This is a genomic window from Solwaraspora sp. WMMB335, assembly GCF_049179075.1.
In the GTDB taxonomy this organism is placed as follows: Bacteria; Actinomycetota; Actinomycetes; order Mycobacteriales; family Micromonosporaceae; genus Micromonospora_E.
Map to the genome: position 1 here is coordinate 4,654,830 of NZ_JBMHMF010000001.1, position 57,671 is coordinate 4,712,500.

The following is a 57,671-nucleotide window of genomic DNA, read 5'->3' on the forward strand; positions in this document are numbered from 1 at the left end:
CCGGCCTCGATCAGCTCGTCGAGGATCTGCTCGGCGGGCAAGCCGCTGATCTTTTCGAACCACTGCACCTCGGTGGCGGTGAACGCCTTGAGCTTGATGTTCGGTAGCGCCGCCTTGAGCTCGCGCAGCACCTTCGGGTAGTAGCGCCAGGGCAGCGTGGGGTGCAGCCCGTTCACGATGTGCAGCTCGGTGAGCTGTTCGTCCTCCATCTCCTTGGCCTTGCGGACGGCCTCCTCGATCCGCATCGTGTACGCATCCTTCTCGCCCGGCTTGCGCTGGAACGAGCAGTACGCGCAGGAGGCGCTGCACACATTGGTCAGATTGAGGTGCCGGTTGACGTTGAACATCACCCGGTCGCCGTTGAGCTCGGTCCGCCGGTGGTGCGCCAGCCGGCCCAGCCAGGCCAGATCGTCACTGCCGTAGAGGTCCACGCCGTCGGCGTAGGTCAGCCGTTGCCCGGCGTACACCTTGTCCTCGAGCTCGCGCTTGCGACCAGCGTCCACGTCCCGCCACGCCCCTTCCCGTTGCGAGGTCCGGGCTCGGTGCCCGAATCCCGGTGCGAGGTCCGGTCTCCGAGCCTACGTCCCGGGACACCGCAGCGGGGTGTCGGCCGAGTTGCGAGCGACGCAGGTCATCCGGGCGCCGACGAGCTCTCAGCGTCTCGTAACCTTCTGGAACATCGACATCACGGGCCCCGTGCGGTAAGACCAATGAGGGACATGAAACACCAGTCGACGCGACCCTGTTCCGGGGCACAGGATCAGGACAAAGCGCGCCGTACGGGGAGCGAGCGGGCATGGCACGAAACAGTAGGGTCGGATCACGACAGCGACGGGCCGTCGGCATCGGTGGCGTGCTCGATCCGCGTCTGTGTCCGGCGATCTGGGCAGCTCTGCTCGGCGCCGTAACCGCTGTCGCGCTTGCCTCGCCGGTGTATGCCCAGCCGGCGGAGGTGCCCGATACCGGAAATCGCCCGGTGCCCTCCGGTGGGCTGCAACTGCCAGGCGGCGCCCCGGTGACCGGCCCGACGCTGCCGCCGACCTTCGTACCCAGCGCGGTGCAGGGTCCACTCGCCGCGCAGATCTACGCAGGGGAGACCGAGGTGGCCCTGCTCGGCCAGCAGTTGCTGGCCTTGGAGGAGCAACAGACTCAGGCTGGCGTCACATTACGTGTTGCCGAGTTGGCGTTACGTGAGGCGCGCACCGCGCTGCTCGACGCGCAACGCGACGCAGAGAGCGCTGCCTCGCTGGCGCTCAAGGACGCAGCCGCGCTGCCGCCCGGCGAGTACGGCGGGGACCTGCACGGACTGGGTGCCCTGTCGCGAATGCAGCGCGGCCTGCAGCCCTCGGTGGGCACCGGGGCAGCCAACCGGGACGTCGGGCTCGCCGCCGCCACCGAGCAGCAGGCCTACCTGACCTACCGGGAGGCCCTGGCCCGGTCGACCGCCCTCGACACCGAGTTCGGCGCCGTCGAAGGCTCCTACAAGCGGCGCGAGACCGATCTGCTCGCGCTGAAGGCGCGCAACACCGAAGAGCTGGTGGAGATCGAGCGCCAGCGCGAGGAGGCCGAGCAGGAGATCGGTCGCGGCATCAGCGGCATCGACGGGCTGGAAGGCACCACTGCTCATCCACGTGCCGTCGCCGCACTGCAGTTCGCGCTGAGCCAACTCGGCAAGCCGTATCTGTGGGGCGCCGAGGGACCGCACCGCTACGACTGCTCCGGTCTGATGTGGGCGGCGTACCGGTCGCCCGGCGCCGACTATTTCAGCCTGCCCCGGGTGGCCGCGGACCAGTACTACGCGACCCGGCACAACACCGTCGACCGGTCCGCCCTGCTCCCCGGCGACCTGATCTTCTTTGCCTCCGGGTCGAGTTGGACGACCGTCCACCACGTCGGGATGTACGTCGGCAACGGGCGGATGGTGCATGCGCCGACGACCGGCGACGTGGTGAAGGTCTCCACCGTCTGGTGGTCGCGGTTCTATGCGGCGACCCGGGTGATCCGGGAGGTTCCCGCGTCGTCGCCGACGCCCACCCCGACGCCGACGCCCACCCCGACGCCGACACCCACCCCGGCGCCGACGACGCCGACTCCGGCACCCACCACTCCCGGACCACAGCCCACCACGCCGTCGCCGACCCCGACGACGCCCGGACCGTCGCCGAGTACGAGTCCGACGCCCGGACCGTCCGCGACTCCGAGCCCGTCGCCGACTCCGAGCCCGTCACCGACCACGCCGTCGCCGTCGGCGAGTGCCAGCCCTACCTCCGGCCCCGGCACGCCGGATCCGGATCCCAGCGATCCAGGCTCACCGAGTAGCAGCCCGAGCGGCGGTGGGAGCAGTTCGGCGCCGGCCACCCCGGACAGTTCCATCAGCCCGAGCGGGTCGGCGAGCCCGAGCGGATCGGCGTCGGCCAGCAGCGACCCGAGTGCAGGCGCGCAGGAAGGCTGACCTGACGTTGCTGGCCAGCCGCCCGGCGGTGACCGACCGGGCGGCGTCCCAACTGCTGGCCACCGCCGTGGCCAGCAGCCGGGACAGTCCGACTCCGGCTGTGCGCCCGGGCGCCGGTATGGCACGGTGAACCGGTGGGCACCTCTCCGGCCGGAGGTGTCCGGGTGTGCGGTACGGGAGGCAGCGATGGACGAAGATCGGCACCGGTCGCCGGTGGATCAGGAGGCTGACGCCGGGCGATCGCCGATCCCCGGTCAGGTCGGGCGATCCGAGGTCACCCGACCGGCACAGGATCTTCCGCCGCCGTTCACCCCGCCACCACCGCCGCCCGGTGGCGCATTGTGGCCCGGCAGTTCCGGTACGCCCATCTCCGATGTGCCGGTCGTGCCCGGTACGGCCAGCGCGGCCCCGGCATCACCCGCAGCAGGCGACGCGTTGCCGGAAGGTGACGACCGGCCGGCGGAGGGTGACGACCGGCCGGCGGACTCGGCCTGGTCGGCCTTTGCCGCAGCCTGGCAGCCGCCACCAACCGCTGCCGCCGCCGCGCAGGCGGAACCCGACGCATCGTCTTCGTCGCCCGCCGTCGAGCCGGTGCCGTCGACCGACGGTTCCCCGGCCCGGGCCCGCGCATCCGTGACGGGCACTCCGCAGGTCTCCGCGAGAGAACTTGGCGCGTTGACCCTCCCGACCGGCGGGACACGGATCTACGGGAGCAAACGGCTGGACGATCCGAAGGCGCCCGCCGAGCCGGCGTTGCCGCCGGAGCCGGTACGGCCACCGGCTCCGCCGGAGCCACCGCGTCCAGTGGTCCCGGATCCACCACCCGCGCCCGCTCCGGTACCAGGCCCCGAACCGGCACCGGAATCGCCGGAACAACCGGACCGGCCGGCCCCATTCCCGCCGCCGGAGCCACCCGCGCCGTTGGGCCCACCTCCGCCGCCGGGCTCGCCGCCGGTCCCGCTACCTGGTCCGCCCAACCCGCCTGGTCCGCCCAACCCAGCCGGGCCGCCGTGGGGGACGCCTGCGGATCCGGCAGGTGCGTTCGGCGTGCCCGCGCCGGGCGGCTACACGATCCCGCCGGCCAGGCACGCCGGCCCGGTCACGCCGTCCCCGAGAAGCGCCGACCTGCAGGCATTCGCTCCGCCGTCGCAGGGATCCTCTCCGAACCCCGGCCAACGGCCGGTTGGTGGCAGCACGGCGCCGGCCGGCGGCACCGTCTACGGTGTCCGTCGCCAGGAACCGGCGCCGGAGACGGCGCACCACGTCCCAGGCGCGGCCGGCCGGCCCGCGTCCCAGGCCAATCCGACGATGGGCCTGCCGATGGGCGTGCCGGGCGGCGCGATGTTCGACCCGGCGGTGGAGAATTCCGGCTCGCTGACCGGGCACATCCTCGCCCAGGGCTGGGTCGACGCACCCGGCAACGAGGACCGGGGGACCACCAAGGTCGTCATCGCGATGGCGATCGGTCTCGGCATCGTGGTCATGGTCGGAATCCTCATCGCGCTTGCCGTCGGCAACGCCTTCAGCAGCATCTTCGACAACCTGCTCGGTGGTTGAGAGCCATCGCCCTCAGGTGAGTCGGCCCACGGACGGGATGGTCGGGTGGCAACAGCGCGGCAAACCCGTACACTTGCACCCGATCATCAACCCGGCACGCTCCCGCGTGCCCTTGGGCGATCTTGCGGGCGATTCAACGGTGCCACACCGGAACGGGCCATTCGCGAAGATCGGCCCGGCTCTGAGAGGTTTTCTTGACCACCTTCGCTGACGCAAGCACGTTCCCATCCGTTCTCGACCCGGCGGCCGATGCCGCCGCGCAGGCGGCCCCCGCCGACCCGAGCATCGAGCCCATCGACGTCGACTTCGCGGCACTCGGACTGCCGCGACCGCTGGTCCGGGCGCTGGCCCGGGAGGGCATCACCGTGCCGTTCGAGATCCAGCGCGCCACCGTGCCGGACGCGCTGGCCGGCCGGGACGTGCTCGGCCGGGGGCAGACCGGCTCCGGCAAGACGCTTGCCTTCGGCCTGCCGTTGCTGGCCCGCATGGCCGACGGCCGACGGGCCCGCCCGATGCATCCCCGAGCCTTGATCCTGGTTCCCACTCGTGAGCTGGCGATGCAGGTCAACGACGCGCTGTTCCCGCTCGGCCGGGCGGTTGGGGTGTTCCTCAAGACCGCCGTCGGTGGCGTTCCTTACGACCGCCAGATCGACTCGCTGCGCCGCGGCGTGGAGATCGTCGTAGCCACTCCGGGCCGGCTCGGAGACCTGATCCAGCGCGGCGTCTGCAGCCTGGACGACATCGAGGTGACCGTCCTGGACGAGGCCGACCAGATGGCCGACATGGGTTTCCTGCCGGAGGTCACCGACCTGCTGGCGAAGACCCCGGCGAACGCCCAGCGCCTGCTGTTCTCCGCGACCCTCGACAACGACGTCGACGCCCTGGTCCAGCGGTTCATGACCGATCCGGTGACGCACTCGACCGCGCCGCCGACCGCCACCGTGACCACCATGGACCACCATCTGCTGCTCATCCCGCCGAGCGACAAGTTCGCGGTCGCCGCGTCGATCGCTGCCCGCTCCGGCCGGACGATGATGTTCGCCCGCACCCAGATGGGTGTCGATCGCCTGGTCGACCAGTTGGCTGCGGTCGGGGTCCGGGCCGGGGCGTTGCACGGCGGCAAGACCCAGCGGGTCCGTACCCGGACCCTGGCGGAGTTCAAGGAAGGACGGATGGACGTGCTGGTCGCCACGGATGTGGCGGCCCGGGGGATCCACGTCGACGGGGTGTCTCTGGTGGTGCATGTGGACCCGCCCAAGGATCCGAAGGACTACCTGCACCGGGCGGGGCGGACCGCCCGTGCCGGTGAGTCGGGGGCGGTCGCCACTCTGGTACTGCCGAAGCAGCGGCGCAGCACGCTGGCCATGCTGGAGAAAGCCGGGGTCGAGCCGGCGCAGACCCGGGTCCGACGCGGCGATGCGGTGCTGACCGAGTTGACCGGCGCGACCGAGCCGAGCGGGGTGCCGATCGTCGATGAGCCGGAACCACCACGGCAGTCGCGACCGCGTGGCGACCGGTTCCGCGCCGACCGTCCGGATCGTCCGGACCGATTCCGCGGCCGGGGCGGTAGTCGTTTCCGGGGCGACGGTGAGCGTTTCCGCGCTGACGGTGACCGGTCCCGGCCCGGCCGTGTGGGCGATGGCGGCGGCCGGGAGCAGACCGGTGGTCGTCGTTCCTACCCCGATCGGGTCGGCGGCGAGCGCTCCGGTGGTGGCGAGCGTCGGGGTTCCTGGCACGAGGGCAGCCGGCCACGGCGTGACGACCGTCGGGGCGGTGAGCGCCGGTTCACCGACCGGCGTCCGAGCCGCTCCTACTGAGCCCGGGCGGGTCGCCCGCTGCTGGGCCGAGGGCGTCCGGTGAACTCCAGGGCGGGCCGGCCTGCTGCCGGTCCGGTCCGGCCGCCCGCCAGCAGAGCCTGACGGTACGGTCGGGGCATGCCGACCTTGCCGAAGTCCATCACCTGGGTACGTGTCGACACCGGTGGTGCTGATCATGCCCTGGTCGACGACCGGCGTGGACTCACCGCACGCGGGGTGGCCGTTTCGGCCGCCCCGCTGCCGTACAGCTGCCACTACGAACTCGCCACGGACGAGAACTGGGAATCGGTCCGGTTGACCGTCACCGCCGAGGGTGCCGGCTGGCTGCGCACCGTACGGATGGAACGGGCGTTGGGCCGCTGGCGGGTGAGCACCGCCGAGCAGGGTGATCTGGACCGAGCCCTGCGCGACGTCGGCCGTGCGCGGATGGGACTGCCCGGCACCGAGGAGCCGGGCCGGCTGGATCCGGCGCTGGATGTGGATCTTGGCATGGCACCGCTGTTCAACACGCTGCCGATTCGCCGGCTACGGCTGCTCGGGCGCCCGATCGGTGCGGAACAGCGGCTGGTCGCGGCCTGGGTCCGAGTGCCGAGCCTGGAAGTGCTGCCGGTCGAGCAGTTCTACACCCTGCTCGGGCCGGACCGGATCCGCTACCGCAGCGACAGCTTCACAGCCGAGATCACCGTCGATCCCGACGGATACGTCGTGCACTATCCCGGGCTGGTCGACCGTGCCACGTCCTGATCGACGCCGCCGTCGTCCTGACCGACGACGGTGGCGTCGACAGCTGCCGACCAGGTTCCGGTGTGCAGGAAATGCTCGGCCCGGGCCAGGTACGGCGTCAGGTCCAAGTCGTGCCGGGCCAGCCAGTCCGGCGAATAGTAGCTGTCGACGTAGCGCTCTCCGCTGTCGCACAGCAAGGTGACCACCGAGCCGTGCTGGCCGGCGGCACGCATCTGCGCGATCAGCGCGAAGGCACCCCAGAGATTGGTGCCGGTGGAGCCGCCCACCCGGCGGCCGAGTACGCGGCTGGCCAGTTGCATGGCGGCCAACGAGGCGGCATCCGGCACCCGGATCATCCGGTCCACCACAGCCGGTTGGAAGGACGCCTCCACGGTAGGCCGGCCGATTCCTTCGATCATCGAGCCGCGGCCGGTGCTCGCCGACCAGTCACCGGTACGCCAGGCCAGGTAGAACGCGGAGTTTTCCGGGTCTACGACGCAGACCTTGGTGCAGTGCCGCTGGTAGCGCACGTACCGGCCGATGGTGGCACTGGTGCCGCCGGTGCCGGCCCCGACGACGATCCAGCTCGGCACGGGATGCCGCTCCAGGGCGAGTTGGGCGAAGATCGACTCGGCGATGTTGTTGTTGCCGCGCCAGTCGGTCGCCCGTTCGGCGTAGGTGAACTGGTCCATGAAGTGGCCGCCGAGGTCCTCGGCCAGCCATCGTGCCTCCACCACGACGGCCGCCGGATCGCGTACCAGGTGGGGTTTGCCGCCGTGGAACTCGATCTGGGTGATCTTCTCCGGCGAGGTGCCCGCCGGCATCACCGCGATGAACGGCAGGCCCAGCATGCGGGCGAAGTACGCCTCGGAGATCGCGGTGGAGCCGGATGACGCCTCCACGATCGTGGTCCGCGGGCCGATCCACCCGTTGCAGAGCGCGTAGAGGAACAGCGACCTGGCCAGCCGGTGCTTGAGCGAGCCGGTGGGGTGCACCGACTCGTCCTTGAGGTAGAGATCGATCCCCCAGCCCAGGGGCAGCGGAAAGGGCAGCAGGTGGGTGTCGGCGGAACGGTTGGCATCGGCCTCGACCTTGGCGATCGCCTCGGTGACCCAGGCCCGGTCGGCATCGTTACACCGGTCCAGCTGTTCCACCACTCGACCGTAACAAAGGTGGGAGCCGGCGATCCCTCGGGTGATCGGGCCGACCTGCGCCGACCCGGTCAACCGGTGAGCGGTCGCGGGCGGTTCTCCCACTTGGTGGAAAGGGCGACACTGGTCCTGGTGTGCGCGATGCCGGGAATGCGGTTGAGCCGCACGATGAGCTGCTCCAACTCCGCGATGGTGCCGACCCGCGCGAGACACAGAAAGGACTCGACGCCGGCCATGAAGTAGCACGATTCGATCTCGGGCAGGGCCCGCAGCGCGCCGAGTACGGCGTCGGTGTCCGCACCCGAGTCCTCGACCAGGCCGATCAGTGCGGCGACGCCCAGCCCGACCGACTCGGGGTGTACGTCGGCCCGGTAGCCGCGCAGTACCCCGGCTGCTTCCAGCTTGCCGATCCGTTCGTGTACGGCAGGTGCGGAGAGCCCCACCTGGCGGGCAAGTTCGGCGTACGAGAGCCGTGCGCTGCCGCGCAGCAGGTCGACGAGCCTGAGGTCGATGGCGTCCACGGAATGTAGACCTTAGTGCCCACGGTGGGATCGACGATGCTGGTCTCCAGTTCGTGGCGTGCGGTCAATAAATCAAGGTATAAATTGCAACATAGGCGGCAAATCATACTCGGTAACTTCCCAGTCAGGTAGCTTTCCTCATTTCCCGGACACGGCGGTCGGCCGATGCTCTAATGGCCGTACGTCTGGCACTACGGCATCTGGCATACGGTCCATCGGGGGGCTGACTGGCCAGGCCAGAGCCGTCGTGGACGCGAGGAGGGGACCGTGGACACTGGAGATCGTCTGCTGACGCCGGGCGAGGTGGCTGCGCTGTTCCGCGTCGACCCGAAAACCGTCACACGATGGGCGGCGGCCGGCCGGATCGGCAGTATCCGTACTCCCGGAGGCCATCGCAGGTTCCGAGAGTCCGAGGTGCGTGCGCTGCTGGAAGGCGAAGGCGTGTTGGAGGAGATGCAAGCGGAAAGCGCCGAGACCACCCGACCCAGGCACACCGAGAACGGCTCCGGAGGCTCCGGGCCGTACTAGGGCATGCCTTGGCTCACGCCACCGTACGGCGGCATCGACCGCCCGTACGGCAGGCCGGCCCGTCGGGCTCGCGCACCTACCCGACCGCGTCCCGGCCGATGGCCCGGTCCGGGCTACGGTCCACGGCGAGTTCGCCGGACCACCGCCGGAACAAGGTGTGCTCGACACCGAGCACGTCCAGCACCTTGCCGGCGACGAAGTCGACCAACTGGGTGGCGGTGGCGGTGGCTCCCGCCCCGTAGAAGCCGGGACTGGCCGGCAACACCACCGCACCCGCGTCGTGCAGGGTGATCAGGTGCTCCAAATGGCTGCGGGTCACCGGCGTCTCCCGGGGAACCAGCACCACCGGCCGGTGTTCCTTGAGGTTGACCTCGGCCGCCCGCTGCAGCAGATCCTTGGACAACCCGATGGCGATCCCCGCGCAGGCGGCCGTGCTGGCCGGCACCACCACCATCCCGCGCGCCGGATACGACCCGCTGCTCGGCCCGGCCGCCAGGTCACCGGCCGGCCAGAACCGTACGTCGGCATCGTCCAACCCGCGTCCGAGCCATCGGGCGAGGTCGTCGCGCCAGTGGCTGTCCCGCAGCGGTGCGCCGGTCTCGTCGAGGACGGTGAGCCGGGCGGCCCGGGAGACGACCAGGTCGACGGGGTGCCCGGCGTCGAACAGCGCCCGCAGCACCGCCGCCGGATACGGCGTACCCGAGGCGCCGGACACGCCGACCACCCACGGCCTTCTCAACTGCGCCACGTCCGTCCCGCCGTCCCCCGTCCGGTCCCCGATCACCCCATAGGGTAGGTCGATCCGATCCGGCGTGGCGGATCCTCGAAGCAGCCCGGGTCACCAGCGCAGGCCGAGCCGGACCACCAGATCGGCCAGGGCGAACACGAACAGCGCGATGCCGACGAACCCGTTGGCGGTGAAGAACGCCCGGTTGACCCGGGACAGGTCGGTCGGGGTGACCACCACGTGCTGGTAGCCGAAGGCCACCGCGGTCAGCGCCAACCCGATCGACCACGGCCAGCCGAAGCCGACGATCACCCCGAACCAGCCGAACAGCCCGAACGTCACCACGTGCGCCACGGTCGAGGCGCGCAGCGCGAACGCCCGGCCGTACCGGGCGGGAACGCTGCGCACCCCGATCTCGCGGTCGATCTCCGCGTCCTGGCAGGCGTAGATCAGGTCGAACCCGCCGATCCACAGCCCGACGGCCGCGCCGAGCAGGACCGCCGGCCCGGCGCCGGCGAACGTGCCGGTCACCGCCAGCCAGGCGCCGACCGGGCCGACCAGCTGGGCCAGTGCCAGCACCGCGTGCGGCCAGTCGGTGAACCGCTTGGCGTACGGATAGCCGACCAGCGGCACCACCGCGAGGGGAGCCAGGACCAGACAGAGCGGGTTGAGCAGCGCCGCCGCGCCGAGGAAGACGACGAGCGCGACCGCCGCCCCGGTCCAGGCCGTCCGGACGCTCACCGCCCCGGTCACCAGCTCCCGACCGGCGGTACGCGGGTTCCGGGCGTCGATGTGCCGGTCGATGATCCGGTTGGCGGCCATCGCGAAGGTCCGCGCGCCGACCATGGCGATGGTGATCAGCAGCAGGTCGAGCCAGCGTACGCCGCCGTCGAGGCGGGCCATCACGGTCAGCGCGGACAGGTACGCGAACGGCAGCGCGAACACCGAGTGCTCGATCGCGACCAGACGCAGGAACGCCTTGATCCGACCGGGCCCGGTGGTGGACGTGGCACTCACGAGACGCCGTACTCCCGCCAGCGCTTGTCGACCAGCGCGACGATCTCCGGTGACATGCTCATCTCGGCCGGCCAGCCCCGGGAGTAGCCCTCGGTGGGCAGCTTGCGGGTCGCGTCGACGCCGGCCTTGCCGCCCCAGAACTGCTGGTACGACGAATGGTCGAGGTGGTCCACCGGGCCCTCGGTGAGCAGCAGGTCGTGCGCGTAGTCGACATTGCCGAAGGCGCGGAACGCCACCTCGGCGTAGTCGTGTACGTCACAGTCGTCGTCCACCACCACGATCAGTTTCGACAGTGACAGCAGGTGGGCGCCCCAGATCGCCGACATGATCTTCTGCGCGTGTTTGGGGTAGCGCTTGCGGATCGACACGATCACGCAGTTGTGGAAGACCCCGGCCGCAGGCAGGTCGTAGTCGACGATGTCCGGGATCAACATCCGCAGCAGCGGCAGGAAGATCCGCTCGGTGGCCTTGCCGAGCCCGTGGTCCTCCTGTGGTGGCTTGGACGTGATGATCGAGTGGTAGATCGGGTCCCGCTGCATGGTCATGCATTCGATGTGCAGCACCGGAAACGGCTCGACCGGGGTGTAGAAGCCGGTGTGGTCGCCGAACGGACCTTCCGGCAGCCGCTCACCCGGCTCCAGGTGGCCTTCCAGCACGATCTGCGCGTGGGCCGGCACCTGCAGCGGTACGGTCCGGCAGTCGACCATCTCGACCCGTTGACCACGCAGGAAGCCAGCGAACAGGTATTCGTCGATGTCGCCGGGTAGTGGTGCGGACGCCGAGTAGCTGACCACCGGGTCACAGCCGATCGCCACCGCCACCGGGAGCCGTTCGCCGCGCCGTTCGGCGACCGCGTGGTGGGCGGTGGAGTCCTTGTGGATCTGCCAGTGCATGCCGAGCGTGGTGGGCGAGTGCTGCTGCAGCCGGTAGAGGCCGAGGTTGCGGTTGCCGGTCTCCGGGTGCCTGGTGTGGGTCAGCCCGTAGTTGTGGAAGATGCCGCCGTCGCCGGGCCAGACCTGCAGCCCGGGTAGCCGGTCCAGGTCGACGTCCGACCCGGTGTAGATCACTTCCTGGCACGGCGCGGTCTTGACCTTGCGCGGCGGCAGCGAGGTGAGCTGCATGACCTTGCCCAGGCCGTCGCGGATGCCGGACCAACCGACCGGCAGCTCCGGCCGGATCATCGCGCCGATCCGGTCGCCGATCTCGTCGAGCCGGCGCACGCCGAGCGCCATCGCCGTACGCCGTTCGGTGCCGAACAGGTTCACCGCCACCGGCATCTCACCCCGGGTGGGGCGCTCGAACAGCAGTCCCGGCCCGCCGGCCCGTACCGTCCGGGTGACGACCTCGCTGATCTCCAGCGTCGGATCCACCGGTACGCCGACCCGGCGCAGCTCGCCGGCACGTTCCAGGGCCGCGACGAAGTCCTTCAAGTCCTGGTACGGGAACCCTGCAGCCGCCATGCCGCCCAGTCTGGCCTACCCGCCGGCCAGCCCAACCAACCGGGGCGGTGATTCGGTCGAGGTCACCGTCGGTGCCCGCCGACCCGGGCCCGGCGCACCTGAATCACCGAAGCGTGACCGGTCATTCGATGTGCTGTCCGTGATTGTGTCAGTACCAGGGAGTAAACATGGTTCGACGCCGCTGGTGACGGAAAGGGCCTGCCATGACATCGTCGACGACCGACCCGCGACCGAGTATCGGGGGCACCGGCACCGGCGACGCCGCGCCCCGGACCGGCGGGCCGCCAGCGGAGTCGGTGCTGCCGGAGCTGCGGGCGATGTGGTGGGAGACCGGGCTACGGGCCCGGGCCGAGGCGGGGCTGTTCGCCGTCTTCGCCGAGCTACCCCGGCTGGTCGGCCAATCCGTCGCGATCAGCTGGCGGGCCGACCGGCTGCGTACCCTGGTCGTCGCCGTCGCCACCCTGGGCGGCGGGGTGCTGTCCACCTTCGGGTTGCTCGCGACGCAGCGGGTGCTCGTGGAGTTGTTCGCCGGTGGCCCGACCGCTGACAAGGTCGTCGCCGCCCTGCCCGCGTTGGCGGCGCTGGCGGCGGTGACCGCACTGCGCGCCGGGCTGGGCATCGTCACCGGGTACGCGCAGAACGGGCTCACTCCCCGGGTCAGCCGGGAGGTCGAACGAGGGCTGTTCGAGGTGACCACGGCGGTGCGGCTCGACGCGTTCGACGCCGACGCCTTCGCCGACGACATGGAACGCGCCTCCCGGGGCACCGACTCGGCGATCTCGCTGGTGCAGGCGTCGATGAATCTCTTCGCCGGGCTGGTCAGCCTGCTCGCGGTCACCGTGGCGGTGATCGTGATCCACCCGCTGCTGCTCGCCGCGCTGCTGGTGGCGACGCTGCCCGGTGCCTGGGCGGCACTGTCGGCCGGACATCTGCGGTATCAGACGTACAGCGCCGGGTCGGTGCGTCGGCGCCGGCTGTGGATCCTGCACCGGCTGATGGCCGAGCGTACGTCCGCACCCGAACTGCGCTCGTACGGACTGCGACGGTTCCTGCTCGACCAGTACGACCGGGTCATGGGCGTGGAAACCGACATCCAACTCACCCTGGCCCGCCGGGTCACCACGACGACCAGCGTCGGTGCGCTGCTCGGCGGACTAGCCACCGGGCTGGTGTACGTACTGCTCGGGATCCTGCTCATCGACGGGCAGATCCCGCTGGCGGCGGCGGCCACCTGCGTGATCGCGGTGCAGGCGGCGCAGCGGGCGTTGACCGCGATCACTCTGCAGGTCGACCGGGTCTACACCGAGGGCCAGCACTTCGGCGACTACGTCGGCTTCATGACGCGGGCCGCGGCCTACCTGCCCGGCCGGGCCGGCACCGGCGCCTCCGGCGCCAGCCCCCAGCCGCTGCGGGAATTGGCGGTGCGCGGTGTCGGCCTGCGCTACCCCGACCGGGACGCGTTCGCTGTCGACGATGTCACGCTGACCATCCACGCCGGGCAGACCGTGGCGTTCGTGGGCGAGAACGGTTCGGGCAAGACGACCCTGGCCGCGATGATCGCCACACTCCGGGCACCCAGCGTCGGCGTCATCGAATGGAACGGTCGGCCGCTGGCCGGATGGGACCTCGACCAGTTGCGCAGCCGCATCGCCGTGGTCACCCAGGAGTACCACAAATGGCCGTTCACCGCGGCGACCAACATCGCGATCGGCGACGCCGACGCCGAACCCGACCGGTCCCGGATCGAGGCCGCCGCACGCCGTGCGGTGGCCCACGACATGGTTCATGCCCTGCCGGACGGGTACGAGACACTGCTGGACCGCACCTTCGCCAGGGGGCAGGACCTCTCCGGCGGGCAGTGGCAACGCATCACCGCCGCCCGTGGATTCCTGCGCGACGCCGAGCTGCTGATCATGGACGAACCGTCGTCGGCCCTGGATCCGCGCGCCGAGGACGCGCTCTTCCAGGCGATCCGCGACCGGCAGGGTCGAGCGACCACCATCCTGATCACGCACCGGCTGGCCAATGTCCGGCACGCCGACCGCATTTTCGTCCTACACGACGGATCCCTGGTCGAGTGCGGCAGCCACGACGAGCTCATGGCCGCCGGCGGTCGGTACGCGGACCTGTTCACCCTGCAGGCCGCCGGCTACGAGAGCGGATCGCGCGTCCGGCCGGCGACGCCGCAGCAACAACGACTCGCCCCGACCTGACCACCACCACCGACCGGTGGATCCCGACCGGTGGACGCTCAGTCGACCCCGGCGTACGAGTGCAGGCTCTCGAAGAAGAAGTTCACCCCGAACAGGTTCATCAGCATGGTGAGGAAGCCGAGCAACGCGATCCAGACGACCGTGGTCCGCCGTACGCTCGGCGTGGCACGGGCGTGCAGGTAACCGGCGTAGATCACCCAGGAGATGAATGCCCAGGTCTCCTTCGGGTCCCAGGCCCACGGCCGGCCCCAGGCGTGTTCGGCCCAGATCGCCCCGGCGATCACCGCGAAGGTGAACACCGGGAACCCGAGGGCGTGCAGCCCGAAGGTGAGCCGCTCCAGCGTCGGCGCCGCCGGCACCCGCTTGGCGAGCAGGTACGGGAACCCGTGCTTGCCCTGCTCGTACCCGCTGCGCAGCAGGAACGTCACGGCCGGGACCGAACCGAGGAGCAGCACCCCAGACGAGGCCATGATCGTCGACACGTGGATGGCGTACCAGTAGGACTGCAACGCCGGCACCAGCGGTGTGATCGGGGTGTAGAACACCAGGCCGGCCATGCCGAGCAGGGCGACCATGACCAGCGCGACGAACAGGCCGAGTGGGCGCAGCGCGGGGCGGCGGTAGACCAGCACCAGCCAGGCGGCGACCCCGACGAAGGTGATCGCCAGTACGTACTCGTACATGTTGCCCCAGGGCAGCCGGTCGGCCGCGACGGCCCGGGTGATCAGGCACGCCAGGTGCACCAGCACCCCGAGTACGGTGGCCCCGGTGGCGAACCAGCCGACCAGCGGCACCGCCTGCCATCCGGTCCGCGCGTGTGCCTGTGCCTGTGCCGACGGCAGCGGTGGCGGTGGCGGGTCCTCGACCACGCCGGTGTCCCCACCGACGGCCGTGCCGGCGCTACCGTGACCGGCGCTACCGTGACCGACCGTGACGGTGGCCAGTCGCCGGTCCGGCGCCACGGCGGCACCGACCACCCGGCGGTTGGCGAAACCGGCTTCGACCGCATGACAGATCATCGCGAGCAGGTACGCGAAGATCGAGACGACCAGGAGTTGGTCCGACAGTGCCGCCATCAGTGCTGTCCTTCCCGCGACCCGGTGCCGTCCGGGACCGTGCCGCCAACCGCCTCGACGAGTCCCCGGAACTCGTCGGCGAACCCGGGATAGTCGGTGCGCGGCAGCCCACCGGCCTCGACCAAGCTACTACCGGCCGTCGTTGCGTCCGCGTCGGGGCCGGCCGGTGTGACCCGGAACCACACCCGGCGGCGCCGGCCGAACAACGCCGGCATCAGCCCGACCAGCAGCAGCGCCGAGCTGGCGAGCAGCAGTTCGGTGCCGGGGTCGTACCGTACCGACAGGGTGACGTACTGCGAGATGTCCAGGAACTCGATGGTGGTGCCGTCGTCAAGGGTCATCGACTCACCCGGCCGCAGCAGTTGCGGGTCACCGACCGGCAGCAGCCGGCCGGCCTGCACCTGCCGCTGGTCGACGCGGTAGACCGAGCCGGGAATCCCGGCGTCCAGCCCGAGATTGCCCCGGTACGCCGACAGCATCACCGCCGGATCGCGCAACTCGGGGTGGACGGATCGGACGTACGGCGGCTGCTGCGGGGCGCTCGGCAGGAACAGCCCCTCGAAGGCGACCTGCAGGTCGGAGTCGCGGTCCCCGGTCGCCGGGTCGACGTTGGCGTCGGGGAAACTGGCCACCCCCGCACCGGTGAGCATCCCGTCGGTGGCCAGGAACGGCGGGGTGACGGTCTGCGCCCGGCCGTACCGGTCGGTGTAGCGCAGCACCGGCGCGTAGCCGTGCCCGAGCAGGTAGACGTTGGCACCGTCGAGCCGCAGCGGTGAGTTGACCGAGAACGTCTCGGCCCGGCGTGCCCGCCCGCGCTCGTCGACGAGGACCTCGGCGCGATAACTGGCCGGCTGCCCCGACGCCAGGAAGGTGGCCTCGAAGTCGGTCAGTTCGAGGCAGAAGCGGGGCAGGTCGGTGTCGGCGACGCGTGGTCCGAGCCCGTACTCGTCGTACTGCTGGGCGGTGTTGCAGAATCCGGCGTCCGGCCCGGCGACCAGCAGGCGGTTGCCGTTCCAGCCGTACCAGGAACCGAGCGCCACCCCGAGCAGCACGGCGACCAGCGAGAAGTGGAACAGCAGGTTGCCGGTCTCCTTCAGATACCCCTTCTCCGCGCTGACCGCGTCGCCCGAGACGGCGACCCGCCAGCGGCGCCGGCGCAACTCGGCGGCGATCGCTCCGAGGCCACCGTCGGGTCCGGCCAGCACCGCGTGCTGGGGCAGCCGGTCCAGTCGGCGCGGCGCGGTCGGCGGTGCCGCGCGCAGCGCCCGGACGTGCTCGCGCAACCGGGGTACCAGGCAGCCGACCAGCGAAGTGAACAGCAGCAGGTAGATCGCGGCGAACCAGGGCGAGGCGAACACGTCGAACATGCCGAGTCGGTCCAGCACCGGGGCCAGCCGTGGGTGCTCCTGGAAGTACGTGTTGACGTTTTCGATGTTGACGTCGCGCTGCGGCAACAACGAGCCGGGGACGGCCGCGACCGCGAGCAGGAAGAGCAGGATCAGCGCGGTACGCATGCTGGTGAGCTGCCGCCACGAGTTGCGCAGCAGGGCCACGGCCGGACGCGGTTCGACCTGCACCATCAGATGCTCACCTCGCCGACGCCGAAGGTGGTCTGCACCCAGATGACGAACTCGTGCCAGCCGCCGGTGACCAGCGCGATCCCGATCAGGATGAGCGTGGCGCCGCCGACCCGGGTGACCCAGCGGCTGTTGCGCCGGATCATGGTGAACACCCCGAGCAGCCGCCGGAACGCCAACCCGAAGATCACGAAAGGCAGGCCGAGGCCGAGGCAGTACGCCACGGCGAGGGCGGCCGCCCGGTCGGTCTGGCCGCTGACGGTCGCCATGCCGATCACCGCACCGAGCGTCGGCCCGACGCAGGGCGTCCAGGACAACGCGAAGACGGCACCGAAGACCGGGGCGCCGATCAGTCCGGCTTGCGGCAGCCGGTGGATCCGCAGTTCCCGCTGCATCCCCGGGACGAGCCCGACGAACGCCAGACCGAGCAGCACGATCACCAGCCCGACGCCGATCTCGACCGGGCGCTGATAGGTGAACAGGAAGCGGCCGATTCCGGCGACCACGATCGCGGTCAGTGTGAAGACCGTGGTGAACCCGGCGACGAACAGCAGGGTCCCGGCCAACACCCGGCCGGACCGGCCGTCGGTGGCGTCCAGGTCGGAGCCGGCCAGCCCGGTGACGTACGACAGGTAACCCGGCGCCAGCGGCAGCACACACGGGGACAGGAAGCTGACCAGCCCGGCCAGGGCGGCCAGGCCGAGCGCGAGGAGCACGGGACCGCTGCGGGCGATCTCGGCGAACGTCTCACCCATCGGCCGGATCCGCTGTGGCCGGGTCCGCTACCGGCTCGGCCACCGGCACCGTCGCCTCCGCGGCGATCTGCTCGATCAGTGGCTGTAGGCCTTCCTGGCGGACCGCCTGGCGGATGACCGTGGCGATCCGGCCGTGGCGGTCGACGATGATCGTGGCCGGGATGCTGTTGGGCGGGATGTCGAAGTCGAGGGCGAGCCGGCTGGCCGGGTCGAACAGGCTGGGATAACTCACCCGTCCGTCTTCGAAGGCGAGCGCGGCGTCCCGGGAGTCCTTGACGTTGACCCCGAGAAACCCGACCCCCTGGTCGCGGGTCGCCTGGTAGGTGGCTTCCAGGTCGGCGGCCTCGGCGCGGCACGGCGGGCACCACGAACCCCAGAAGTTGACCACCAGGACCTGGCCACGGTACCCGGCCGGGTCGAACGTACTACCGTCGAGCAACTCGGCTGCCAGCTCCGGTGCGGGCGGACGGTTGTCACCGGCGCAGGTGATGATCCCCTGCGCGTCGGTCTGGCAGTTGTCCTGCCAGCTGTCGCCGGCGCAGCCGGTGAGTGCCAGGGCGGTCAGCAGGACGCCGGCCCCGGCCAGCGCGGCCGGCCCGCGCCGCCGCAACCGCCGCTGCCCGCGTCGTTGCGGCCGCACCTCAGGCTCCCTTGGCCGTCCGTGCCGACGGCGACATGGCGATCAGGTGTGCCGCTGGCTCGGTGTACCCGATGCCGACCACCCTGGCGTCCTCGAAGTGGATCGAGGTGAAGCTGGCCAACGCGCACTGGCGCCGGCGGGGGTCGTGCCAGAGCCGCTTGCGTTCCAGATAGCGGCGCAGGGTCCAGATCGGCAGCTGGTGGGAGACGCAGACCGCCTCGTGGCCCTCGGCGGCGATCCTGGCCGCGTGCACGGCCGCGAACATCCGTTCGGCGATCGCGGTGTACGCCTCGCCCCACGACGGGGTGACCGGGTCGCGCAGCACCCACCAGTTGCGCGGATCGCGGAACGACCCGTCACCGGGGGACACCCGCCGCCCCTCGAACCAGTTCGCCGATTCGATCAGCCGTTCGTCGACCGACACCGGCAGCCGGAACTGCCCCGCGATGGGTTCGGCGGTCTCCTGCGCGCGCTCCAGCGGGCTGGCCGCCACGTGTACGACGTCGCGTTCGGCGAGCGCCTGACTGGCCGCCTTGGCCATCTGCGCGCCCAGCTCGGAGAGCCGGAAGCCGGGCAGCCGGCCGTACAGGATCTTCTCCGGGTTGTGCACCTCGCCGTGTCGCAGCACGTGGACGACGGTTTTCTTCATCCGTTCTCCCCCACCCTCGGCGCCCGCGAGGCGCCGTCGGCCGCCTTGGCCGCAGCCGCAGCTCCGGCCGGCAGCGCGGCGGCGAGCTGTTCCAGGGCGACGTCGTCGATCGCCGCCGAGACGAACCATGCTTCGAACGCGCTGGGGGGGAGATAGACGCCGTGCGCGAGCATCGCGTGGAAGAACGCCCGGTAGGCGCCGGTGTCCTGGCGGCGGGCAGTGTCGTAGTCGACCACGTCGGCGTCGGTGAAGAAGATGGAGAACATGGTGCCGGCGGTGGACAGCCGGTGCGGTACGCCGGCCTTGGCGAGCGCGTCCGTGGCCAGCTTGCCGACTTGCGTCGCGGTGTCGGCCAGCCGCTGGTACAACGCGGTGTCGGCCAGTTGCAGGGTGGCCAGCCCGGCGGCGCACGCGACCGGATTCCCGGACAGGGTGCCGGCCTGGTAGACCGGTCCGGCCGGGGCGAGCTTGCGCATGATCTCGGCCCGGCCGCCGAAGGCGGCGGCCGGCAGCCCGCCACCCATCACCTTGCCGTACGTGTAGAGGTCGGCGTCGACCGGTTCGAGCTCGGCCCAGCCGCCCCGGGCGACCCGGAATCCGGTCATCACCTCGTCGACGATGAGCAGCGCGCCGTGCGTGTGCGCGATCCGGGCGAGGGCCGCGTTGAAGCCGGCCGCCGGGGCGATCACGCCCATGTTGCCGGCCGCCGCCTCGGTGATGACCGCGGCGATCTGGTCACCGTGTTCGGCGAACGCTTCGGTGACCGCGGCCACGTCGTTGTACGGCAGCACGATGGTCTCGCTGGCCGCGGCGCCGGTCACGCCGGGCGAGTCGGGCAGGCCGAGGGTGGCCACCCCGCTGCCGGCGGCGGCGAGCAGGGCGTCGACGTGGCCGTGGTAGCAGCCGGCGAACTTGACGATCCGGGACCGCCCGGTGTGCCCCCGGGCCAACCGGATCGCCGACATGGTCGCCTCGGTGCCCGAATTGACCAGCCGGACCAGCTCGACCGGGGTGCGATCGACGATCTCGGCCGCGAGCTCGACCTCGCCCGGGGTCGGCGTGCCGAAACTGGTGCCGAGCGAAGCCGCCTGCGTGATAGCCGCCACCACCTGCGGGTGGGCGTGGCCGAGGACCAGCGGACCCCACGAGCAGACCAGGTCGAGGTAGCGGCGCCCGTCGGCGTCGAACAGCCAGGGACCGGCGCCGCGCACCATGAACCGGGGTGTGCCGCCGACCGCCCGGAAGGCGCGCACAGGAGAATTGACCCCGCCGGGGACGATCGTGTCGGCGCGGTCGAACAGGGCCTGGGAAGCGGGCGCGTCAGCCGGGTACGGGCGGGCGCCGGCGGGTTCGGTGACAGTCACGGCCCTGCCATTGTGGCAGCGCGACGGCGACTGGACACAGCCGCCCCTGTTCCCGGCGGTCGCCTGCGTCCCCAGGCCGGGGTCGCACGATCGCGATACGCTGGCCCGGTGGAGCGGGCGGAGCTGTCTATCGCGCTGCAGCGCACTCCCGACGAGGCGGTGCTCCGCCTCGTCGGCGAGATCGACATGCTCACCGCCGTCCAGCTGTCCGCCGCGGTCAACGAACTGCTCAGCGATGCGCCGGCCCGGATCGTTCTTGACATGGGCGGGATCACCTTCTGTGACTCACAGGGACTCGGCACCCTGGTGGTGCTCACCCGCAAGGCCAGTCACGCGCAGAGTCTGCTGCTGCTCACCAACGTCGGCGAGTTTCTGCTCCGGGTGCTGAGCATCACCGGTTTGCGCTCGGCGCTGACCATCCGCAACGGCCACGGCTGACCAGTGAACCGACCCGGTCCGGGTCGGCGGTCAGCCGTTCACCCCGCCCCACCGGGCGGTCTCCAGCAGATCCGCCACCTCGGCCGGGTCCACCTCGTCGGTGGCGCGCAACCGCTCGATCGCCTTGTCGACAGCGGCGCACAGCGTGCGCCACTGCTCGTCGCGTTGCCGAACCGTGTCGGCCTGGGTGGTCAGCTGCCGGTTCTTCGTCCACAGGTCGACGAAGACGCCGACCTTGGCCCGCAGCACCCACGGGTCGAACGGCTTGATCAGGTAGTCGACCGCGCCGACGGCGTAGCCGCGCAGGGCGAGTTGCGCGTCGCGGTCCGCCGCGGTCAGGAACAGGATCGGCACATGCCGGGTACGTTCGCGGCGTTTGATGTGGTTGGCCGTCTCGAATCCGTCCATCTCCGGCATCTGGGCGTCCAGCAGGATCACCGCGAAGTCGTCCACCAGCAATTGCTTCAGCGCAGCCTCGCCGCTTTCCACCGCCACGGTCTGCACCGGCATCCCCTGCATGATCGCCTCCAGGGCGAGCAGGTTCTCCCGCCGGTCGTCGACGAGCAGCACTCTGGCCGGTCCGCTGGTCATGCGCTGGACTCCTTGCCCTCGTTGATCCGATCGGCCGCGTTGATCCAGGTAACCATCAGGGTTATCAATCTATCCAGATCAACCGGCTTGGTGATGTAGTCGGTGGCACCTGCCTGCAGTGCGGATTCCCGGTCGCCCGGCATGGCCTTGGCGGTCAGGAACACCACCGGCAGATCGGCGAACCGCTCGTTGCGCCGGATCACCCGCGTCGTCTCGTACCCGTCCTGGTCCGGCATCATCGCGTCCATCAGCACGATGTTGACTTCAGGCCGTTCGGCGAGCTTACGCACCCCGTCCACGCCGTTGTCCGCGTACAAAACGGTCATCCCGTGCAGTTCCAGGGCACTGGTCAGCGCGAAGACGTTGCGGACGTCGTCGTCGATGATCAGCACCGTCGCCCCGTCCAGTCGCCGGGTGGCCGGCGGGTCCGGCCGGTCCACCTCGATCGGCCGGCTCAGCGGCGGCAGCGCGGTGCGGATCGGTGCGGACGGCGGCAACGGCGCCGGCGGCAGGACCGCGTCGGTGTTGAGTACGTCCGGGACGTACAGGGTGAAGGTGGAGCCCTCGCCCGGCGTCGAGGTCACGGTGATCACGCCACCGATCAGCCGGGCCAGATCCCGGCTGATCGACAGGCCCAGCCCGGTGCCGCCGTAGCGGCGGCTGGTCGTCCCATCCGCCTGCTGGAACGCCTCGAAGATCAGCGAGAGCTTGTCGTCGGAGATGCCGATCCCGGTGTCGACCACCGTGAAGGCCACCACCTGCTCGGCGGTGGTCAGCGCCGGCTGGTCGAACGTCACGCCGTCGGCGGCCGGACCGATGCGCAACGTCACCGACCCGTGGTCGGTGAACTTCACCGCGTTGGACAGCAGGTTCCGCAGGATCTGCTGCAACCGCTGGGCGTCGGTGACGATCGCCGGCGGCAGATCCGGGGTCACCTCGACCTGCAGGCGCAACCCCTTCTCGTCGACCTGCGGCGCGAACGCCTGCTCGACGTACCCCCGGATCTCACCGAAGGGCACCTCCGCCGGCTGTACGTCCATCCGTCCGGCCTCGATCTTCGACAGGTCCAGGATGTCGTCGATCAGCGAGAGCAGATCGGAGCCGGCGCTGTAAATCGTCTTGGCGAACTCGATCTGCTTCTCGGTGAGATTGGCGTCCGGGTTGTCGGCGAGCAGCCGGGCCAGCAGCAGCAGCGAGTTCAGCGGCGTCCGCAGCTCGTGGCTCATGTTGGCCAGGAACTCCGACTTGTACGCCGAGGCGCGCGACAGTTGCTGTGCCTTCTCCTCCAGACCGATGCGGGCCAGCTCGATCTCCCGGTTCTTGGTCTCGATGTTGCCCTTCTGCTCGGACAGCAGCCGTGCCTTGTCCTCCAGCTCGGCGTTGGTACGTTGCAGTTCGGCCGACTGAGCCTGCATCTCGTTGGCCAGCCGCTGGGACTGGGCCAGCAGTTCCTCGGTCCGCTTGTTGGCCTGGATGGTGTTGACCGCGATGCCGATCGTCGCCACCAGCCGCTCCAGGAAGGCCAGGTGCAGATCGGAGAAGGCGGCGACCGAGGCGAACTCGATCACTCCGAGCATCTCGCCCTCGAACAGCACCGGCAGCACCACGTGGTCGCGGGGCGGAATGTTCAGCAACCCGGACCGTAGGGTGAGCGCCCCGGTGGAGCCGGCACCGACCCGGATGGTTCGCCGCGACACCGCGGCCTGTCCCACCAGTCCTTCGCCGGGGCCGAAGGTGACGCTGTGATTCCGGGCCACGTACCCGTACGCGGCGGTGAGTTGCAGCCGCATCACGCCCTCCTCGACCTCGACGAGGAAGAAGGCACCGAGCTGCGCGTCGACCAACGGCGTCACCTCGTTCATGATCATGCGGCAGACCTCGACCAGATCGCGCTGACCCTGCAGCAGACCGCCGATGCGGGCCAGGTTCGAGTCCAACCAGCCCTGCTCGGCGTTCTTCTTGGTGGTGTCGCGCAGAGTGACGATCATCTGGTTGATGTTGTCCTTCAGCTCGGCGACCTCGCCCTGCGCCTGCACGGTGATGTGCTGGGTCATGTCGCCGCGGGTCACCGAGGTCGACACCTGGGCGATCGCCCGCAGCTGGGTGGTGAGCGTCGAGGCGAGCTGGTTGACGTTCTCGGTCAGGTCGCGCCAGGTGCCGGAGACGCCCTTGACCTGTGCCTGGCCGCCGAGCTTGCCTTCCGTACCCACCTCGCGGGCGACCCGGGTGACTTCGTCGGCGAACGACGACAGCTGGTCCACCATCGTGTTCACCGTGGACTTGAGCTCCAGGATCTCGCCCTGCGCGTCGACGGTGATCTTCTGCGACAGGTCGCCCTTGGCGACGGCGGTGGTGACCGAGGCGATGTTGCGGACCTGGCTGGTGAGGTTGGAGGCCATCGAGTTGACGTTGTCGGTGAGGTCGCGCCAGGTGCCGGAGACGCCCTTGACCTGTGCCTGGCCGCCGAGCTTGCCTTCCGTACCCACCTCGCGGGCGACCCGGGTGACTTCGTCGGCAAAGGACGACAACTGGTCCACCATCGTGTTGACGGTGTCCTTCAACTCCAGGATCTCGCCCTGCGCGTCGACGGTGATCTTCTGCGACAGGTCGCCCTTGGCCACCGCGGTGGAGACCTGGGCGATGTTGCGGACCTGGGCGGTCAGGTTCGACGCCATCGAGTTGACGTTGTCGGTGAGGTCGCGCCAGGTCCCGGCCACGCCACGGACCTGTGCCTGGCCGCCCAGCTTGCCTTCGGTGCCGACTTCGCGGGCGACCCGGGTGACTTCGTCGGCGAACGACGACAGCTGGTCGACCATGGTGTTGACGGTCGATTTGAGTTCGAGGATCTCGCCGCGTGCGTCGACGGTGATCTTCTGGGAGAGGTCGCCCTTGGCGACGGCGGTGGTGACCGAGGCGATGTTGCGGACCTGGCTGGTGAGGTTGGAGGCCATCGAGTTGACGTTGTCGGTGAGGTCGCGCCAGGTGCCGGAGACGCCCTTGACCTGTGCCTGGCCGCCGAGTTTGCCTTCGGTGCCGACTTCGCGGGCGACCCGGGTGACCTCGTCGGCGAACAGCGACAGCTGGTCCACCATCGTGTTCACCGTGGACTTGAGTTCGAGGATCTCGCCGCGTGCGTCGACGGTGATCTTCTGGGAGAGGTCGCCCTTGGCCACGGCGGTGGAGACCTGGGAGATGTTACGCACCTGGGAGGTCAGGTTGCCGGCGAGCTGATTGACGTTCTCGGTGAGGTCCCGCCACGTCCCCGACAAACCTCGCACCTGTGCCTGGCCGCCGAGTTTGCCCTCGATGCCCACCTCACGGGCCACCCGGGTGACCTCGTCGGCGAACCAGGACAGCTGGTCCACCATGGTATTGACGGTCGATTTCAGTTCGAGGATCTCACCCTGGGCCGCGACGGTGATCTTCTGCGACAGGTCGCCCTTGGCGACAGCGGTGGAGACCTGGGCGATGTTGCGGACCTGGGCGGTCAGGTTCGACGCCATCGAGTTGACGCTGTCGGTCAGGTCCTTCCAGGTGCCCGCGACGTTCGGCACCTGGGCCTGGCCGCCGAGTTTGCCCTCGGTGCCGACCTCGCGGGCCACCCGGGTCACCTGCTCGGCGAACAGCCGCAGCGTGTCCGTGAGCATGTTGATGGTGTCGGCCAGCTCGGCGACCTCCCCCTTGGCCGACACGGTGATCTTCTGCGACAGGTCGCCACGGGACATCGCCGTCGCCACCTGGGAGATCGACCGCACCTGGTGGGTCAGGTTGGACGCCATCGAGTTGACGTTGTCGGTGAGGTCCTTCCAGGTGCCGGAGACGCCCTTGACCTGTGCCTGGCCGCCGAGCTTGCCTTCGGTGCCGACCTCGCGGGCGACCCGGGTGACTTCGTCGGCGAACGACGAGAGCTGCCCCACCATCGTGTTCACCGTGCGGCCGATGCGCAGGAACTCACCACGTAGCGGCTGCCCGTCGATTTCCAGTTCCATGTGCTGGGACAGGTCGCCCTCGGCAACCGCCCGGATCACCCGGGCGATCTCGGTGGTCGGCCGGCCCAGGTCGTCGATGAGTGCGTTGATCGCCCGATGGTTGTCCGCCCACGCCCCGCCGAAGCCCTCCTCGTCGAGGCGCTCGGTCAGTCGGCCGTCGCGACCCACGATCCGGCTGATCCGGCGCAGATCCAGGTGCTGGCGTTCCTGCAGGGAGACCACCTCGTTGAAGGCATCCGCCACCTCGCCGGCGACGCCGACCCGCCTGGGTAGGCGTACCTTCAGATCGCCCTGCCCGACCCGGCGCAGCGCCTCGGCGAGTTCGGCGAGCAGCGCGGCCTCGTCCGTGGCCGGCCGGTGGGCGATAGGCAGCTCTTTCGCGCTGGTCATGGCTCCTCGCTCAGCTCAGGGAGTGGGCTGACCTCATCATTGCTCGACTACCGTGACAGATGCGAGGTGCATGACAGCAATACGGGCCAGGCGATCGGAGGAACTGGCAGGTGTCAGGAAGGGCCGAGCGTACCGTAGCAACTACTCAGGGTGAATATGTCCGTCGGGTGCGTCTACCGGCCGACCGGCGTACCCCCGCCGCTGCCCGGGCCGTCGTGCGGTCCGTTCTGTCCGATGCCGCACTCGACGAACTGCTGAACGAGGCCCTGCTGCTGACCACGGAGCTGTCGACGAACGCGGTGGTGCACGCCGGCACCGACCTGATCATCGAGGTGACCGCCGACCCGCTCGGGCTGACCGTCACGGTCACCGACTTCGTCGCCGGGCCGATCGAGAAGGTCGCCGCGCTGCCCCGCAACGAGCGGCAGCAGATATCCGAGGTCTCCGAGCGCGGCCGTGGTCTGCTCCTCGTCGATCATTTCGCCAGCCGCTGGGGCACTACGCATCTGCCGACCGGCAAAGGGGTCTGGTTCCGGCTCGACCGGTCCGGCTCCGCTACCGGAACCAACGCCGTGGCACCCGACCCGGCCGGACCGGCCGGCGACACACCGGAGCGGGCCCCCATCGAGCCGGATCTCACCCGGCAGCCCCTGGCCGCGCCGAGCGCCGGCACGATCGCGTCGTTGATGCAGGCCGGTCCCGAGCCGCACGCCGAGGACCCACTCGCGGACCTGGCCGCGAAACTGCTCGGCCGGGTCGCCGAGCTGGTCGGTGCCGCGGGCGCAGCGGTACGGCTGGACCGCGGCGATGGGCGCGGCACCCAGATCCTCGCCCGGTACGGCCGGCCGCCCCGATCCGGCGAAACGCTGCTCCGCGTCCCGCTCACCGTGCACCGCCCGTACTCCGGCGAGCTGGAACTCGACGCCGCACCGTCGGACTACGCCGGGCCGCTGGCCAGCCTCGTCGCCGAGCGGCTGTCGCTGCATCTGGAGAACGACCGGCTGCGCCAGGCGGACCGGCGCCGACAGACCTGGCTCACCTTTCTCGCCGAAGCCAGCGAACTGCTCGCCCACTCACTCGACGTCGATCTGACGATGGCGTTGATCCCGCAACTCGTGGTGCCCCGGCTCGGCCAGTGGTGCGCGGTGCACACCGCGGACGAGTGGGGACAACTGCAGTTGGCCGCCGCGATCCACGCCGACGAGACGGTGCTTCCCCAGTTGCACGCCACGCTGCGCGAGAGCGGGCCGGACTCGGTTCTCGCCCGGCTCCGGGAAGCCTCCCGCAGCGGCTCGCAGATCCCGCTGGGCGCGCCGATGGACGGGTTCGCGGTGCCGCTGGTCGCCCGCGGGCAACGGCTGGGCACCCTCGCCGTCGGCCGGCACCAGCAACACCGGCACGACCCCGACGAGGTGGCGGTGCTTGAGGACGTGGCCCGACGGGCCGCTCTGGCCATCGACAACGCCCGGATCCACCAGGAACGTCGACGGGTGGCGCACACCCTGCAGCAGTCGCTGCTGCCACCGGTGCTGCCCACGGTGCCGGGGATCGGGCTGGCCGCCGAGTACGTGCCCAGCGGGGACGCGGCCCAGGTCGGTGGCGACTTCTACGACGTGGTGCCGTTGTCACACGGCCGGTGGCTGGTGGTCGTCGGCGACGTGTCAGGCAAGGGCGTCCAGGCGGCGACCGTGACCGGGCTGGTACGCGACGTGATCCGGGTGCTGGTGCGTGACGGCAAGACCTTGCCCGAGGTGCTGGCCCGGCTCAACGACACGCTCGTCGAGCGGGGTGGCGGGCGCTACTGCACGCTGGCCATGGCCGCGGTGGGGGCGACCGGCGACGGCCGGCTCGACGTCCGTCTGCATCTGGCCGGACACGACCGGCCGGTGCTGATCAGCGGCGACGGCCGGGCCCGCTTCGTGGGCGCCGGAGGCACCGCGCTCGGCCTGCTGGAGACGATCGCCGCCCCGTCGGTGGAGTTGCCCCTGAATCCAGGCGATTCCCTGGTCTTCTACACCGACGGGGTGACCGAGCGGCGCAACGACCGAGAACTGTTCGGCCCGGAGCGGCTGCGCCGTGCCGCCGCACCGCTCGCCGGCTTCTCGGCCGAGGTGGTGGCGGCCCGGCTACGGACCACGACGCTGGACTTCTCCACCGAAGCGCCCCGCGACGACATCGCGATCCTGGTGGTACGCAACGATCCGGCCGTGCGTCCGGTCGCGTCTGTCCGGCCAGCCGAATCCGCCCGGCCGGGCAAGGCCGCCGGACATCTCACAGGCCGCCCGTGAGGCGTCCCGGTGCCAGTCGCCGGTGCGGGTCGAATCGCTGTTTCAGCTCGCGCAGGCGGGCCAGTCCGGGCACCTCGCCCCAGATGTCGACCGCCCGGCGTACCGGTGCGGGTGCGTCCAGTACCACGCAGTTGCCGCCATGCGCGCGCAGCACCGCACGGACCGCGCCGAGGATCGCGTCGACCTGTTCGGGAGGCGTCGAACCGGGCAGCGCGGCATGCACGAGCCCGGTGCCGACGGCACCGCGCACCGGTACCCGGGTCCGGGCCGCGTCGCGCAGGGCGTAGAGCGCCGAGTGCAGATGGGCCGCTGGTACGTCGAGCTGGATGGCGACATCGCCGGCGGCGAACGGGTAGCGCCGCCACCACGACGGCGGCTGCGCGGCGATGCTGGCGTCGGCGGCCAACAGGCCGGCGGCCCGCCCGGCCCGCCGACGGATCTGCTCGGAGGTCCCCTCGAACAGCACCGCGAGCAGGCCTGGCCGCTGCCGGTGGCGCTCGGGCGGACCGGCAGCCGTGGGATCTGTGCGCGGCTCGACGTCGCCGGGCAGGTCCAGCTCGATCGCGGCGGGCTCCAGCCCGGCGACGACCAACTCGCCGACGAGATCGCGTACCTCGTACGGCGTGTGCACCTGGCGTCGGACCCAGAGCCGGTCGGCCGGCACCGGCAGGAGCCGCACCGTCGTCGACACCAGCACCGCCAGCGCTCCCTGCGAGCCGCAGAGCAGCTGGGGCAGTTCGCTCCCGTCGTCAGTCCCCGGCGCTGCCCGGACCAGGTTCCCGGTGGCATCGACGTAGTCGACCCCGACCAGGTGCCGGCCGGGTGGACCGTGCCGGTGGCTCAGCGGGCCCGTCTCGTCCGCCGCGACCACCCCACCGACCGTCGCCGAAGTGGAGCGTGGGTCCATCGGAATCCGTAACCCGGTGCGCCCGACCGTCCGCTGGACGGCACGTACCGGAGTGCCGGCGCCGACCTGGACGAGAGTCGATCCGGGCGGATGGTGCCACACCCCGCAGAGCCGACCGGTCTCCAGCACGATGTCGACATGCGAAGGCGGAGATCCCCAATGGAGTTTGCTGCCGGAACCACGGGTCACCAGCGCCAGGCCCCGGTCGGCCGACAGGCGCAGCACGTCGGCGACCGCGCCGACCGTGCCAGGCGCGACCACCCACCGTGGACCGACCGTAGCTACCGCGTCGTCGTCGTTGGCCGGCCGGGTGAAACCTGGCCCGCAGATAGCGGACAATCGATCGACCAGGGCACTCGTCGTCGCATCACCCGAACGTCGGTCACCTGCCTGCCGGCTACCGGCCTGGCTGCCCGTGGGCTGGCTGCCCGTGGGCTGGCTGCCCGTGGGCTGCTTACCGGCTGGCTGCCCGTCGGTCATGGCGTCACCTCCCCGGCAATCGTACACATGTTCTAATCGACGTGGGGGGCGGTCCGCCGTGCCACGTCGACCGGTGGGAGGCCTTCTGGCGGTACCGTGGCCGGGTGACGACCCAGCCAACCGCGCCGCCCGCCGCCAAGCGTGTCCCTACCGAACGCACCCATCACGGCGACACGGTCGTCGACGACTACGCCTGGCTCGCGGCCAAGGACCATCCGGACACCATCGCCTACCTCGATGCGGAGAACGCCTACACCGAGGGTGCCACGGCACACCTCGCCGCGCTGCGCGAGACACTGTTCAACGAGACGAAACAGCGGACCCAGGAGACCGATCTGTCGGTGCCCGCCCGAAAAGGCGAGCACTGGTACTACACCCGCACCATCGAGGGGCAGCAGTACGGCATCCAGTGCCGGTTGCGGATCCATGACGGTGGGACCGTACCGCCAGCCACTGTCGACGGTACGCCGATCGAGGGCGAGGAGGTCCTACTCGACGGCAACGCCCTGGCCCAGGGTCACGAGTTTTTCGCCATGGGCACCTTCGACGTCAGCCCGGACGGCCGTTGGCTGGCGTACTCCACCGACTTCACCGGCGACGAACGCTTCACCTTGCGGATCAAGGACCTGTCCACCGGCGAGGTGCTGCCCGACGAGATCCCGTCGACGTTCTACGGCAGTGCCTGGTCGGTCGACGGCAGCGCGCTGTTCTACCTCACTGTGGACGACGCATGGCGTCCGTACCGCGTCTGGCGTCACCAAATCGGTTCGGACGCCGCCGCAGATGCCATCGTCTATCAGGAAGACGACGAACGATTCTGGGTCGGCGTTGAATTGACCCGCTCCGAGCGGTTCGTTCTGATCGACGCGCACAGCAAGACCACCAGCGAGGTGCGTGCACTGCCGGCGACCGATCCGTTCGCCCAGCCGGTGGTCGTCGCACCACGCCGGCAGGGCGTCGACTACTCGGTCGAACACCACGGTCACCGGTTCCTGATCCTGCACAACGACGGTGCCGAGGACTTCGCGCTCGCGTACACCTCGGCGGACGCACCGGGCGACTGGGTTCCACTGATCGAGCACACCCCCGGCACCCGGTTGGAGTCGGTCGACGCGTTCGCCAACCATCTGGTCGTGTCGCTACGCGCCGACGGACTGACCGGCCTGCGGGTCCTGCCGACCGGCAGCACCGACGTCTTCGACATCGACTTTCCGGAACCGATCTACAGCGTCGGCCTGGACAGCAACCCCGAGTACGTCACCACCACCATCCGGCTGCGCTACACCTCGCTGGTCACCCCCGACTCGGTCTACGACTACGACCTGGTCACCCGGGCCATGACACTGCGCAAACAGAAACCGGTGCTCGGCGGCTACGACCCGTCCGGCTACGAGCAGCACCGGGAGTGGGCGGTGGCCGACGACGGCACCCAGGTGCCGATCTCGGTGGTCTGCCGGGCCGGCACCGCACGCGACGGCTCGGCGCCCTGCGTGGTCTACGGCTACGGTTCGTACGAGATCAGCATGGATCCGTGGTTCTCGATCCCCCGGCTGTCGCTGCTCGACCGGGGCGTGGTCTTCGCCGTGGCGCACGTGCGGGGCGGCGGTGAGCTGGGCCGGCGCTGGTACGACAACGGCAAGATGCTGGCCAAGAAGAACACCTTCACCGATTTCGTGGCCTGTGCCCGGCATCTGGTCAAGACCGGCTGGACCACGGCCGACCGGCTGATCGCCCGGGGCGGCTCGGCCGGCGGGCTGCTGATGGGTGCCGTGGCCAACCTGGCGCCGGACGCGTTCGGCGGGGTGGTCGCGCAGGTGCCGTTCGTGGACGCGCTGAACACCATCCTCGACCCGTCGTTGCCGCTGACGGTCACCGAATGGGAGGAGTGGGGCAATCCGCTGGAAGATCCCGAGGTGTATGCGTACATGCGCTCCTACACTCCGTACGAGAACGTGACCGACGCCAGCTACCCGCCGATCCTCGCGGTCACCGGCCTGAACGACACCCGGGTGCTCTACCACGAGCCGGCGAAGTGGATCGCGAAGCTGCGTGCGCTCGCGCCCGACGGGTCCTACCTGCTCAAGACCAAAATGGGTGCCGGGCACGGCGGGCCGAGCGGCCGTTACGACGCGTGGCAGGAGGAGGCATTCGTCACCGCCTGGATTCTCGACCGGGTGGGCTTGTCCGGTCAGTGAGCCGGCACAGATTAGGGTGGCGTGGACGACAAACTCCCAGTCCTGCACGGACGACAGCGAGTGGAGTACCGTTCGAGCCAATGGCTGGAGGTCGCGAATGTCCCTGACGGTACAGACGGAGCAGCGCGGTGACGTGGTCATCGTCTCGGTAGGCGGTGAACTGGACATGGCCACCGCGCCCCAGCTGCAGGACCAGATAACCGACCTGCTGGACAAAGGCCGCAGTCAGCTGGTCTTCGACCTGGCGGACGTCTCGTTCTGTGACTCCACCGGGCTGTCGGTCTTCGTACGGGCCAAGAACGGTTGTGACGAGGCGGGCGGGGTGGTCCGGCTGGCCGCCCCGCAACGCGGGGTGCTCCGTATCCTGGAGGTCAGCGGTCTCGTCGAGGTGTTGCAGACCTTCCCGACGGTCGACGAGGCGGTCGCCGCACCACTACCCGCCCCCACCGACTGATCCGCGCCGATCATCGCGCGGTAACTGCCGTTGGCGTACGGTCGGCGGCGGTCGTGGTGATGCCGGGCTCGTCCTCGATCCAGCGCGGGCGGGCCACCGCCCATCCCGCACCCGTTTGTACCAGCAGCGCCGCGAACAGCAATCCGATCGGGGCCGCCCAGCCGCCGGTACCCACGTAGACCAACCCGATCGCGAGTGGTCCCGACGCCGCGATCAGGTAGCCGATGCTCTGTGCGAACGCCGACAGCGAGACGACGCCGGCACCGGTCCTGGCCCGAAGCCCGATCATGGCCAGCGCCATCGGAAAGGTGCCCTGGCCCAGCGCGAGCAGGACCATCCAGACCAGTGCACCCTCGTACGGCATGAGCAGCAGCCCCGCGTAGCCCAGCGCCGACGCTGTCGCGGTGCCGAGCACCAACGGCCGTAAGCTGGTCATCCTGCTCGCCAACGCCGGCATCACCAGCGCGGCCGGCACACTGACGGCGGTCACGCCGGCCAGCAACAAGCCGGCTGTCGCGGGTCGGAAGCCCGCGTCACGGAACAATTGGGCCAGCCAGCCCATCAGGGCATACGCGCTGAACGACTGCGCACCGAAAAACGCGGCCATCAGCCAGCCCAGCCGGGTCCGCCCCGGACGAAGGGCGGCTCGGCCGTCGTGCCGGGCGAGCCGCCCAGGTGATCCGGCTCGGCTGTCCGGTGATCCGGTTCGGCTGTCGGGTGATCCGGCTCGGGTGACTGAGCCGGCCGGGCGTGGCCCGGCCGGACGCCGTCGGGTCAGGACCGGCCGGAGCCGCCAGGCGATCGGGACCCACAGCGACGCGGCTGCGACGGCGAGCACCGCCCAGAAGCCCAGCCCGACCCGCCAACTGCCGGCGGCATGTGCGATCGGCACGGCGGCACCAGCGGCAACCGCGGCCCCGATCGTCAACGACATCGTGTACGCGCCGGTGACCAGCCCGATACGTTGCGGAAAGTACTGCCGTACCAGCATCGGCAGGAGCACGTTCGCGACCGCGATCCCGGCCAGCGCCACCGCGCTGGTCAGCACGAACAGCCACGCGTCGCTCGTCGCCGCCCGGAGTAGTTGCCCGGCTGTCAGGGCGACCATCGAGGCGACCAGCAGCCGTGCCGGCGTGAACCGACGGACCAGCCACGGGGTGGTCGATCCGACGGCGGCGAAGGCCAGCGCCGGCAGCGTGGTCACGATGCCGGCGAGCAGCCCGGACAGCGCCATCCCGATGCGGATCTCGTCGAGGAGCGCGCCGAGGCTGGTGATCGCGAGCCGCAGGTTGAGGGCGACGAGCAGCATCGCGACCAGCACCAGCACCGTGCCGTCCCGAGGTCCGGTGCCGGACCTCGGGACCGGATCGGCGCCCGCCGCGTCCCAACCGCCGCCACCGTCCGACCGAGTGGTGGCGCCAGCGTGACCGGAGCGGTTGGCGAGGGCGGTTGGCGGCGTCATGCCGTCCATCCTAAAATCATGGGATGATTTATGGTCGGGTGATGTAACCGATGACACCGTCGCCAGCGCTGCCGGCAGCGATGCCACCGGGGACCGGCCGTAGGTCCCGGCAGACCCTGGTCCGGCAGGCGATCGACGCACTACGGGAGCAGATCGCCGCCGGCGATTGGCCGATCGGAGCGCGGATTCCCACGGAACCACGTCTCGCCGAGGCACTTGGCGTCGGTCGTAACACCGTCCGTGAAGCGGTGCGGGCCCTCGTACACGCCGGGATTCTGGAGTGCCGGCAAGGTTCCGGCACGTACGTGGTCTCGACCGACGAACTGGCCGGCGCGGTGGCCAGGCGGTGTGCGACCGCGCAATGGCGCGAGACGGTGGAGGTACGCCGTGCCTTCGAGGTCGAGGCCGCACGGTTGGCCGCGCACCGGCGTACTCCGGACGATCTCGCCGCCCTCGACAGCGCGCTCGCCGCACGCGAAGCCGCTTGGCGTTCGGGGGGACTCGACAAGTTCGTGGCGGCTGACGTCGCCCTGCACAAGGCGATCATGGCCGCCGCGCACAACGAGATGCTCACCGAACTCTACGCGTCGATCGAGGCCGCGATGCGGGCCACGGTTGCCGAGGCGGTCGGTCCGCATCTACATCCTGACCGGCACGTCGACCACGCCAGGCTGGTAGCGGCGATCCGCGACGGTGACCCGGAGCGGGCCGCCCACGAGGCGGCGACCTACCTCACCGCTGACTGACGCCGGGCGAGTCCCAGCCGATACCGGTTCGGTCGGACCGGCACACGTCCTTGGCCGGACCGGTGCACGCGTCTTCCGGATACGCGTCGAGGGCCGGACCCCGGTGTCGGGGTCCGGCCCTCGCGTTGTCCTGTCGCGGGTCAGCTGTTCCAGTGGGTGGCGACGAGTTCGGCGGCCTGGGTTTCCCATTGGGCGTAGTGGTCGGGGTAGGCGGAGACCTGGACGGTCTGGGCGGCGTCGGTCAGTGCCATGTCCTGCCAGCCGTCGACTTGTTTGAGGGCGTCCAGGAACGCGGTGGTGGAGTGTTCGGGGTCGGTGATCTGTTCCACGGTGCCCCAGCCGGAGGAGGGGCGTTGTTGGAACAGGCCCTGGGAGTCGTGGTCGTTGCGGTCGCCGAGGTGGCCGAGGTTTTCCAGTTTGGATTCCTGTAGGGCGGTGGCGGTGGCGATGACGGCGGCGCGTTGGTTCATGCCGGCTTTCTTGGTGGTGGTGATGATGGTTTTGGCGTTGGTGGTCTGTTCGTCGTCGAGGTCGATGTGGGATTGGGTGCCTTGGGTGCCGTGGGGGGTGAGGGTGGTGGTGTCGGTGTTGTCGTTGGTGGTGGCGAGGGCGGTGGTGTGGGTGGTGAGGGGGGTGTGGTCGGCGGCGAGGGCGGGGGCGGTGATGGCGCCGCCGGCGAGGGTGAGTCCGGCGATGCCGAGGGCGGTCTTGCGCAGGGTGGTGGTGATGGTGGTGGTGGTGTTCATGGGGGGTCCACCTTCCGTGTCGGGGGGTGCCCTGCCGGGGCGGGGCGGGTGACAGGTCAGATGGTGGTGCGGCGACCGGGGTGCGGGTGCGGGTGCGGGGCCCGGGAGGCGGGGGCGCGCGGTCGGTGCCGCGGCGGCGACCATGTGTAACGACCTGGGGTGGCTCGCGGGCGGCTGGTGGTGGGGCAGGCCGCTGCTGTGGTCGTACGGGTGGGTGTAACGCGGCCGGGGGTGGGGTCATTCCGGGCTGGCTGGCCCGGCGATCCTGGGCTTATCGACCGGCGATTCCGGCGAATCCTCGCGACCAGCCCAAGATCGTCGGGGAGTGGGCGTCCAAGATCGCGGGAAGGGCGGCGGCGGACCGACCCCGGCCGGGTTAGGTTGTCGGCTGACATCCGCTCTGCTGCCGGGAGTGCCCCCATGTTCAAGGGTTTCAAAGATTTCGTACTACGAGGAAACGTGGTCGACCTGGCGGTCGGCATCGTCATCGGCGCGGCGTTCACCGCGGTGGTGACCCAGTTGACCAAGTCGTTCCTGGAGCCGTTCATCCGACTGATGGCGGTGCTGCTGACCGGCAGCGAGGGCATCGGTGGCTCGATGGTCACCATTCGCGGGGTGGAGTTCGACTGGGCGGCCTTCGTCAACGCCGTGATCACCTTCGTACTCACCGCTGCCGTGCTCTATTTCCTGGTGGTCCTGCCAATGAACCGGCTCGCCGAGCGGCGTCGTCGGGGTGAGGAACCCCCGCCTGCCGCGCCCAGCGAGGAGATCAAGTTGCTCACCGAGATCCGTGACGCGCTGGTGGTGGGAGCCCGGCCGGGACCGCCACGCAGTGCACCGGACGATCTGCTGGGTCGGGGCGGGCCGGGTCAGCGCTGATCGGGCTGTTATGCTGCGTACTTGATCCATTGCTCCCAGTAGCTGAAAACTGGCGGCATTCGTAAGCGACGTAGGTCACACTTGGCGTATGGAGCAGCTTGCCGGGGTCACTTCCCAGGACTGCGCGACCCCCAATCGATCCCTCGCCGACCTCGCCCGACCGGCGCCGCCACCCGCCGGGCGGTCGGTGGCCACCCTTGCCCCCAGTCGCCGCCGCTGCGACGATCCGACCTGCGGTTCTTGCTACCAGCGGCCGGAAACCGACTGACGCGGGACGACCGGCCGCATCGCCGGTCCCGGCCGCGCCAGGATTTCGCGTCCGGGTGGGATATTCGAACAAGTGTTCGGTAGAGTCCCGGCGTGGAGCAGCGTAAGCACTGGTGGAACGGTAGTTGGGGTCGGCTGGCACGGCGGGATGTGTTCCTCCGTACGGACGCGGACAAGTGGTTCGTCGAGGCGCGTTCAGGTGGTGCCGAGGGCACGTCCCGGTTCGCCGAGTACGACGACGAAGAGGCCGCGTACGACGCGGTCCGGCGTCTGCTCGGCGGTCCAGGCGAGTGGCGTGAGGTCGCTGGCAGCGAAGTTTGCCCGTTCCCGAGCCGGGGAAACGGACCGGCATGAGCGCCGTCGACACATCCGTGACATCCGACCCCATCGACCGGATAACGCCCGGGATGTCGGTGATCGACGTCCAGGGCGCCTCGATCGGCACCGTCACACTCGTACGGCGGGGTGACCCCAACGCGGTCGCGATCGAGGGCGAGGTCGATCCGGGCGACGAGATCGGCGACCAGTTGCCGCATCCGGAGGCGGGCGACGAGCCGACGACCGCCCCTGACGTGGCGGCGCGGCTGCTGCGTACCGGGTTCATCAAGATCGGTGGGGCTGTCGCCGGCACAAGGGAGGCATCCGGTGCCGGCTATGCCGGTGTCGACCAGGTTTCGGCGGTCCAGGACGGCGTGGTACGCCTCGCCATACCCCGATCGGAGGTCACACGGCAGGCCTGACCGGCGGTAGGGTCACTGACCGGGCCCGACGGTTGGGGGTGGCGTGGCGCGCGGTGGTGTCTTCTGCATCGAGGGGCAGTGGCATCGGGATCTCAACGAGCGCGGCTCGGTGCTGCCGACGCTCGAACTGCTGGAGCGGCTGAGCCGGATCCGGTTCATCCACCGGGACGCCGCCACGCCGGATGAACTCGCCTACTTCCTGGACCGTTGGCTGCTGCGCCAGTACGCCGACTACCGGGTGGGCTTCTTCGCCATGCATGGCGAACCGACCCGGCTCTGCCTCACCGAGCGGCACCAGGTGGACCTGGACGACGTGGCCGACCAGATGGCCGGGCGGTGTGCGGGCAAGCGGCTGTACTTCGGCAGTTGCTCGGTGTTGCGTGCCTCCGACGTCCGGCTGCGTGAGTTTCTGAGCACCACCGGAGCGGCGCTGATCTGCGGTTATACCCGGGAGGTCGACTGGGTGGAGTCGGCGGCGTTCGAGACGGTGCTGCTCGACGTACTAGCCAACGGGGTGTACAACAACGCGGCCGAGCTGCGGATGGGCTCGTCGCACTGGGCGCCGTTGGCGGCGTACCTGGGCTTCCGGATCGTCTACGCCAACGGCCGGACCTGGCGGCCGGGGGCCCGCCAGCGGGTGCCGGCGCAGGGCGGCCGGGTCGCCACCACCGAGGCCCGGGCCGGCGGGGGCCGGGGCCGTGCCCGGCGGGCCAGCCCGGCAGCGGCCGGTGGGTGAGCGGCAGCCAGCGCCGGATGGATGGGCGGGCGTCAGTCCGGCAGCAGCCGGTGGGTGAGGGCGGTGTGGCGACGGCCGGCGCCGGCCGTCCGGACCGCGATCGCGATCGCCTTGCGGGCCCCGACCAGTACGACGAGTTGCTTGGCCCGGGTGACCGCGGTGTAGAGCAGGTTGCGCTGTAGCAGCGTGTACGAGCTCATCGTGACCGGTATCACCACGGCCGGGTATTCGCTGCCCTGCGAGCGGTGCACCGTGATCGCGTACGCGTGCTGCAACTCGTCCAGCTCGTCGAACTCGTAGTCGATGTCCTCGTCCTCGTCGGTGCGCACGGTCAGTTTGCGATCCTCGGTGCTGATCGCGGTGACCATGCCGATCGTGCCGTTGAAGACCCCGGCGGTGCCTTTGTCATAGTTGTTTCTGATCTGGATGACTTTGTCGCCGATGCGGAAGATGCGGGCGCCCTGCCGCCGTTCCGGCCGGTCGTCGCGCTGCGGTGCCAGCGCTTCCTGCAGAGCGATGTTGAGGTTGCCGGCGCCGGCCGGGCCGCGGTGCATCGGGGTGAGTACCTGGATGTCGCGGGCCGGGATGCGGAACTTGCGCGGGATCCGCCGGGCGACGATGTCCACGACGAGGTCGGCCACCGCCTCCGGCTCGTCGGCCGGGAAGAGGAAGAAATCGTCGAACTCCCCGGTCGTACGCGGCAGTTCACCGGCGTTGATCCGGTGCGCGTTGACCACCACTCCGGATTCCTGGGCCTGGCGGAAGATGCGGGTCAGCCGGACCTGTGGGACGACGGGGGCGGCGAGCACGTCGCGCAGCACCTCGCCGGCGCCGACCGACGGTAGTTGGTCGACGTCGCCGACGAGCAGCAGGTGGGCGCCGGGAGCGACCGCCTTGACCAGCTTGTTGGCCAGGATCAGATCGAGCATGGAGGCCTCGTCGACGACGATCAGGTCCGCGTCGATCGGGTTGTCCCGGTCGTACGTCGGGTCACCTCCCGGTCGTAGCTGTAGCAACCGGTGCACCGTCGCGGCCGGGTGCCCGGTGAGTTCGGTCATCCGCTTGGCGGCCCGGCCGGTCGGCGCGGCCAGAATGATTTTGGCTCGTTTGGCGGCGGCGAGCGCGATGATCGACTTGACGGTGAACGACTTGCCGCAACCGGGTCCACCGGTGAGTACCGCGACCTTCGAGGTCAGCGCGAGCCGGACCGCCTGTTCCTGTTCGGGGGCGAGATCGGCGCCGGTGACGGTACGCAGCCAGGCCAACGCCCGGTCCCAGGCCACGTCGGCGAAGGCCGGCAGCCGGTCGGCCCGGTTGTGCAGCAGCCGCAGCAGGCTGCCGGCCAGGGAGGTCTCGGCACGGTGGAACGGCACCAGGTACACCGCCGGGATGGTGCCGGTTTCGCTGCTCGGGTTCGGCACCGCCTCGCACACCACGCCCTCGTCGGTGGCCAGTTCGACGAGGGCGGCACGGACCAGGTCGATACCGACCCCGAGGATGCCGGCGGCGTCCGTGCCGAGGTTGGGTTCCGGCAGGTAGCAGTGACCGTTGTCGGCGGCCTCGGACAGGGTGTACTGGATGCCCGCCTTGATCCGGGCGGGGCTGTCGTGCGGGATACCGACGGCCTGGGCGATCGTGTCGGCGGTCTTGAATCCGATGCCCCAGACGTCGGCGGCGAGCCGGTACGGCTCGTTGCGCACGACCGAGATCGACGCGTCGCCGTACTTCTTGTAGATCCGTACGGCGAGCGACGTGGAGACCCCGACACCCTGCAGGAAGATCATCACCTCTTTGATCGCCTGCTGCTCGGCCCAGGCGTCGCCGATCATCGCGGTCCGCTTCGGGCCGAGGCCGGGCACCTCGATCAACCGGCCGGGTTCCTCCTCGATCACGCGCAGGGTGTCGGCACCGAAGTGGGCGACGATGCGACCGGCCATCTTGGGGCCGATACCCTTGATCAGTCCTGAACCGAGATATCGCTCGATGCCTTGGATGGTGGCGGGCAGCACCGTGGTGTACGAGTGGACCTCGAACTGCCGGCCGTACTTGGGATGTGACCCCCACCTTCCGACCAGCCGCAGGCTCTCCCCGGGCTGGACGCCGAGCAGCGAGCCGACGACGGTGAGCAGGTCGTTGCCGGAACGGTCGGTGGCGACCCGGGCGATGGTGTAGCCGGTCTCCTCGTTGGCGTAGGTGATCCGTTCCAGCACCGCCTCCAGCACGGCACCGGGTCGTGGCCCGGTCGCTGGGGTCGATGGCGGTGACGGAGCTGGAACTGGTGACGAGGTGGTAGCGGTCACCGGGCAATTATCCGACGCGGCTGTCGACGTATCCGCTGGCCTGTAGATCGAACAGCTCGCGGTACAGCCCACCTGCGGCGGACAGTTCCTCGTGCGTGCCCGACTCCACCAACCTCCCGGACCGCAGTACGTAGATCCGGTCGGCTTGGCGGACGTTGGCCAGCCGATGGGTGATCAGGACGACCGTACGGTCCGACCGCCGCCGGAGTTGCTGGAACAGCGCGTGTTCCGCGCGCGCGTCGAGGGCGGCGGACGGTTCGTCGCAGATCAGCAGCGGCGCGTCCCGGTAGATGCAGCGCGCCGCGACCAGCCGCTGCCACTGGCCGCCGGAGAGGTCGTGGCCCTCGCGGAACATGCGGTCGAGCAGCGTACGGTAGCCACGCGGCAGGCTCTCGATCATCTCATGGGCGGTGGCGGCGGTCGCCGCGTCCACCATGGACGGACCAGGCCGACCGTGCCGGTCGTGCCGGCCGGCCACGATGTTCTGCCCGGCGGTGAACGGGAACCGCCACCAGTCCTGGCTCATCACCGCCACTGCCGCGGCGAGTTGGTCCGGATCCATGTCGGCGGTGTCGACGTCGTCCCAGCGGATCGTGCCACTGCTCGGTCGGTACAGCCCGGCGATCAGCTTGGCCAGGGTGGACTTGCCGGAGCCGTTCTCGCCGACGAGAGCGATCACCTCACCGCGGCGCAGGGTCAGGCTCACCTCGTCGACCGCTGGGCGGTCGGTGTCCGGGTAGTTCAGTCTGACCCGGTCGAGTGTGATCTCGTCGAACGAGTCGACCGGCAGCGCACCACCTCGCGGGGTACGCCGTGCGGCCCGGTCGAGGAAGCCTTGGAAGTCGCGGTAGTAGAGGGCGTCCTCGTAGAGGGCGTTGGTCGCGTAGATGGCGGTGTCCAGGTTGGCGGCGGCGGCCTGCAGGGCGATCATCGCCGTGGCCGCTGCGGCCAGCGGCACCGCACCGATCAGAAGCAACCCGCCGAGTACGGCGTACACCACGAAGGTGGCGGCACCGCCGATCGTGCTGCCGACCAGCCGGGTGCCGGTCTGGGACCGGACCAGCCGCAGCTCGGCGCGGGTCTCGGCGGACGTGGTACGTCGATACTCGCCGAGCAGGAAATCGCGCATCTGAAACGACCGGATCTCCGCCGCGGTGTGCCGGTTGGCCAGCAGGCTGGCCAGCATCCACATCCGGCGGTGGCCGGTGATCCGGGCCAGCATGGCAAGGTACTCGCGTCGGGCGATCCGGATCGCGGTGACGGCCGACGGCACGGCGGCCAGCAGCAGGCAGGGTAGGAGCAGCGGCTCGATGACGGCGACCGCGACGGCGGTGGCGGCGACACCGACCACCCCGGTGGTCAGGTTGACAGCGTTGTCGACGATGGAGGCGGCTTCCGCCGCACCACGGTTACGGGCCCGGTCCATCTCCTCGGCGAACCCGGCGTCGTCGAACGCGGCCAGCTCGACCGACGTCGTCGCTTCGAACAGCCGTAACTCGGCCCGGTAGGTGACCTGGGGCGTCAGCCGGGCCTGCGCCCAGCCGGCGGCGATGGTGAGCCCGCCGCGGGCCGCGACGGCCGTCGCGGCGAGCACCAGGGCCGGGGTCGCTGCGGCGATCCGGTCCGGAGTGGGCCCGGACGCGAACAACTCCTGCAGTACGTTGCTGGTGGCGAGCAGGCCGAAGGTGGTCATCGTCCCGGCGACGATGTTCAAGCCGATCGCCGCCACCGTGTCCCACCGGCTCACCTCCCAGGCGAGCCGGATGGCCTCCGTGACGATGCCGGGCAGCCGGCGGGCTACCGTCCAGAAGCTGGTCTGGGCGAAGGCGCGGGCGTGGTGCATCCACTGGCTGTCGACGAGTTCGGGTGCGGCTGCGGCGTCGTTGTCGTCGTTGTCGTCGGAGCCCGGTGCCGTCGCCTGCTCGGTGAGCGGAGACTGTGGGTCGGGCGTCGGCGAGGGATCGGGGGTCGGCGAGGCGGACTCGGGCCCTCCGGAGGACCGCTTCTGTCTGATAGGCCACATGCGCCATTGATCCTTCCGGTTCTGGCACGCCAGAAGCGTGTACGGAAAGTAGCGTGGAGGCCACTGCAGAATATGCGCCGAAAGGGCGCCGGAAGTGTCATAGCAGCGGGCGAGCCTGACCTGACGGCGGGTGAATCAGCCATGGGATCGATCCAGCCACACGATCCGCCGGTGGCGGCCAGGAGGCCACCACCGGCGGGGTGGGGAATCGACGTTGGCTGTGCCGGCGCTACGACGCCGTGCAGGACCACAATCGCGGCCTGCTCCAGTTGCCGTTCGTCATCGTGGTGAAGCCGAAGACGTTGCCGCTGCCGTTCGACCGCATGGTCATGACGTTGCCGGTGTAGTCCCAGCTCGGTGACCCGCTCCAGGTCGCGGAGACCTGCTGCGGCGGGGTCACCGAGATGACGACCGTCCAGTTCGTCGCCCCGCTGACGGTGACCTCGGTATCGAACCGGTCTCCCCACCGAGTGCCGTCACGCATGGTCGCGGTGCAGCTTCCGCTCGGCCAGGACGCCCTGCAAGGGCGGTGATGCCCTGGACGCCCTGCAAGGGCGGTGAGCGGACCGGGCAGATGATGGCGAACCGGACTCACTAGAATATCGATCCGTGACCGCCGGATGTGGCGAAGGCACCACCAGTCTGGGCCAGCGGCTGAGACAGACCCGGGAGCACCACTTCGTCGGCCGTACGGCCGAACTCGCGCTGCTCCGACAGGCGCTCAACCATGCGCCGGAGCCCTTCAGCGTGCTCTACCTGCATGGACCGGGCGGCATCGGAAAGTCCACCTTGCTGCGGTACTTCAGCGACGAGGCGGCTGCGGCGGGACGGCGAGTGGTGCATGTCGATGGCCGTGCGGTCGACCAGTCGCCGGCCCGGTTCGAGCACGCCGCCCGGGACACGCTGACCGACGACTCGGCGGTGCTGCTGGTCGACTCGTTCGAGCACTGCCAAGGGTTGGAGAACTGGCTGCGAGACCGCTTCCTGCCCCGGTTGCCGGAGTCCGTACCGGTGATCCTCGCCGGACGCGGCGGCCCGGGACCCCAATGGCGAGCCGATCCGGCCTGGCGTGATCTGCTGAAAGTCGTCCCGCTGCGTGACCTGTCCCGAGACAGTGCGGTGGCGCTGCTGACCCGCCGTGGGGTGCCACCCGAGTTGCACGGGCCGGTGCTGGACTTCGCCGGCGGGCATCCGCTGGCACTGCGGCTCGCCGCCGAGGTCGCGGTGACGCACGAGCTGTCCACCACGACCTCCTGGCGACCGAGCCAGAGCGTGGTGGAAAGCCTGCTCACCCAGCTGATCGGGGAGACCCCGTCGCCGCAGCACCGGTACGCGCTGGAGATTTGCGCACATGCCCAGACCACCACCGAAGGACTGCTGCGGGCGGCACTCGACTGCGATCCCGGACCGTACTTCGCGTGGCTGCGCGAACTGCCCTTCGTCGCGTCGGACGCCCGCGGGTTGTACCCGCACGACGTCGTCCGGGACGCGCTGAACGACGACCTGCGCTGGCGGGACCCGCAACGCTACGAATCCATGCACCGTAGGCTGCACGGCTACCTGCTGGACCAGGCGCTGGCAGCCACCGGCGCGGCGGTGCTGCCGACGGTCGGTGCCATGCTGTACCTGCAGCGACACGCGCAGACGGTCCGCCGCTACTTCGCGCTGGCCAGGGCAGACGCGGGCTACGAGGATCCGTACCGGCCAGGTGACCGGCTCGCGGTGCTCGCTCTCGCCGCCGAAGCGGAAGGACCGGAGTCCGCCGCCATCGTCGAGTACTGGCTCGACCGTCAACCCGAGGCGTGCCGCGTCTACCGCAGCACCGCCACCGATTCGGTGATCGCCTTCATGATCTGGCTCAGCCTGTCCGAACCAGATCCGGTCGAACTGGACGTCGACCCGGTGGTCGCGGCTGCCTGGCAGCACTGCCGGTCGACCGCGCCACTGCGTGGCGGTGAACATATCGGGCTCGCGCGGTTCATGGTCCATCCACCCGCGTACCAGCGGCCGTCGTCGGTCGCGGACCTGATGCAGACGCGGCTACTGGCGCATTTTCTGCACGACAAGGGCCTGGCCATGCACTACCTGGTGCTGCGCGACGTCGAATTCTGGGGTCAGCACCTGGCCTACTTCGACAATCATCCGGTACGCACGGTGTTGCAGGTCGGCGACCATCCCTCCCACCTGTTCTTCCACGACTGGCGAATCACCCCCTTGATGCAGTGGCTGGCACACAACCAGCAGCAACTGCTCTACGGCCAGCAGCCACGCCCGGCGCCGGCCGGTGCGCAGCTGCTCGTGTTGTCCCGCCCGGAGTTCGACGCGGCGGTCCGCTCAGCGATCCGCGCCTGGCGCCGTCCCGACGAACTCGCCGCCAATCCGCTTACCCGTACCCGGGCGATAGCCGACCGATGCGGGACAGACCCGGGTGACGCGCTGCGCGGCATGCTCGGCGCGGTGATCGACAGCCTCCGCGACGACGTCCGGCTGTATCGGGTGCTGGTCACCACGTTCCTGCAGGGCACGCCGACCCAGGAGGCCGCCGCGGAGCGGCTCGGGCTGCCGTTCAGCACCTACCGCCGGCACCTGAGCCGGGCGCTGGACCGGATCAGCGACATCCTGTGGGACCGTGAGGTGCACGGCTGACCCGGCCCGGTGGTGGCGGCGACCTTCCGACCCGTAGCTGGGCGTCTCATGACTCGCGGCGCCAGAGGAGCTCACACACCCGGTCCATGGCCGCACGCAGATGCCGCTTGTACGTGCTGGCCGGCAACCCGAGCAGCCGGGCGGCCATCTCCTGCGTGGTGGGGCCGGCAAGGTAGGTGGCCAGCAACACCCGATGCAGTTTGGCGTCCCGGGGGTCCTGACGCAACGTGTCGACCGCCTCGGCGACCAGCGTGCGTAGCACCGTGGGCGAATCGGCGTTCGCGCCGCGTCCGGTGCTGCGCTCGGCCACCATCCGGCTGCGCATCAGCGGGCTGCGACGCAGCTCCTGCGGAGCATGCAGGTGGCGCAGCGCGGCCCGTACCGCGGTGTCGAACTCCGGCTGGGACAGTACCGTCCGTTCGGGTGCCGTGGCGTCCGGCGTCGCCGGGCCGGCGAGTGGCCAGGCGGTCACCCGCCGGGCCCACAGGTCGACCGGCACCGCCCGCCAGTCGTGCCCGTACAGGTCGTACGGCCGTCCGTCGATGATCGGTCGCGGCCGGATCGGCCGATGGTCGATGAACTCGGCGATTCCGACGGCCTCCTCGGCCAGGGTCAGGAACGACCAGGCCAATCGCTGCGACCGGATCCACCACTGCAGGGTACGGATGTGCATCAGGTCACGGACGGCGGACCGTCGCTGGTCCGCAGGTGGGTAGCCGAACCGGGTGAGCAGGATGTGCTCGCCGGACCGGGGCGGTGCCGCGGCCACGTACGCCCAAGCGGCGGCGACCACCGGATCGGCCGCGACCTCCCGCGCGTCCGGGCCGGTCAGCCGCAGCGTCACCTGGAAGCCGGCGATCGCACCGTCCCGGGACCAGCGATAGACGTCGAACGCCTCGGGCTGGCGTTCCAGCCAGAAGCCGACCAGCTCGTCCCCGCTGTCGGCCTGTCGGGCCAGGCTCCGCAACTCGGTGTGGTCATCGGGACGCGCCTGGTCCGGGTAGACGGCGCCACTGCCACGCCGCAGCGCGAACGGCGCCATCACCGCGCTGTCCTGCAGAATGTGATAGAGCGACCGGACCGTAGGCAGTACGGCGTCGCCGCTCGCGGCGCGCGCCCGGTCCAGCAGATGCGCGGCGACCCGCGCGTGCATCATCCGGTAGCCGTGCGGATCCCGCCAGCGCAGATCCGTGTCGAGCACGCTGCGGACAGCGTCGTGCGGGACGACGCCGTCCGAATCGGCCTCCACGAACGGCAACTGGCGCAGCCACGCGAACAGCTCGGCCGCAGGCCCGCCGACCACGGCGCGCAGCAGGTCCTCATTGGTGGTCAACGCGTGCGAACAGGTCTCCAGCGCCAACCGGTGCAACGGCGACGGCACCTCGCCGACCAGTTGGTGCAGCAACGTCGCGACGACGTCGGGGGTCGGCGTCCAGGTCGCCGCCGCGTGATCACCGACGGCGACCGCCGCGGCCAGGTTCAGCGCGAGCGGGTGTCCGCCGGCGAAGCGCAGGACGGCGTCCCACAGCTCCGGCACGACCCCACGACGGCGCAGCAGTTCCGTCGCCGCGTCCGGCGGCAGGTCCTCGACGGCGACCACCCGGAGGACATCGGACCAGCCGAGGTCGGCCGCCCACTCGCGGTCCGGTGGCCGCCGGCCGGCGACCACCACCACGACCGCGTCCGGGATCTGCGGCAGGAAGCGGTCGCGTAGCCAGCCCTCCAGGCCCTGGCACCGCTCGAAGGTGTCGACCAGCAGCACCGCGGGGACCCCGCTGAGTGCGGCGTACGCGGCTGCGGTGAAGCCGGCCGGCGACGGGTCGATGCCGGCGCTGTCCACCTGCACCACGATTCGTCGGGCCGCCCGGGCCTCGACGGCGAACCGCCGCAGCAGCATCGACTTGCCGATGCCGCCCGGGCCGTGCACGTACCACACCGGATGGGCGCCGGGGGCACCCGCCAGCGACGCCTGGAAGGCCACCAGCTCGGCGTGCCGGCCGACGAACGCCTCATCCCTTGCGACGGACAACCTTTCCGCCAACCGCCCAGCCACCACACCCCCCGTGCTGTTGGCACCGGGAGAAATCCTAGATTCGGACCGTTTCCGGTGGCGACCGGCTACCCGGTCGGGGCGCTGAGCGGTTGGGACTGCTCGCCGGCCGGTCGACCCGGGTCCACCCCGGCCGGTCCGCCGTCGGCGGGCATGTCTGATCGCCGTCCGCCGTCGGCGGGCCTGCCTGGTTGCCGGCGGCCGCGGCCGGGGCGCCACCAGTTGGCCCGACCGAGCAGCGCCATCGTCGCCGGCACCAGCAGCCCACGGATGATCGTGGCGTCGACCGCGATCGCCACCGCCATGCCGAGCCCGAACATCTTGATCACCGGATTCGGGTTGACCACGAAGCTGGCGAAGACGCAGATCATGATCAGGGCGGCCGAGGTGATCACCCGACCGGTCGCGGCCAGCCCGGTCCGCACCGACAACAGGTTGTCACCGGTACGGTGCCAGCTCTCGCCCACCGCCGTGAGCAGGAACACCTCGTAGTCCATGGAGAGGCCGAACAACAGCGCGAACAGCATCATCGGCACGTACGACTCGACCGGGATCGGGCCGTCCAGCCCGGTCACCGCGATGCCCCAGCCCCAGACGAACACCGCGACCAGCGCGCCGTACGCGGCACCGACCGACAGCAGGTTCATCACCGCCGCCTTGACCGCCAGTACCGGCGCCCGGAACGCGAACAGCAGCAGCAACGCGGACACCACGACCACCACGGCGATCACCCACGGCATCCGGTCGCCGACCCGTTCGGTGAGATCGGACTTGATCGCCACCGCGCCGGTGACGTGCAACTGCCCGTCGTCCGGCTGGGTGTCGCGCAGCGCGGCGACGGTGTCGACCGTGGCCGGATCGCTGGGCCCGGTGGTCGGCTGCACCCGCAGCGTGCTGACCTGGCCGTCGTCCGAGGTGGCCGGCGGCGCGACGGTGGCGATCCCACTCGTGGTGGCCAGCTCCTGGCGCAGCGCCAGCAGGCGCGGGTCGTCCGGCCCGGTGACCGGTGCGTCCCATTCGACAACCACGCTGAGCAAGCCGTTGACCCCCGGCCCGAATCCCTCGGCCATCAGGTCGTAGCCGACCCGGGTCGGACTGCCCGGCAGGTCGTTGCCGGGATCGGTCTGCCCGAGCTGCAGGGCCAGGGTGGGCGCCGCCAGCAGGGCCAGCACGAGCGCGGTGCCGAGCGCGTAGCTGCCGGGGCGGCGGGTGACCCGGTGGGCCAGCCGCCCCCAGAAGTCGCCGCTGTCCCGTCGCCGGCGCAGGCCGGGTAGCCGCAGTGCGCCGATGCGGTGGCCCAGCACGGTCAGCAGCGCCGGTAGCAGAGTGGTGGCGGCGGCCACCGCTATCAGCACCACCAGCCCGGCTGTCCAGCCCAGCGTGGTGAGGATCGGTACCTGGGCGACGGACAGCCCGCAGAGCGCGACGATCACCGTCCCGCCGGCGAACAGCACGGCGCTGCCGGACGAGGCGACCGTGGCCACGATCGCCGGCTTGATCGCCACGCCGTCGTCGAGCAACGCCCGGTAGCGGGTGACCAGGAACAGCGCGTAGTCGATGCCGACGCCGAGACCGATCATCGTGGCCAGAGTGCTGGCCACCCCGGGCATGTCGGTCAGATGTCCGGCCAGCCCCACCGAGCCGACCCCGATCACCAGCGTCAGTACCCCGGTGACCAGCGGCAGCGCCGCCGCGACCAGCCCGCCGAAGACCAGCACCAGCACGATCACCGCGACCCCGAGACCGAGCAGTTCGCTGGTGTGGGTCTCGGCGCCCCGCCGGGCCAGGGCACCGCCGGGCACGGTCTCGATGCCGGCATCGCGGGCCGGGGCGGCGGCCTCGACGATGTCGTCGGACATGTGCTGGGTGACCGAGCGTGGGTCGACATCCAGCCGTACGGTGGCGTAGCCGATCGTTCCGTCGGCGCTGACCGTGCCGGCCTCGACACTGGGCGGGGTCACCGACACCACGTGCGGTGCCTGCTCGACCTCGTCGAGGGCGGCGGCTACGGCGGCGATGTTCGCCGGATCGTCCAGCCGGCCGCTGCCGGTTTCGAAGATGAGCTGGCCGTTGGCGTTGTCGCTGCCGGCGAAGTGCTCGTCGAGCAGGTCCCGCCCGATCTGGCCGTCGCTGCCGGGCAGCGAGACGTCCTCCTCGGTGGGCCGACCGAAGCCGGCGATCAGCGCGACCACCGTGACGGTCAGCAACAGCCAGGTGCTGATCACCCACCACGGCCGCCGTACCACGGCACCGCCGATCCTGGACATCAGCCGGTGAACCGCACCGGTCTCCACACTGTTCACGCCTGCTCCCTGCTGGAATTCACGCCTTACTCCCTGCTGAAATTCATGCCTGTCACGTGCATGGTTCGATGTCCCGATCGGTCGCCTGCCCGGCTGGCCGCAGATCCGCACCGCCGACCGTGACGGACTCGCCGGTGACTTCCAGACGCAGTCCCTCGGCGGTCGTGGTCAGTGCGTGGTACGCCAGACCGGCCGGGAGCTCGGGCAGTTCCCGTTCGAGCTGGCGGTCGCCGAGGCCGCCCGGCAGCTGGTCGGCGGAGCGGCGTAGCCCGAGCACCTCGATCTCCACCGGTTCGATGCGAAGCGTGCGGCCGTCGAGTACCGGTACGGCGTACACGGTCACCGGCACGGCCTGGCCGAACAGGCTCGCGGTGACGTCGACGATCAGTTGACCGCTGTCCCCGCCACGGATCCGCAGATCGGCAGCTGCGAGCGGGCTCTCGCCGGAGTCGGCGGACCGGTCGGCGGCCAGCGTGTCGAGCTGCGCGAATTCGATGGTGAACGCGGCGTGCAGTCGACCGATCCGGATCTCGACCGGGCTGTCACCCGATGGCGGATCGGTGCCGACGGCCGGCAGGTCACCGTCGATCTCGACGTCGCGCACCTCGGCGGTGATCCCGGCGATCGGCAGCGCACCCTGGCCGAGCCGGTCGGCGGTGACGGTGAGACCGGCGAACCGGCCGGTGACCGCCTGCGTCACGAACGGGAAGCCGTGCACGTCGACCTCTGGCGGCTCGGCCAGACCGGCGACGCAGGCGACAGCGTCGGCCAACCGGTCGCCGACCACGCCAGCGGCGACCCGATCGGCGATGACCGGCAATCCGGCGGCGAGTACGGCCGCGACGACCAGCAGCCACCCCCGCCGGCCGCGAGGTCTCCAGATGCGCATGCCCTCATCTCACCCGCCGCGGTTGGGAGTCCGACGGGAGCTTGATGAGAACTCGTTAAGAAACCTCAGGCAGGTGGCGCTACCTGTGTTTGGCGGCCCGCAACGAGTACAGCAGCGGGATGCTCGGCTGCCCTTCGGGGAACCGCCACCGGCCGTCGTTCCGCCGGGTGAGGCCCGGAAAGATCGGGTACCAGATCCAGTCGTGCTCGTGGAGGAACTCCACACACATGCCCGCCGCGCCGAGAGCGCTGACTACCTCAGCGGTGTGGTGGAGCCATTCGACGCTGGCGGTCGCCTCCAGTTCCGCCTCCGGGTCGCCGTACGTACCCTCGTCCAACATGATCGCGTCCTGGGTGAAGTAGCCACCGCTGAGGGTGAGGGTCGTACCCGCGTCGTCGATGAGCTTGACGAGCGGGTGCGGCTCGGTCAGGTAACAGAAGCCACCTGGGACGACGAGAGCGGCGACGACCTGGGCCCAGCGTCCGATGTCGGGCAGGAACTGCAGCGAGCCGATGCTGACGTAGACGAGGTCGAAGGTCTTCCCGGCCAGCACCGTCACCGCGTCGTAGACGTCGGCCAACACGAAACGCGCGGATTCGACGCCGATCCGGGCGGCGACCGAGACAGCGACGTCCAATGCCGGCTGCGAGAAGTCCAGGCCCGTCACCGTCGCGCCCCGTCGCGCCCAAGACAAGGTGTCCAGGCCAAGGTGGCATTGGAGGTGGAGCAGCGTCTTGCCGCGCACGTCACCGACTTCATCGGGCTCGTAGTCCCGCAGCGTGTCCGCGCCTGCCACGAACGCCGGGATGTCGTAGACCTTGCTCTTGGCGTGCACCGGAACTCGTGCGTCCCAGTTGGTGCGGTTCACCTCGAGCCAGTTGGCCGGTGTGACCGACTTCGATCCCATGATCTGCGGACGTTAGTGGCGGGCGGAGCCGGCCTGCAACCGAAATACCAGGTCGGGTGTCGGTGGGACGGGGACCTGCCGCCCGAGTCCGATGCCACCTGCGAAGGGCTACCGCCGGCCGCCGGCGGTTCGTTGGCGTACCGATTCGTACAGCACGACGGTCGCGGCGGTCGCCGCCTTCAGCGAGCTGGCGGACCCGAACAGGGGGTTCCCGGCCAGTCGGTTGCCCACGATGTTGACGCCGAGGCCGTCGGTGCGGATGTCAGCGACCCAGGCCAGGACAACCTGGGGGAGGGCACCCGGACCACGGGCAAGGCGAACGTCGAACAAGCTAACGCCGCAACCGGGAACATTTGACCTGACTTGCGTCATTTAGTGCGTATGACGATCGGTGCGGTGTTTCCGCTGGTGGCAGTGGTGCCGCCCGTTGAGCGCCCCGACTGGAGGAGCACCTTCGCACTGGATAGCGGCGCGTCGGCTTGACGGATACTTCACGGCAGGTCGCCGCGCCGAGATCGGAAGGTGATCGTCAACGTGGCCCGGGTCGGGGTGCACCATGCCGCCGCCGTGCTCGGCTGCCGGCTTACCCGTTGCCTGCCGCCGCTCAGCGCGTTGTGTCCGGCTGGACGGCGGCTGACCGTCGGTGGATGAGCCGGCGTAATCACGCACGGTCACGAATGTGATGTCACCTCCTGCCCATTTCGGGCACTGCGTCGTGCTGCCTCCGTCCAGCCATCGTCATGTCCGCGGCGAGTGGAGCCAGACTGACGTCATCCCTGGCTTTTGAGGTATGCCAGAGTCCACTCGCGATGGAGATCCCGTGGTTACCCGGGCCGGCTCCAGCTCCCTGGTCACCGTGAGTGACCCGACTGGGGTCATGTGGTGCGTACGACGATCGGTGCGGCTTTTCCGCTGGTGGCAGCGGTGCCGCCCGTTGAGCGCCCCGACTGGAGGAGCGCCTTCGCACGGGATGGCGGCGTGTCGGCGTGGGCGGATACCTGGCATCCGCCGGCGTGGGTCCTGGTGGGCACGTCGTGGTCGGCGGCCCTTGCGGCTCTTCCGGTAGGCTTGGTCATCCACATCGGATGCCCGCGTCTCTTCCTGGGCGTAGGGAAGTCGCCAAGATGGAACATTGCGCCGAGGTCAGGGTGTCGGTTAGTGCGCAGATTTCGACACTCGCGAGCAACACGGCAGGTCACAGCGCCGAGATCAGAAAATGATCTTCAACGTGACCCAACTCGGGGCGGTTCGTTGGCATACCGAACCTGGGAGGGCACCCGGACCACGGGCAAGGCGAACGTCGAACAAGCTAACGCCGCAACCGGGAACATTTGAGATGGGTCGCGTAGCTCGCATCGCGGACGTACTCTTCGGAGTCGCTACCCCTGTCGATGACGTCGATCCGGCGCCGTCGGCTAACGGTACTGGCGTTCCTGGGCAGCGCGGACCTTCTTGCGGACATCGTCAGGTATCTCGACCACATGGACGGTAATCGCGAGGTCCAGTAGCGCCTGCGCAGCCCAGGAGCGCGCCGTTGGGAGGAACGGCCTCGCTGCGGCCGGATCGCTCATGCAGAGCACGAGGCGAGGCTGCGGGTACATTGTGCTTGCGATCCACGTCAGCTTCAGCGCGTCGGCCAGTACCTTGTGACGCTGCGCCGACTTCGGCGGGCCCTGATGGGCCCAGCACTCTACGAGAACAGTGCGGCCACTGTCGCAGCCGTCTACCTCGACCCGAACTCCCGATGGGACGGCGATCTTTGCCGGCTCCAGCCTCAATGCCAGATCACGGCCCAGCAGATCAAGCATGACCCGCTCGGCATGTCGCTGCTCCGCAGAGTTTCCGGGCGGCAGGTGATCTTCGACCCGTCGAACACCGGCAGCAGGCGAAGGCAGTACGCTAGGTAGTGTTCTGGGATCCTCGCTGGTCAGGACTCTGCTCGTCCGTTCGACGAGTTCGTTAACGATTTTCCCATCCGGTCCCTCTCGCCGCCGGATGGCTCCGGTCAGGTGCAACGCACAGCAGATCTGGTTGACCTGCTGCCGTGGCCGGACACCCGTGCGGTACGACAGCTGGTCATCATCCAGCGGGCCCGAGCTACGCCGAAGCGCTTCGAGGACGCGGTCGCGATTGCTGGCAGCCGTCACACATGGAGTCTGACCGACGGTCCATGTCCTCGCCTCCTCCGTTCGGCGCGTACGCAGACTCGCGCCCCGACTGCGGTAGATCCGAATATCGACATATGCCAGTTTCTCATGGTGCGGGTCAGGTCGGATGGCCAGCGGGTCGTGACCAACGGACCGTTCGCGGCGACACGTGAGGTGCTCGGCGGCTTCTACGTGATCGACGTGTCGCGGACCTCGATGCCGCGTTAGCCTGGGTTTCCCACTGCCCGCTGCGCCCGCGCCCGCAGTGACGGCCGGTCGCGGTCCGGCCGGTGGCCGAGTTGGGCCTGACCGCGATGAACGGACGGGCGGCCGGCGCGGAGCGCCGGACAATGCATCGGCGACGCTGCGGTGGCGTTGGTGGTGGCGGTGTTCCGCGAGGAACGTGGCCGGCTGCCAGCCGCCCTGGTCCGCGGCTTCGACGACCTGGACCTGGCGGAAATCCCAACATTCGTCATGGGCGGTCCGTTCTTACCGTTCTTACCGGGCCGACGGTTACTGATGGTCGAGAAGGCCGTGCACTGCGAACTACTGACGCCGATGGCCGGATTGCAGGGCCGCGTCGAGGCCGTTCAGTTGCAGCACTCTCCCGCCGCGTAGGTGCGCCAGGTCCGTACTGCCGTCCCCCGCGTATCTGAGGAAGGTCACCTGTTCGGTCCGTTCCAGGCGGGTTCCGTCTGTCTCGGCTTCGAGGCGGACGGTGACCAGCGAGATCCATCGCAGTTCGCCGTCGACGACAGCCTCGTAGCTGTAGACGATCCGGTGTGCGTCCGCGGTGTCGAGTATGAAGATCTTCTTGCGGTCCCTGCGCCGAGCTGACATCGGCAGTTCGGGACGTCGGCCGGACCGAAGTCCAGCCACGCAGCGTGAGGCAGCGGCCGGCAGGTAGCGCGCCCGCTCGGCGGCATGAGCGGATGTTCCTTGGAAGTCAGCGGCGATATGCGTCGCGCCGGTGATCGACGTCAAGGACATGTACCTCGCGGTGCTTGTCGTCGATGCGATAGCGGACGCGGTACTCGCCGCGCCTGGCCCGCCAGAGACCTTCGAACGGAGCGTGCAGTCGAGCTCCCACCCGGTGCGGTTCTCGTCGTAGCGGGCCGCTGATGAACTCCCATGCGGCGAACGCGGCGCTGGCCGGGAGGCTGTCACTCAAGGCTCGCCTCGCGCCAGGCGCCAAGACCACGGTGTACGGTTCGGGTCCGCCGGCTTCGCTGTCGGGATCTGTTTCGTCATGCGGCCCGTTCACGAGCCCGCCGTTGCGCCATGAGGAGCGCCATTTCCTCGGCGCTGGTGCTCTCGCCCCTGGCGAGAGCGTCCTCGGCTTCCTGTATCCGCGCCATGGCGGTCGGATCAGAAAGCAGTTCGATGGTGGCCTCCAGTGACTCAAGATCCTCCGCGGAGATCAGCACCACGTACTCGCGGCCGTTGCGCGTGATGTGAACGCGGTCATGGGTACGATCGACCTCGTCGGCCACCTCGGAGAGTCTGGCCTTCGCCTCGGATAGCGGCAGCACCGTCATAGACCACGATTCTAGTCTACGGCGACGTGCGCGTCCACGGTTGGTCGGATCGGCCACGAAGGCGCGAGGCCCGGCGGGAACCCCCTCGACATCGGCGATGATCACGAGTCAACGTTGCCGTGCGAAGTGCTTGATACGGGCCGTTCAGCCTGGAAGGAGGCAGTTATCTGACACCAGGGACGGTATAGCGCAAAGGCCCGCTTATTTGCACATATCGGAAGCTATGCGATGACGATTCCTGAGACTAACATGCGCCGGCCGCGGCAGATCCGTGCATCCGATCATGTGCACCATGGGGAACCCGCGAGCGGATGATGGGTCGGCCCGCGGACGGTGCGACCACGGGCGACTTGCCAAGCAGTCTTCCTGCTCCGGTAGTCCAGCACCTGTCGCCGAGCTATCTCGCTCAGCTGCGGCAGAGGATCGTCGCGTCGTCGGCGGCAACGCCGTCGCGGACCTCGGCCTCCCTGACTCGGCGGATGATCTCGCCGGGTCCGTCGGCCTCCAACAGGTGTAGCAGTCCCGCCCAGCCGGTTAGCCCGAAGGTGTCCACGAGCCGGCTCGCGCCGTTGCTGAGCAGCGCCGTCGTGGTCACCGCGTCCGCCGGCCAACTGCCGGTAATCGCCTCGTCCACCACCCGCGGGTCGTCCTTGGCCACCCAGAAACCGCCCGGGCTGTTCCGTCGAGCCCGCAACTCCAGCAGTAGCCGCAGGTACTCGTCACTGCCGTCGGGAATGCCCTTCAGCCGGCTCTCGAAGGACCGGGCGATCACCACCTCGCGCGGATCGCGGGCGACGAAGGGCTCGACCCCGGACCGGCCGACGACCACCACTGAGTCGCCGAGGACCAGGTGCTCGACGAGATCGCCGGAAAACCTGAGCATCGCCACGGCTGCGTACGGGCTGATCGAGTGGGCGACGTCGCAGGTGTCGCGGTGCTCGTCGGTGATCCGCTCGATGCTCTCGGCCAGCACGTCACGTAGGGTCCGGTCATGGGACAGCGCGCCCAGGAGGGCACCGCCGAGACGGGTGGCGTACCAGGTCACGCCGTGGTGGCAGACCTTCTCGGCACCGGCGATGCCACCCGCGCCGTCAACCAGGACCATGCCGGACGCAACGGCGCCGGCGAAGTCCTCATTCGTGCGCCCTGGGTGTCCCGAATCGGTTGCCATCGTTACCCGCACTACGTGATCATGACACGGTCAGTCCATCGCGATCCGCGACGATCAGCGTAGGCGGGGCGACAAGGCCCTTTATTACCGATGCGCTGTCGTCGCCATCATCGAGCATCCGCTTCTCGGCAGATGCGCGAGCCGATGGTGCGGCTGGGTCCGCGACGTCTGCTACAAACGCCACTGAGACGCCTGGTCGGGCCTGAGACGAGGTTTCGGACCTGCGCGTTGATGGTTGCCGAGCCGATCGCGGACAGACGATGAAAGGTCCGCTGCGGACGGCCGTGGTCACTCACACCAGGGCTGTTGGTGCAGTGTCGTGGCGCGGTCCACGCAGGCGGGCGGCGTCCTGGCTGGGCGGCGCGCCGAACTGGCGGCGGTACTCGCGGCTGAACTGGGACGGGCTGTCGTAGCCGACCCGGCGGCTGACCCCGGTGACGTCGTCGGGATGGGTGGCGAGCAGGAGACGGGCCTCCTGGAGCCGGATCTGCTTCTGGAACTGGATCGGGCTCATCGCGGTGACCGCCTGGAAGTTGCGGTAGAAGGCGGAAGCGCTCATGCCGGACAGTCGCGCCAGGTGCTCCACCTTGAACGACTCGGCATGGTGGTCACGGATCCACTGGACCGACCGTGCGACGTGGCTGAGGCTGCTGTCGGCCAGGCCGAGCTGGCGTACGACGGCGCCCTGATCGCCGGTGACGAGCCGCCAGAGGATCTCCCGCTTGATCAGCGGGGCGAGCACCGCGATGTCGCGTGGTCGGTCGAGCAGGTGCAGTAGCCGTAGCACCGCGTCGAGCAACTCGTCGGGTGCGTCGCTGACCGCCATACCGGACGGTGCGCCGCCGCCGATGGGTGGGAGGTCGCCAGGCGCCGCCTGCAGCAGGAGCTCGGCGATGGTGGTCGGGCGCAGGATCAGGCCGAAGCCCAGCGCCGGCCGCTGCGGGCTGGGCTCGACGAAGTGACCGGTGATCGGCAGATCCACCGACGCGATCAGGTACTGCCCGGCGTGGTACTCGTACACGCGCTCGCCCAACGCGAGACGCTTCGCGCCCTGTGCGATCACCGCTAGCACGGTGCCCGACATGGACGACGACGGCGGAGCCGGCTCCTCGACCTTCGAGATCAGCACGTCGTCGATCGCGGTGCGTTGATCCGGCCGGGCGTGGCGGGACAGCACGGCACGCAGCTCGTCAAGGTTCATGAGCCGATTGAAGCATCAAACGATCATCCCTACAACGGGAGGATCAGGCAAGGCATAAGGAGGATCGCTCTAACGTTCCTCCCGGCCGTGGTGATGTCATGGGTATGTCGATATGCCGGGAGCGCACGAGCGCCCGATCCTCGCGGAAGGCCTTTCCATGATCGTCAACCACGGTTTCCACGCCACCATGACGGCCCAGCCGGGCAAGGGTGACGAGGTCGTCAAGCTCCTGCTCGACGCGCCCGCCCTGCCCAACGGCGACTGCGTCGTCTTCCTCGTCGGCCGCTCCGCCAGCAACCCGGACACGGTCTCCGTCACCGAGGGCTGGACCAGCCAGGAGGCGCACAGCGCCTTCTTCGCCACCGAGCCGGCGCAGGCGCTGGTCGCGAAGCTGCAGCCGCTGCTGGCCGGTGAGTCGCAGTACACCGACGCGGTGCCGGTCGGCGGCAAGGCGACCTTCTGATACCGCGCTGAGACCGCAGCCCCCTACAAGCTCAAGGACACCCTCATGACACTGCCCCGACCGGAACTCGATCCCGAGTTGCGTACCGCCCTCGCCGACATGCCGCTCGTACCGCGACTCGACGCCGAGCTGCTCGCGCAGCTCCGGCCGTTGTCGTCGACGCCGATCGAACCACTGCTCGACGGCCGTGCCGTCGACCGGCGCGAGGTCACGATCCCCGGCCCGGACGGCGTACGGATCCCGCTGACGATCCTGCGCCCCGCACAGACCGACCAGACCAACCGAACCGACCGCGATGACCATGCCGGCCCGGCACCATGCGTCTACTGGATCCACGGCGGCGGGATGGTCATGGGCGACCGCTACTCCCAGATCGACATCCCGCTGGAGTGGCTGGACCGGTTCGGCGTGGTCGTGGTCTCGGTGGACTACCGGCTGGCACCGGAGGCCAGCGGCACCACCCTGGTCGACGACTGCTACACCGGTCTGGTCTGGACC

At 69.9% G+C, this 57,671-nt stretch carries 50 protein-coding genes and 2 pseudogenes (2 of these 52 cut by a window edge); 21 read left to right on the forward strand and 31 right to left on the reverse strand.

Features of this window, described 5'->3' with window-relative positions; genetic code table 11:
• Positions 1-503, reverse strand: the 5' portion of a protein-coding gene (mqnE, locus tag ACN27F_RS20095; RefSeq protein ID WP_421435627.1) for an aminofutalosine synthase MqnE. It extends 667 nt beyond the left edge of the window; the window shows 503 of its 1,170 coding nt (coding positions 1-503); the start codon lies at positions 501-503; its stop codon lies beyond the left edge, outside the window.
• Positions 504-796: 293 nt separating this feature from the next.
• Here mqnE and ACN27F_RS20100 point away from each other — a divergent pair, with 293 nt between their 5' ends.
• The 5 genes from ACN27F_RS20100 to ACN27F_RS20120 all read left to right on the forward strand — a co-directional run bounded on the left by ACN27F_RS20100 (position 797) and on the right by ACN27F_RS20120 (position 6,570).
• Positions 797-2,452, forward strand: a complete 1,656-nt coding sequence (locus ACN27F_RS20100) for a C40 family peptidase (RefSeq protein ID WP_421435630.1) — start codon at positions 797-799, stop codon at positions 2,450-2,452.
• The gene (locus tag ACN27F_RS20105) at positions 2,430-2,582 is read left to right on the forward strand and encodes a hypothetical protein (protein ID WP_421435633.1); all 153 of its coding nucleotides are present in this window, start codon (positions 2,430-2,432) and stop codon (positions 2,580-2,582) included. Before ACN27F_RS20100 ends, ACN27F_RS20105 begins: the two co-directional genes overlap by 23 nt.
• Before the next feature lie 56 nt (positions 2,583-2,638).
• Positions 2,639-4,009: a hypothetical protein gene (locus tag ACN27F_RS20110; protein WP_421435636.1), complete on the forward strand. Its 1,371-nt coding sequence runs from the start codon at positions 2,639-2,641 to the stop codon at positions 4,007-4,009.
• A 284-nt stretch (positions 4,010-4,293) separates the two neighbouring features.
• On the forward strand, positions 4,294-5,826 hold the full coding sequence (locus ACN27F_RS20115) for a DEAD/DEAH box helicase (RefSeq protein ID WP_421440334.1): 1,533 nt from the start codon (positions 4,294-4,296) through the stop codon (positions 5,824-5,826).
• A gap of 117 nt (positions 5,827-5,943) precedes the next feature.
• Positions 5,944-6,570 (forward strand): putative glycolipid-binding domain-containing protein, encoded by a 627-nt coding sequence (locus tag ACN27F_RS20120; protein WP_421435639.1) that lies wholly within the window; start codon positions 5,944-5,946, stop codon positions 6,568-6,570.
• Positions 6,571-6,614: 44 nt separating this feature from the next.
• On the opposite strand, the pseudogene ACN27F_RS20125 reads toward ACN27F_RS20120, so the two are convergent.
• Positions 6,615-7,703: pseudogene (locus ACN27F_RS20125) on the reverse strand (PLP-dependent cysteine synthase family protein); the annotation flags it as partial.
• A 68-nt stretch (positions 7,704-7,771) separates the two neighbouring features.
• Positions 7,772-8,221 (reverse strand): Lrp/AsnC family transcriptional regulator, encoded by a 450-nt coding sequence (locus ACN27F_RS20130; RefSeq protein WP_421435642.1) that lies wholly within the window; start codon positions 8,219-8,221, stop codon positions 7,772-7,774.
• 267 nt (positions 8,222-8,488) lie between these two features.
• On the opposite strand from ACN27F_RS20130, the gene ACN27F_RS20135 reads away from it, so the two are divergent.
• Entirely contained in the window at positions 8,489-8,749 is a 261-nt protein-coding gene (locus tag ACN27F_RS20135; protein ID WP_421435645.1) for a BldC family transcriptional regulator, read from the forward strand.
• Positions 8,750-8,825: 76 nt separating this feature from the next.
• On the opposite strand, the gene ACN27F_RS20140 is transcribed toward ACN27F_RS20135, so the two are convergent.
• The 3 genes from ACN27F_RS20140 to ACN27F_RS20150 form a co-directional block, all read right to left on the reverse strand.
• Positions 8,826-9,488: a UbiX family flavin prenyltransferase gene (locus ACN27F_RS20140; protein ID WP_421440335.1), complete on the reverse strand. Its 663-nt coding sequence runs from the start codon at positions 9,486-9,488 to the stop codon at positions 8,826-8,828.
• Between the two features lie 99 nt (positions 9,489-9,587).
• Positions 9,588-10,514, reverse strand: coding sequence for a menaquinone biosynthesis prenyltransferase MqnP (mqnP, locus tag ACN27F_RS20145; protein WP_421440337.1), 927 nt, complete (start codon positions 10,512-10,514; stop codon positions 9,588-9,590).
• Positions 10,490-11,953 (reverse strand): menaquinone biosynthesis decarboxylase, encoded by a 1,464-nt coding sequence (locus ACN27F_RS20150; RefSeq protein WP_421435647.1) that lies wholly within the window; start codon positions 11,951-11,953, stop codon positions 10,490-10,492. Before ACN27F_RS20150 ends, mqnP begins: the two co-directional genes overlap by 25 nt.
• 203 nt (positions 11,954-12,156) lie before the next feature.
• Between ACN27F_RS20150 and ACN27F_RS20155 the strand changes: the two genes are divergently transcribed.
• A complete protein-coding gene (locus tag ACN27F_RS20155; RefSeq protein WP_421435650.1) occupies positions 12,157-14,166 on the forward strand; it encodes an ABC transporter ATP-binding protein in 2,010 nt (669 codons plus the stop codon).
• Positions 14,167-14,204: 38 nt separating this feature from the next.
• Here the strand turns inward: ACN27F_RS20155 and ccsB are convergent, their stop codons facing one another.
• The 6 genes from ccsB to hemL all read right to left on the reverse strand — a co-directional run bounded on the left by ccsB (position 14,205) and on the right by hemL (position 20,227).
• Positions 14,205-15,242, reverse strand: a complete 1,038-nt coding sequence (gene ccsB / locus ACN27F_RS20160) for a c-type cytochrome biogenesis protein CcsB (RefSeq protein WP_421435654.1) — start codon at positions 15,240-15,242, stop codon at positions 14,205-14,207.
• Positions 15,242-16,822 (reverse strand): cytochrome c biogenesis protein ResB, encoded by a 1,581-nt coding sequence (gene resB, locus ACN27F_RS20165; RefSeq protein ID WP_421435656.1) that lies wholly within the window; start codon positions 16,820-16,822, stop codon positions 15,242-15,244. Before resB ends, ccsB begins: the two co-directional genes overlap by 1 nt.
• Positions 16,822-17,574, reverse strand: a complete 753-nt coding sequence (locus ACN27F_RS20170) for a cytochrome c biogenesis CcdA family protein (RefSeq protein ID WP_421435659.1) — start codon at positions 17,572-17,574, stop codon at positions 16,822-16,824. The genes resB and ACN27F_RS20170 overlap by 1 nt, the downstream gene beginning before the upstream one ends.
• Entirely contained in the window at positions 17,567-18,139 is a 573-nt protein-coding gene (locus ACN27F_RS20175; RefSeq protein WP_421440339.1) for a TlpA family protein disulfide reductase, read from the reverse strand. Before ACN27F_RS20175 ends, ACN27F_RS20170 begins: the two co-directional genes overlap by 8 nt.
• 76 nt (positions 18,140-18,215) lie before the next feature.
• A complete protein-coding gene (locus ACN27F_RS20180) occupies positions 18,216-18,863 on the reverse strand; it encodes a histidine phosphatase family protein (protein ID WP_421435662.1) in 648 nt (215 codons plus the stop codon).
• Positions 18,860-20,227, reverse strand: a complete 1,368-nt coding sequence (hemL, locus tag ACN27F_RS20185) for a glutamate-1-semialdehyde 2,1-aminomutase (protein ID WP_421435665.1) — start codon at positions 20,225-20,227, stop codon at positions 18,860-18,862. Before hemL ends, ACN27F_RS20180 begins: the two co-directional genes overlap by 4 nt.
• A gap of 108 nt (positions 20,228-20,335) precedes the next feature.
• Between hemL and ACN27F_RS20190 the strand changes: the two genes are divergently transcribed.
• A complete protein-coding gene (locus ACN27F_RS20190) occupies positions 20,336-20,665 on the forward strand; it encodes an STAS domain-containing protein (protein WP_421435667.1) in 330 nt (109 codons plus the stop codon).
• 30 nt (positions 20,666-20,695) lie between these two features.
• On the opposite strand, the gene ACN27F_RS20195 is transcribed toward ACN27F_RS20190, so the two are convergent.
• Positions 20,696-21,256 (reverse strand): response regulator, encoded by a 561-nt coding sequence (locus tag ACN27F_RS20195; protein WP_421435670.1) that lies wholly within the window; start codon positions 21,254-21,256, stop codon positions 20,696-20,698.
• Positions 21,253-25,635 carry a HAMP domain-containing protein gene (locus ACN27F_RS20200; protein ID WP_421435673.1) on the reverse strand — a complete coding sequence of 1,461 codons (4,383 nt, stop codon included), beginning with the start codon at positions 25,633-25,635 and terminating at the stop codon, positions 21,253-21,255. The genes ACN27F_RS20195 and ACN27F_RS20200 overlap by 4 nt, the downstream gene beginning before the upstream one ends.
• 110 nt (positions 25,636-25,745) lie before the next feature.
• On the opposite strand from ACN27F_RS20200, the pseudogene ACN27F_RS20205 reads away from it, so the two are divergent.
• Positions 25,746-27,836 (forward strand): annotated as a pseudogene (locus ACN27F_RS20205) (SpoIIE family protein phosphatase); the annotation flags it as partial.
• Between the two features lie 70 nt (positions 27,837-27,906).
• Here the strand turns inward: ACN27F_RS20205 and ACN27F_RS20210 are convergent.
• Positions 27,907-29,310 (reverse strand): FAD-binding oxidoreductase, encoded by a 1,404-nt coding sequence (locus ACN27F_RS20210; RefSeq protein ID WP_421435676.1) that lies wholly within the window; start codon positions 29,308-29,310, stop codon positions 27,907-27,909.
• A gap of 104 nt (positions 29,311-29,414) precedes the next feature.
• Here ACN27F_RS20210 and ACN27F_RS20215 point away from each other — a divergent pair, with 104 nt between their 5' ends.
• Positions 29,415-31,505: a S9 family peptidase gene (locus tag ACN27F_RS20215; protein WP_421435677.1), complete on the forward strand. Its 2,091-nt coding sequence runs from the start codon at positions 29,415-29,417 to the stop codon at positions 31,503-31,505.
• A gap of 97 nt (positions 31,506-31,602) precedes the next feature.
• On the forward strand, positions 31,603-31,959 hold the full coding sequence (locus ACN27F_RS20220; protein ID WP_421435680.1) for an STAS domain-containing protein: 357 nt from the start codon (positions 31,603-31,605) through the stop codon (positions 31,957-31,959).
• A 10-nt stretch (positions 31,960-31,969) separates the two neighbouring features.
• On the opposite strand, the gene ACN27F_RS20225 is transcribed toward ACN27F_RS20220, so the two are convergent.
• Positions 31,970-33,421: an MFS transporter gene (locus ACN27F_RS20225; RefSeq protein ID WP_421435682.1), complete on the reverse strand. Its 1,452-nt coding sequence runs from the start codon at positions 33,419-33,421 to the stop codon at positions 31,970-31,972.
• Positions 33,422-33,471: 50 nt separating this feature from the next.
• Between ACN27F_RS20225 and ACN27F_RS20230 the strand changes: the two genes are divergently transcribed.
• Entirely contained in the window at positions 33,472-34,167 is a 696-nt protein-coding gene (locus ACN27F_RS20230; RefSeq protein WP_421435685.1) for a FadR/GntR family transcriptional regulator, read from the forward strand.
• 140 nt (positions 34,168-34,307) lie between these two features.
• Here the strand turns inward: ACN27F_RS20230 and ACN27F_RS20235 are convergent, their stop codons facing one another.
• Entirely contained in the window at positions 34,308-34,895 is a 588-nt protein-coding gene (locus ACN27F_RS20235) for a hypothetical protein (protein ID WP_421439873.1), read from the reverse strand.
• 438 nt (positions 34,896-35,333) lie between these two features.
• Here ACN27F_RS20235 and mscL point away from each other — a divergent pair, with 438 nt between their 5' ends.
• The 4 genes from mscL to ACN27F_RS20255 all read left to right on the forward strand — a co-directional run bounded on the left by mscL (position 35,334) and on the right by ACN27F_RS20255 (position 37,535).
• Positions 35,334-35,792 carry a large conductance mechanosensitive channel protein MscL gene (mscL, locus tag ACN27F_RS20240; RefSeq protein ID WP_421435688.1) on the forward strand — a complete coding sequence of 153 codons (459 nt, stop codon included), beginning with the start codon at positions 35,334-35,336 and terminating at the stop codon, positions 35,790-35,792.
• Positions 35,793-36,152: 360 nt separating this feature from the next.
• Positions 36,153-36,413 (forward strand): hypothetical protein, encoded by a 261-nt coding sequence (locus ACN27F_RS20245; protein WP_421435691.1) that lies wholly within the window; start codon positions 36,153-36,155, stop codon positions 36,411-36,413.
• Positions 36,410-36,799, forward strand: a complete 390-nt coding sequence (locus ACN27F_RS20250; RefSeq protein ID WP_421435693.1) for a hypothetical protein — start codon at positions 36,410-36,412, stop codon at positions 36,797-36,799. Before ACN27F_RS20245 ends, ACN27F_RS20250 begins: the two co-directional genes overlap by 4 nt.
• Before the next feature lie 43 nt (positions 36,800-36,842).
• Positions 36,843-37,535 carry a DUF6642 family protein gene (locus ACN27F_RS20255; RefSeq protein ID WP_421435696.1) on the forward strand — a complete coding sequence of 231 codons (693 nt, stop codon included), beginning with the start codon at positions 36,843-36,845 and terminating at the stop codon, positions 37,533-37,535.
• Between the two features lie 32 nt (positions 37,536-37,567).
• Here the strand turns inward: ACN27F_RS20255 and ACN27F_RS20260 are convergent, their stop codons facing one another.
• The 3 genes from ACN27F_RS20260 to ACN27F_RS20270 all read right to left on the reverse strand — a co-directional run bounded on the left by ACN27F_RS20260 (position 37,568) and on the right by ACN27F_RS20270 (position 42,342).
• Complete coding sequence (locus tag ACN27F_RS20260; RefSeq protein WP_421440341.1) at positions 37,568-39,757, reverse strand: ATP-dependent RecD-like DNA helicase; 2,190 nt, start codon at positions 39,755-39,757, stop codon at positions 37,568-37,570.
• 85 nt (positions 39,758-39,842) lie between these two features.
• Positions 39,843-41,858, reverse strand: coding sequence for an ABC transporter ATP-binding protein (locus ACN27F_RS20265; protein WP_421435699.1), 2,016 nt, complete (start codon positions 41,856-41,858; stop codon positions 39,843-39,845).
• A gap of 229 nt (positions 41,859-42,087) precedes the next feature.
• On the reverse strand, positions 42,088-42,342 hold the full coding sequence (locus tag ACN27F_RS20270) for a hypothetical protein (protein ID WP_421435701.1): 255 nt from the start codon (positions 42,340-42,342) through the stop codon (positions 42,088-42,090).
• 125 nt (positions 42,343-42,467) lie between these two features.
• On the opposite strand from ACN27F_RS20270, the gene ACN27F_RS20275 reads away from it, so the two are divergent.
• Positions 42,468-44,504 (forward strand): ATP-binding protein, encoded by a 2,037-nt coding sequence (locus ACN27F_RS20275; RefSeq protein ID WP_421435704.1) that lies wholly within the window; start codon positions 42,468-42,470, stop codon positions 44,502-44,504.
• Positions 44,505-44,550: 46 nt separating this feature from the next.
• Here ACN27F_RS20275 and ACN27F_RS20280 read toward each other — a convergent pair whose 3' ends face one another.
• The 5 genes from ACN27F_RS20280 to ACN27F_RS20300 form a co-directional block, all read right to left on the reverse strand.
• Positions 44,551-46,533 (reverse strand): ATP-binding protein, encoded by a 1,983-nt coding sequence (locus ACN27F_RS20280; RefSeq protein ID WP_421435707.1) that lies wholly within the window; start codon positions 46,531-46,533, stop codon positions 44,551-44,553.
• Positions 46,534-46,622: 89 nt separating this feature from the next.
• Positions 46,623-48,857: an MMPL family transporter gene (locus tag ACN27F_RS20285; protein ID WP_421435709.1), complete on the reverse strand. Its 2,235-nt coding sequence runs from the start codon at positions 48,855-48,857 to the stop codon at positions 46,623-46,625.
• Between the two features lie 52 nt (positions 48,858-48,909).
• Complete coding sequence (locus ACN27F_RS20290; RefSeq protein WP_421435712.1) at positions 48,910-49,746, reverse strand: DUF2993 domain-containing protein; 837 nt, start codon at positions 49,744-49,746, stop codon at positions 48,910-48,912.
• A gap of 79 nt (positions 49,747-49,825) precedes the next feature.
• Positions 49,826-50,653, reverse strand: coding sequence for a class I SAM-dependent methyltransferase (locus ACN27F_RS20295; RefSeq protein WP_421435715.1), 828 nt, complete (start codon positions 50,651-50,653; stop codon positions 49,826-49,828).
• Positions 50,654-50,761: 108 nt separating this feature from the next.
• The gene (locus ACN27F_RS20300) at positions 50,762-50,983 is read right to left on the reverse strand and encodes a hypothetical protein (protein WP_421435717.1); all 222 of its coding nucleotides are present in this window, start codon (positions 50,981-50,983) and stop codon (positions 50,762-50,764) included.
• 192 nt (positions 50,984-51,175) lie between these two features.
• On the opposite strand from ACN27F_RS20300, the gene ACN27F_RS20305 reads away from it, so the two are divergent.
• Positions 51,176-51,304 (forward strand): hypothetical protein, encoded by a 129-nt coding sequence (locus tag ACN27F_RS20305; RefSeq protein ID WP_421435719.1) that lies wholly within the window; start codon positions 51,176-51,178, stop codon positions 51,302-51,304.
• Positions 51,305-52,068: 764 nt separating this feature from the next.
• Here the strand turns inward: ACN27F_RS20305 and ACN27F_RS20310 are convergent.
• Complete coding sequence (locus tag ACN27F_RS20310; protein ID WP_421435720.1) at positions 52,069-52,800, reverse strand: hypothetical protein; 732 nt, start codon at positions 52,798-52,800, stop codon at positions 52,069-52,071.
• Between the two features lie 108 nt (positions 52,801-52,908).
• Between ACN27F_RS20310 and ACN27F_RS20315 the strand changes: the two genes are divergently transcribed.
• Positions 52,909-53,028 (forward strand): YciI family protein, encoded by a 120-nt coding sequence (locus tag ACN27F_RS20315; protein WP_421435722.1) that lies wholly within the window; start codon positions 52,909-52,911, stop codon positions 53,026-53,028.
• A 318-nt stretch (positions 53,029-53,346) separates the two neighbouring features.
• Here ACN27F_RS20315 and ACN27F_RS20320 read toward each other — a convergent pair whose 3' ends face one another.
• The 5 genes from ACN27F_RS20320 to ACN27F_RS20340 all read right to left on the reverse strand — a co-directional run bounded on the left by ACN27F_RS20320 (position 53,347) and on the right by ACN27F_RS20340 (position 56,710).
• Entirely contained in the window at positions 53,347-53,640 is a 294-nt protein-coding gene (locus ACN27F_RS20320) for a hypothetical protein (RefSeq protein ID WP_421435724.1), read from the reverse strand.
• 106 nt (positions 53,641-53,746) lie between these two features.
• The gene (locus ACN27F_RS20325) at positions 53,747-53,971 is read right to left on the reverse strand and encodes a type II toxin-antitoxin system RelE family toxin (RefSeq protein WP_421435727.1); all 225 of its coding nucleotides are present in this window, start codon (positions 53,969-53,971) and stop codon (positions 53,747-53,749) included.
• A 76-nt stretch (positions 53,972-54,047) separates the two neighbouring features.
• On the reverse strand, positions 54,048-54,338 hold the full coding sequence (locus ACN27F_RS20330) for a type II toxin-antitoxin system Phd/YefM family antitoxin (protein ID WP_421435729.1): 291 nt from the start codon (positions 54,336-54,338) through the stop codon (positions 54,048-54,050).
• Between the two features lie 406 nt (positions 54,339-54,744).
• The gene (locus ACN27F_RS20335; protein ID WP_421435731.1) at positions 54,745-55,443 is read right to left on the reverse strand and encodes a hypothetical protein; all 699 of its coding nucleotides are present in this window, start codon (positions 55,441-55,443) and stop codon (positions 54,745-54,747) included.
• 358 nt (positions 55,444-55,801) lie between these two features.
• Complete coding sequence (locus ACN27F_RS20340; protein WP_421435734.1) at positions 55,802-56,710, reverse strand: AraC family transcriptional regulator; 909 nt, start codon at positions 56,708-56,710, stop codon at positions 55,802-55,804.
• Positions 56,711-56,867: 157 nt separating this feature from the next.
• Between ACN27F_RS20340 and ACN27F_RS20345 the strand changes: the two genes are divergently transcribed.
• Together ACN27F_RS20345 and ACN27F_RS20350 are read left to right on the forward strand one after the other, a co-directional pair.
• Positions 56,868-57,173, forward strand: coding sequence for a putative quinol monooxygenase (locus ACN27F_RS20345; protein WP_421435736.1), 306 nt, complete (start codon positions 56,868-56,870; stop codon positions 57,171-57,173).
• Between the two features lie 45 nt (positions 57,174-57,218).
• Positions 57,219-57,671, forward strand: partial view of an alpha/beta hydrolase gene (locus ACN27F_RS20350; protein WP_421435738.1) — the 5' portion only. Its footprint extends 567 nt past the window's final position; 453 of the gene's 1,020 nt are visible here — the first part of the coding sequence; it begins with the start codon at positions 57,219-57,221; its stop codon lies beyond the right edge, outside the window.

What these genes read in the sequence shown, in the direction of transcription:
- ACN27F_RS20195 (WP_421435670.1), bottom strand. Translation starts at nt 21,256, where the DNA reads ATGACCAGCGGACCGGCCAGAGTGCTGCTCGTCGACGACCGGCGGGAG.
- ACN27F_RS20100 (WP_421435630.1), top strand. Translation starts at nt 797, where the DNA reads ATGGCACGAAACAGTAGGGTCGGATCACGACAGCGACGGGCCGTCGGC.
- ACN27F_RS20320 (WP_421435724.1), bottom strand. Translation starts at nt 53,640, where the DNA reads ATGTCAGCTCGGCGCAGGGACCGCAAGAAGATCTTCATACTCGACACC.
- ACN27F_RS20170 (WP_421435659.1), bottom strand. Translation starts at nt 17,574, where the DNA reads ATGGGTGAGACGTTCGCCGAGATCGCCCGCAGCGGTCCCGTGCTCCTC.
- ACN27F_RS20330 (WP_421435729.1), bottom strand. Translation starts at nt 54,338, where the DNA reads ATGACGGTGCTGCCGCTATCCGAGGCGAAGGCCAGACTCTCCGAGGTG.
- ACN27F_RS20120 (WP_421435639.1), top strand. Translation starts at nt 5,944, where the DNA reads ATGCCGACCTTGCCGAAGTCCATCACCTGGGTACGTGTCGACACCGGT.
- ACN27F_RS20340 (WP_421435734.1), bottom strand. Translation starts at nt 56,710, where the DNA reads ATGAACCTTGACGAGCTGCGTGCCGTGCTGTCCCGCCACGCCCGGCCG.
- ACN27F_RS20270 (WP_421435701.1), bottom strand. Translation starts at nt 42,342, where the DNA reads ATGCGTGACGGCACTCGGTGGGGAGACCGGTTCGATACCGAGGTCACC.
- ACN27F_RS20155 (WP_421435650.1), top strand. Translation starts at nt 12,157, where the DNA reads ATGACATCGTCGACGACCGACCCGCGACCGAGTATCGGGGGCACCGGC.
- ACN27F_RS20265 (WP_421435699.1), bottom strand. Translation starts at nt 41,858, where the DNA reads ATGTGGCCTATCAGACAGAAGCGGTCCTCCGGAGGGCCCGAGTCCGCC.
- ACN27F_RS20210 (WP_421435676.1), bottom strand. Translation starts at nt 29,310, where the DNA reads ATGACCGACGGGCAGCCAGCCGGTAAGCAGCCCACGGGCAGCCAGCCC.
- ACN27F_RS20220 (WP_421435680.1), top strand. Translation starts at nt 31,603, where the DNA reads ATGTCCCTGACGGTACAGACGGAGCAGCGCGGTGACGTGGTCATCGTC.
- ACN27F_RS20250 (WP_421435693.1), top strand. Translation starts at nt 36,410, where the DNA reads ATGAGCGCCGTCGACACATCCGTGACATCCGACCCCATCGACCGGATA.
- ACN27F_RS20230 (WP_421435685.1), top strand. Translation starts at nt 33,472, where the DNA reads ATGACACCGTCGCCAGCGCTGCCGGCAGCGATGCCACCGGGGACCGGC.
- ACN27F_RS20150 (WP_421435647.1), bottom strand. Translation starts at nt 11,953, where the DNA reads ATGGCGGCTGCAGGGTTCCCGTACCAGGACTTGAAGGACTTCGTCGCG.
- ACN27F_RS20295 (WP_421435715.1), bottom strand. Translation starts at nt 50,653, where the DNA reads ATGGGATCGAAGTCGGTCACACCGGCCAACTGGCTCGAGGTGAACCGC.
- ACN27F_RS20335 (WP_421435731.1), bottom strand. Translation starts at nt 55,443, where the DNA reads ATGGTCCTGGTTGACGGCGCGGGTGGCATCGCCGGTGCCGAGAAGGTC.
- ACN27F_RS20225 (WP_421435682.1), bottom strand. Translation starts at nt 33,421, where the DNA reads ATGACGCCGCCAACCGCCCTCGCCAACCGCTCCGGTCACGCTGGCGCC.
- resB (WP_421435656.1), bottom strand. Translation starts at nt 16,822, where the DNA reads ATGGTGCAGGTCGAACCGCGTCCGGCCGTGGCCCTGCTGCGCAACTCG.
- ACN27F_RS20345 (WP_421435736.1), top strand. Translation starts at nt 56,868, where the DNA reads ATGATCGTCAACCACGGTTTCCACGCCACCATGACGGCCCAGCCGGGC.
- ccsB (WP_421435654.1), bottom strand. Translation starts at nt 15,242, where the DNA reads ATGGCGGCACTGTCGGACCAACTCCTGGTCGTCTCGATCTTCGCGTAC.
- mscL (WP_421435688.1), top strand. Translation starts at nt 35,334, where the DNA reads ATGTTCAAGGGTTTCAAAGATTTCGTACTACGAGGAAACGTGGTCGAC.
- ACN27F_RS20315 (WP_421435722.1), top strand. Translation starts at nt 52,909, where the DNA reads ATGGTGCGGGTCAGGTCGGATGGCCAGCGGGTCGTGACCAACGGACCG.
- ACN27F_RS20110 (WP_421435636.1), top strand. Translation starts at nt 2,639, where the DNA reads ATGGACGAAGATCGGCACCGGTCGCCGGTGGATCAGGAGGCTGACGCC.
- ACN27F_RS20180 (WP_421435662.1), bottom strand. Translation starts at nt 18,863, where the DNA reads ATGAAGAAAACCGTCGTCCACGTGCTGCGACACGGCGAGGTGCACAAC.
- ACN27F_RS20200 (WP_421435673.1), bottom strand. Translation starts at nt 25,635, where the DNA reads ATGACCAGCGCGAAAGAGCTGCCTATCGCCCACCGGCCGGCCACGGAC.
- ACN27F_RS20290 (WP_421435712.1), bottom strand. Translation starts at nt 49,746, where the DNA reads ATGCGCATCTGGAGACCTCGCGGCCGGCGGGGGTGGCTGCTGGTCGTC.